The 57671-nt window shown below is 59.1% G+C and carries 51 protein-coding genes (1 of these 51 running past the window's edge); 21 read left to right on the top strand and 30 right to left on the bottom strand.

The features are described from left to right. The 13 genes from NLU14_RS06390 to urtA all read right to left on the bottom strand — a co-directional run. On the bottom strand, positions 1-284 hold the beginning of the coding sequence (locus NLU14_RS06390) for a HupE/UreJ family protein (protein WP_275705351.1). Its footprint begins 301 nt before the window's first position; the window shows 284 of its 585 coding nt (coding positions 1-284); it begins with the start codon at positions 282-284; its stop codon lies off the left edge, out of view. Positions 285-329: 45 nt separating this feature from the next. Continuing rightward, entirely contained in the window at positions 330-968 is a 639-nt protein-coding gene (gene ureG / locus NLU14_RS06385; protein ID WP_275705350.1) for an urease accessory protein UreG, read from the bottom strand. Between the two features lie 12 nt (positions 969-980). After that, a complete protein-coding gene (locus NLU14_RS06380) occupies positions 981-1676 on the bottom strand; it encodes an urease accessory protein UreF (protein ID WP_275705349.1) in 696 nt (231 codons plus the stop codon). Further along, positions 1666-2214: an urease accessory protein UreE gene (gene ureE / locus NLU14_RS06375; protein WP_275705348.1), complete on the bottom strand. Its 549-nt coding sequence runs from the start codon at positions 2212-2214 to the stop codon at positions 1666-1668. The genes NLU14_RS06380 and ureE overlap by 11 nt, the downstream gene beginning before the upstream one ends. A gap of 54 nt (positions 2215-2268) precedes the next feature. Further along, entirely contained in the window at positions 2269-3972 is a 1704-nt protein-coding gene (ureC, locus tag NLU14_RS06370; RefSeq protein WP_275705347.1) for an urease subunit alpha, read from the bottom strand. Beyond that, positions 3969-4286: an urease subunit beta gene (locus NLU14_RS06365; protein WP_275705346.1), complete on the bottom strand. Its 318-nt coding sequence runs from the start codon at positions 4284-4286 to the stop codon at positions 3969-3971. The genes ureC and NLU14_RS06365 overlap by 4 nt, the downstream gene beginning before the upstream one ends. Before the next feature lie 10 nt (positions 4287-4296). Then, positions 4297-4599, bottom strand: coding sequence for an urease subunit gamma (gene ureA, locus NLU14_RS06360; protein WP_135803000.1), 303 nt, complete (start codon positions 4597-4599; stop codon positions 4297-4299). 276 nt (positions 4600-4875) lie between these two features. Then, the gene (locus NLU14_RS06355; protein WP_275705345.1) at positions 4876-5802 is read right to left on the bottom strand and encodes an urease accessory protein UreD; all 927 of its coding nucleotides are present in this window, start codon (positions 5800-5802) and stop codon (positions 4876-4878) included. Further along, positions 5799-6497, bottom strand: a complete 699-nt coding sequence (gene urtE, locus NLU14_RS06350) for an urea ABC transporter ATP-binding subunit UrtE (RefSeq protein WP_275705344.1) — start codon at positions 6495-6497, stop codon at positions 5799-5801. The genes NLU14_RS06355 and urtE overlap by 4 nt, the downstream gene beginning before the upstream one ends. Further along, positions 6497-7321, bottom strand: coding sequence for an urea ABC transporter ATP-binding protein UrtD (gene urtD / locus NLU14_RS06345; protein WP_275705343.1), 825 nt, complete (start codon positions 7319-7321; stop codon positions 6497-6499). The genes urtE and urtD overlap by 1 nt, the downstream gene beginning before the upstream one ends. After that, positions 7318-8460: an urea ABC transporter permease subunit UrtC gene (gene urtC, locus NLU14_RS06340; RefSeq protein ID WP_275705342.1), complete on the bottom strand. Its 1143-nt coding sequence runs from the start codon at positions 8458-8460 to the stop codon at positions 7318-7320. The genes urtD and urtC overlap by 4 nt, the downstream gene beginning before the upstream one ends. Positions 8461-8466: 6 nt before the next feature. Then, positions 8467-10065 carry an urea ABC transporter permease subunit UrtB gene (gene urtB / locus NLU14_RS06335; protein WP_275705341.1) on the bottom strand — a complete coding sequence of 533 codons (1599 nt, stop codon included), beginning with the start codon at positions 10063-10065 and terminating at the stop codon, positions 8467-8469. 100 nt (positions 10066-10165) lie between these two features. Next, a complete protein-coding gene (gene urtA, locus NLU14_RS06330; protein WP_275705339.1) occupies positions 10166-11473 on the bottom strand; it encodes an urea ABC transporter substrate-binding protein in 1308 nt (435 codons plus the stop codon). A 351-nt stretch (positions 11474-11824) separates the two neighbouring features. On the opposite strand from urtA, the gene atzF reads away from it, so the two are divergent. The 4 genes from atzF to NLU14_RS06310 all read left to right on the top strand — a co-directional run bounded on the left by atzF (position 11825) and on the right by NLU14_RS06310 (position 19149). Beyond that, on the top strand, positions 11825-13657 hold the full coding sequence (gene atzF / locus NLU14_RS06325; protein ID WP_275705338.1) for an allophanate hydrolase: 1833 nt from the start codon (positions 11825-11827) through the stop codon (positions 13655-13657). A gap of 14 nt (positions 13658-13671) precedes the next feature. Beyond that, positions 13672-17316, top strand: coding sequence for an urea carboxylase (uca, locus tag NLU14_RS06320; protein WP_275705337.1), 3645 nt, complete (start codon positions 13672-13674; stop codon positions 17314-17316). Between the two features lie 428 nt (positions 17317-17744). Next, positions 17745-18461: a GntR family transcriptional regulator gene (locus tag NLU14_RS06315; RefSeq protein WP_275705335.1), complete on the top strand. Its 717-nt coding sequence runs from the start codon at positions 17745-17747 to the stop codon at positions 18459-18461. 418 nt (positions 18462-18879) lie between these two features. Further along, positions 18880-19149: a ComEA family DNA-binding protein gene (locus tag NLU14_RS06310; protein ID WP_420845036.1), complete on the top strand. Its 270-nt coding sequence runs from the start codon at positions 18880-18882 to the stop codon at positions 19147-19149. Between the two features lie 69 nt (positions 19150-19218). On the opposite strand, the gene NLU14_RS06305 is transcribed toward NLU14_RS06310, so the two are convergent. Further along, positions 19219-21183 carry a methyl-accepting chemotaxis protein gene (locus tag NLU14_RS06305; RefSeq protein ID WP_275705334.1) on the bottom strand — a complete coding sequence of 655 codons (1965 nt, stop codon included), beginning with the start codon at positions 21181-21183 and terminating at the stop codon, positions 19219-19221. A gap of 515 nt (positions 21184-21698) precedes the next feature. Here NLU14_RS06305 and NLU14_RS23090 point away from each other — a divergent pair. The 6 genes from NLU14_RS23090 (at position 21699) to NLU14_RS06280 (ending at position 26103) form a co-directional block, all read left to right on the top strand. After that, the gene (locus NLU14_RS23090; RefSeq protein ID WP_420845041.1) at positions 21699-21776 is read left to right on the top strand and encodes a hypothetical protein; all 78 of its coding nucleotides are present in this window, start codon (positions 21699-21701) and stop codon (positions 21774-21776) included. Further along, on the top strand, positions 21748-22191 hold the full coding sequence (locus NLU14_RS06300) for an asparaginase domain-containing protein (protein WP_275705333.1): 444 nt from the start codon (positions 21748-21750) through the stop codon (positions 22189-22191). The genes NLU14_RS23090 and NLU14_RS06300 overlap by 29 nt, the downstream gene beginning before the upstream one ends. Before the next feature lie 123 nt (positions 22192-22314). Next, positions 22315-23094, top strand: a complete 780-nt coding sequence (locus tag NLU14_RS06295; RefSeq protein WP_275705332.1) for a (Fe-S)-binding protein — start codon at positions 22315-22317, stop codon at positions 23092-23094. Further along, positions 23091-24530, top strand: a complete 1440-nt coding sequence (locus NLU14_RS06290) for a LutB/LldF family L-lactate oxidation iron-sulfur protein (RefSeq protein WP_275705331.1) — start codon at positions 23091-23093, stop codon at positions 24528-24530. The genes NLU14_RS06295 and NLU14_RS06290 overlap by 4 nt, the downstream gene beginning before the upstream one ends. Next, positions 24527-25186 (top strand): LutC/YkgG family protein, encoded by a 660-nt coding sequence (locus NLU14_RS06285; RefSeq protein ID WP_275705330.1) that lies wholly within the window; start codon positions 24527-24529, stop codon positions 25184-25186. The genes NLU14_RS06290 and NLU14_RS06285 overlap by 4 nt, the downstream gene beginning before the upstream one ends. Beyond that, positions 25183-26103: a DMT family transporter gene (locus NLU14_RS06280; RefSeq protein ID WP_275705329.1), complete on the top strand. Its 921-nt coding sequence runs from the start codon at positions 25183-25185 to the stop codon at positions 26101-26103. Before NLU14_RS06285 ends, NLU14_RS06280 begins: the two co-directional genes overlap by 4 nt. Before the next feature lie 9 nt (positions 26104-26112). On the opposite strand, the gene gloA is transcribed toward NLU14_RS06280, so the two are convergent. From gloA to NLU14_RS06240, 8 genes are all read right to left on the bottom strand, one after another. Beyond that, positions 26113-26670, bottom strand: coding sequence for a lactoylglutathione lyase (gene gloA, locus NLU14_RS06275; protein WP_275705328.1), 558 nt, complete (start codon positions 26668-26670; stop codon positions 26113-26115). 77 nt (positions 26671-26747) lie between these two features. Continuing rightward, entirely contained in the window at positions 26748-27797 is a 1050-nt protein-coding gene (locus NLU14_RS06270; protein WP_420845040.1) for an alkane 1-monooxygenase, read from the bottom strand. Positions 27798-27986: 189 nt separating this feature from the next. Then, positions 27987-29354 (bottom strand): sigma-54-dependent transcriptional regulator, encoded by a 1368-nt coding sequence (locus NLU14_RS06265; RefSeq protein WP_275705326.1) that lies wholly within the window; start codon positions 29352-29354, stop codon positions 27987-27989. Further along, positions 29351-31429 carry a sensor histidine kinase gene (locus NLU14_RS06260; RefSeq protein WP_275705325.1) on the bottom strand — a complete coding sequence of 693 codons (2079 nt, stop codon included), beginning with the start codon at positions 31427-31429 and terminating at the stop codon, positions 29351-29353. The genes NLU14_RS06265 and NLU14_RS06260 overlap by 4 nt, the downstream gene beginning before the upstream one ends. An 87-nt stretch (positions 31430-31516) precedes the next feature. Beyond that, on the bottom strand, positions 31517-33550 hold the full coding sequence (locus NLU14_RS06255; protein WP_275705324.1) for a TRAP transporter permease: 2034 nt from the start codon (positions 33548-33550) through the stop codon (positions 31517-31519). Then, on the bottom strand, positions 33547-34065 hold the full coding sequence (locus NLU14_RS06250; RefSeq protein ID WP_275705323.1) for a DUF1850 domain-containing protein: 519 nt from the start codon (positions 34063-34065) through the stop codon (positions 33547-33549). The genes NLU14_RS06255 and NLU14_RS06250 overlap by 4 nt, the downstream gene beginning before the upstream one ends. 16 nt (positions 34066-34081) lie before the next feature. Next, on the bottom strand, positions 34082-35041 hold the full coding sequence (locus tag NLU14_RS06245) for a TAXI family TRAP transporter solute-binding subunit (RefSeq protein ID WP_275705322.1): 960 nt from the start codon (positions 35039-35041) through the stop codon (positions 34082-34084). A 216-nt stretch (positions 35042-35257) separates the two neighbouring features. Next, entirely contained in the window at positions 35258-35917 is a 660-nt protein-coding gene (locus NLU14_RS06240; protein ID WP_275705321.1) for a GntR family transcriptional regulator, read from the bottom strand. A gap of 140 nt (positions 35918-36057) precedes the next feature. On the opposite strand from NLU14_RS06240, the gene dctP reads away from it, so the two are divergent. The 10 genes from dctP (at position 36058) to NLU14_RS06190 (ending at position 48141) form a co-directional block, all read left to right on the top strand. Continuing rightward, the gene (gene dctP, locus NLU14_RS06235) at positions 36058-37059 is read left to right on the top strand and encodes a TRAP transporter substrate-binding protein DctP (RefSeq protein ID WP_275705320.1); all 1002 of its coding nucleotides are present in this window, start codon (positions 36058-36060) and stop codon (positions 37057-37059) included. Positions 37060-37146: 87 nt separating this feature from the next. Continuing rightward, the gene (locus tag NLU14_RS06230; RefSeq protein WP_275705319.1) at positions 37147-37668 is read left to right on the top strand and encodes a TRAP transporter small permease subunit; all 522 of its coding nucleotides are present in this window, start codon (positions 37147-37149) and stop codon (positions 37666-37668) included. 1 nt (position 37669) lies between these two features. Further along, positions 37670-39007 (top strand): TRAP transporter large permease, encoded by a 1338-nt coding sequence (locus tag NLU14_RS06225; RefSeq protein ID WP_275705317.1) that lies wholly within the window; start codon positions 37670-37672, stop codon positions 39005-39007. Positions 39008-39029: 22 nt separating this feature from the next. Continuing rightward, positions 39030-40391, top strand: coding sequence for a malonyl-CoA decarboxylase (locus NLU14_RS06220; protein WP_275705316.1), 1362 nt, complete (start codon positions 39030-39032; stop codon positions 40389-40391). Then, entirely contained in the window at positions 40388-41917 is a 1530-nt protein-coding gene (locus NLU14_RS06215; protein ID WP_275705315.1) for a malonate--CoA ligase, read from the top strand. Before NLU14_RS06220 ends, NLU14_RS06215 begins: the two co-directional genes overlap by 4 nt. 51 nt (positions 41918-41968) lie before the next feature. Next, the gene (locus NLU14_RS06210; RefSeq protein ID WP_275705314.1) at positions 41969-42634 is read left to right on the top strand and encodes a GntR family transcriptional regulator; all 666 of its coding nucleotides are present in this window, start codon (positions 41969-41971) and stop codon (positions 42632-42634) included. A gap of 82 nt (positions 42635-42716) precedes the next feature. Next, on the top strand, positions 42717-43751 hold the full coding sequence (locus NLU14_RS06205) for a DUF6160 family protein (protein WP_275705313.1): 1035 nt from the start codon (positions 42717-42719) through the stop codon (positions 43749-43751). A gap of 65 nt (positions 43752-43816) precedes the next feature. After that, positions 43817-44875 carry a lysylphosphatidylglycerol synthase transmembrane domain-containing protein gene (locus tag NLU14_RS06200; protein WP_275705312.1) on the top strand — a complete coding sequence of 353 codons (1059 nt, stop codon included), beginning with the start codon at positions 43817-43819 and terminating at the stop codon, positions 44873-44875. Next, complete coding sequence (locus tag NLU14_RS06195; protein ID WP_275705311.1) at positions 44872-47088, top strand: glycosyltransferase; 2217 nt, start codon at positions 44872-44874, stop codon at positions 47086-47088. Before NLU14_RS06200 ends, NLU14_RS06195 begins: the two co-directional genes overlap by 4 nt. Positions 47089-47193: 105 nt before the next feature. Continuing rightward, positions 47194-48141: a YbgA family protein gene (locus NLU14_RS06190; RefSeq protein WP_275705310.1), complete on the top strand. Its 948-nt coding sequence runs from the start codon at positions 47194-47196 to the stop codon at positions 48139-48141. Positions 48142-48148: 7 nt separating this feature from the next. Here NLU14_RS06190 and NLU14_RS06185 read toward each other — a convergent pair whose 3' ends face one another. The 4 genes from NLU14_RS06185 to NLU14_RS06170 all read right to left on the bottom strand — a co-directional run bounded on the left by NLU14_RS06185 (position 48149) and on the right by NLU14_RS06170 (position 51563). Further along, on the bottom strand, positions 48149-48901 hold the full coding sequence (locus NLU14_RS06185; protein ID WP_275705309.1) for a DUF481 domain-containing protein: 753 nt from the start codon (positions 48899-48901) through the stop codon (positions 48149-48151). A gap of 19 nt (positions 48902-48920) precedes the next feature. Continuing rightward, positions 48921-49931 carry an oxygen-dependent tRNA uridine(34) hydroxylase TrhO gene (trhO, locus tag NLU14_RS06180; protein ID WP_275705308.1) on the bottom strand — a complete coding sequence of 337 codons (1011 nt, stop codon included), beginning with the start codon at positions 49929-49931 and terminating at the stop codon, positions 48921-48923. Between the two features lie 175 nt (positions 49932-50106). Continuing rightward, a complete protein-coding gene (locus tag NLU14_RS06175) occupies positions 50107-50667 on the bottom strand; it encodes an outer membrane beta-barrel protein (protein ID WP_275705307.1) in 561 nt (186 codons plus the stop codon). Between the two features lie 167 nt (positions 50668-50834). Continuing rightward, entirely contained in the window at positions 50835-51563 is a 729-nt protein-coding gene (locus NLU14_RS06170; protein ID WP_275705306.1) for a DsbA family protein, read from the bottom strand. Positions 51564-51671: 108 nt separating this feature from the next. On the opposite strand from NLU14_RS06170, the gene NLU14_RS06165 reads away from it, so the two are divergent. Next, a complete protein-coding gene (locus tag NLU14_RS06165; RefSeq protein ID WP_275705305.1) occupies positions 51672-52637 on the top strand; it encodes an NAD(P)H-dependent flavin oxidoreductase in 966 nt (321 codons plus the stop codon). 16 nt (positions 52638-52653) lie between these two features. On the opposite strand, the gene NLU14_RS06160 is transcribed toward NLU14_RS06165, so the two are convergent. The 4 genes from NLU14_RS06160 to NLU14_RS06145 all read right to left on the bottom strand — a co-directional run bounded on the left by NLU14_RS06160 (position 52654) and on the right by NLU14_RS06145 (position 57633). Further along, a complete protein-coding gene (locus NLU14_RS06160) occupies positions 52654-54594 on the bottom strand; it encodes a methyl-accepting chemotaxis protein (RefSeq protein WP_275705304.1) in 1941 nt (646 codons plus the stop codon). Between the two features lie 232 nt (positions 54595-54826). Beyond that, entirely contained in the window at positions 54827-56335 is a 1509-nt protein-coding gene (locus tag NLU14_RS06155) for a DUF5666 domain-containing protein (RefSeq protein ID WP_275705303.1), read from the bottom strand. A gap of 39 nt (positions 56336-56374) precedes the next feature. Then, positions 56375-56779 (bottom strand): hypothetical protein, encoded by a 405-nt coding sequence (locus NLU14_RS06150; RefSeq protein ID WP_275705302.1) that lies wholly within the window; start codon positions 56777-56779, stop codon positions 56375-56377. Then, positions 56776-57633, bottom strand: coding sequence for a DUF6502 family protein (locus NLU14_RS06145; RefSeq protein ID WP_275705301.1), 858 nt, complete (start codon positions 57631-57633; stop codon positions 56776-56778). The genes NLU14_RS06150 and NLU14_RS06145 overlap by 4 nt, the downstream gene beginning before the upstream one ends. Between the last annotated feature and the right edge of the window lie 38 nt (positions 57634-57671).

Below are 57671 nucleotides of genomic sequence, written 5' to 3'. Positions count from 1 at the left end.
GTTTCAACGCCGGGCAAACTCATTCCACCCCAGGCAATGCCTGCGCCCAGCACCATCCCGCCAATCACAAACAGCGGCGTAATCTGCTTCATGGTGCTGCTCTGGCGCACGCTCCAGAAGCCAATGGCGGCCATGGCCAGCAGGTGGTCCAGGCCCAGCATGGGATGCAGCAGGCCTCTGAGGAAACCGCTTTCGGCGTGGGTGCCGTGGCCGGTGTGGGCGGCTGCGGTGGTGGCGGCGAGTAGCAGGCCTGCGGCCATGAGGAGTTTGGTGGTCTGTTTCATGGTGTTTTTCCTTGTGTTGCTGAATTCGGTGTTTGTGGTTCGGTATCAGGCGGTTTCGGCCACTTTGTTCCGGCGCCGTTCCGGCAGCATGCCGCGCTCGAGGATGAAGCTGATGATGGTTTCCAGCCCTACTCCGTCGTACAGGTTGGTGAATACGAAGGGGCGTTCGCCGCGCATTTTTTTGCTGTCGCGGTCCATTACCTCCAGGGAGGCGTGTACCTGTTCGGCGATGTCGATTTTGTTGATGATCAGCAGGTCGGATTTGGTGATGCCGGGGCCGCCTTTGCGGGGGATTTTGTCGCCGGCGGATACGTCGATGACGTAGAGGGTCAGGTCCGACAGTTCGGGGCTGAAGGTGGCGGAAAGGTTGTCGCCGCCGGATTCGACCAGTACCAGTTCCAGGTTGGGGTGTCGGCTTTGCAGGTCGTCGATGGCTGCGAGGTTCATGGAGGCGTCTTCGCGTATGGCTGTGTGGGGGCAACCGCCGGTTTCCACGCCGAGGATGCGGTCGGCTGGGAGGGCATCGTGTTTCAGGAGGAAGTCGGCATCCTCTCTGGTGTAGATGTCGTTGGTGACGACGGCTATGTCGTAGTGGTCTTTCAGGGCTTTGCACAGTTGGCGCAGCAGCGCTGTTTTACCGGAACCTACCGGGCCACCAACTCCAATTCTCAGGCAATGTGTCATTGTTTTATCTCCTTAGCTTCTGAATAACCGTGAATACTGTGTTTCGTGTTGGGCACTACCAAGCGCGAGGCCCGGGATGATCGGGCCCAATTCGTCATCGTTCATCTGCAATGCCGCGTCCACCGCTTCCACCAACTTTGGCCGCAGCTGTTCGGTCAGCCGTTGGGCGGCGGTGTGGCCCAGGGGCATGGCTTTGCAGGCGACGGCCAGTTGGTTTTCCAGCCAGGCCCAGGCGAAGCCGAGTAATGTTTGACGAACCGGTACCTTTCGCAGGGTGGCGCCCCAGGCGAATAGGGTGACGTAGCCGGGTTCTTCGGGCATCAGGTCTGCCGGGGGCAGCAGTTCAAGGCTGCCCAGCAGGCGGACGAGTGCGGCGCCCAGGCGCAGGTCTTCGTCGCTGAGTTCGGCGGTTTCCCTTGTGGCGTGTAGCCAGGCGTTCCAGTCCGCCAGGGCGGTTTGGTCCTGTTCAGCCCAGGCACGTTGCAGGCGGGCCAGCAGGGGGAGTTCGCAGCGGGTCAGGCCGTCTTCCAGTACGCCTTCCAGCCAGTCGCCCAGTTGCTGTTCGTTGTTCACCCAGCCCAGTTCGAAGGCGCTTTCCAGGCCCTGGGACCAGGCAAAGGCGCCAATCGGCAGTGCGGGGCTGACCAGTTGCATCAGGCCCAGCAGGGCGAGGTCGTCTACCTGGGTCTGGGGCATGTCAGCTGGCATGTCCGTGGCCCTTGTGGTGCGCGTGGCTGTGGGAATGGCTATGGGATTCGCTGTGCGAGTCGCTATGCGAATGCCCCTGCCCTGCCTGTGCGTAGGCGCCCGGTTCGGGGTCGAAGGGGGCCTGGTGGTGAATCAGGGTCGCGCCCAGGCGTTCGGCCAGTTCTTCCAGTACGTGGTCTGGTGGGAAGCGTACCCAGCCTGTTTTTCCATCGGTAGCGGTGTCTTCGGTGCCGATTGCAAGGGAGACGTGGCGGTTGCCGAGGTGGTAGCACAGTCTTGCCAGGGGCAGGCCGGGTTCGATTCGGGCGGTGACAACGGGTTCGTCGGCGGCGCGTATGCGGATGATTTCGCCGCTTTCAGCCTGCAGGCAGGCACCATCCCGCAGTACCGGGCCGCGGTCCAGGAACAGGCCGACGTCGTAGCCGGTGTCGGTTTTGGCGCGCAGGCGGCCGCGCATGCGCAGTTCGAAGGGCAGTGTGAGGTGGTCGTGGATTTCGCTGGATTCCACCGCGTCTACCCGTTGTGTCAGTTCAAGCATGTTCGTCTCCTCAGGTCGCGAAGCTGTCCTTAAAACAGCCTTGAGCTGTATTGATTAAAAAAGGTGATACAGCTGCGCCAGTGGCAGTTCGGTGGCGGGCTCGCAGGTGAGCAGTTCGCCATCGGCGTGTACTTCGTAGGTTTGCGGGTCCACCGTCAGGTGCGGGCAGGCGACGTTGAGTTTGAGGTCGCCCTTGCGAACACCGCGTACGTTTTTGCAGGCGGAGAGGGTGCTGTTCAGCCCCAGTTCTTTGCCAATGCCCGCGTCCAGTGCGGCCTGGCTGACAAAGCTCAAACGAGTAGCGCTGGCCGCGCGCCCGAGAGCGCCGAACATCATTCGATAATGCACCGGTTGCGGCGTGGGGATGGAGGCGTTGGGGTCGCCCATGGGGGCGGCTGCAATCATGCCACCTTTGAGGATGAGCGCGGGCTTTACGCCAAAGAAGGCCGGGTCCCACAGCACCAGGTCCGCCAGCTTGCCCACTTCCACGGAACCCACTTCGTGAGCAATGCCGTGGGTGATGGCGGGGTTGATGGTGTATTTGGCGATGTAGCGTTTGGCGCGCAGGTTGTCGGCGCCCAGTTGTTCGTCTTCCGGCAGCAGGCCGCGCTGGACTTTCATTTTGTGGGCGGTCTGCCAGGTGCGGCACACCACTTCCCCGACCCGGCCCATGGCCTGGGAGTCGGAGGCGATCATGCTGATCACGCCCATGTCCTGGAGGATGTCTTCGGCGGCGATGGTCTCGCGGCGGATGCGGGAGTCGGCGAAGGCCACGTCTTCCGGGATGTTGGGGTCCAGGTGGTGGCAGACCATCAGCATGTCGAGGTGTTCGTCGATGGTGTTGACGGTGTACGGCCGTGTGGGGTTGGTGGAGGACGGCAGTACGTAGTCTTTGGAGCAGGCGGTGATGATGTCGGGGGCATGGCCGCCGCCGGCGCCTTCGGTGTGGTAGGTGTGGATGCACCGGCCCTTGAAGGCGGCGAGGGTGTCTTCCACGAAGCCGGATTCATTGAGGGTGTCGGTGTGGATGGCGATCTGGACGTCGAACTTGTCCGCAACGGTCAGGCAGTTGTCGATGGAGGCGGGTGTGGTGCCCCAGTCTTCGTGGAGTTTGAGGCCCATGGCGCCGGCTTTGAGTTGCAGTTCCAGGGCTTCCGGCAGGCTGGCGTTGCCTTTGCCGAGGAAGCCGATGTTCATGGGCATGTCGTCGACGGCCTGGAGCATTTTGCCGATGTGCCAGGGGCCGGGGGTGCAGGTGGTGGCGTTGCTGCCTGTGGCCGGGCCGGTGCCGCCGCCGAGCATGGTGGTGATGCCGCTCATGAGGGCTTCTTCGATGAGCTGGGGGCAGATAAAGTGGATGTGGGCGTCGAGGCCGCCAGCGGTGAGGATTTTGCCTTCGCCGGCGATGATTTCGGTGCCGGGGCCGATGACGATGGTTACGTCTGGCTGGGTGTCGGGGTTGCCGGCTTTGCCGATGGCGGCGATCCTGCCGTTTTGGAGGCCGACGTCGGCTTTGACGATGCCCCACCAGTCGAGTATCAGGGCGTTGGTGATGACGGTGTCCATGACGGTGTCGTCGGCGCGTTGGCTTTGGCCCATGCCGTCTCTGATGACTTTGCCGCCGCCGAATTTGACTTCGTCGCCGTAGTGGGTGGCGTCGCTTTCGACCTGGATCCACAGTTCGGTGTCGCCTAGCCTTACGCGGTCGCCGGTGGTGGGGCCGTACATGTCGGCATAAGCCTGCCTTGTTATTTTCATTGTTTAGCCTCCAACTTGCCCATGACTTCCTGGCGGAAACCGTAAATTTCTCGGTTGCCGGCGAATGGGATAAGGGTCACTTCTCGCGTTTGGCCGGGTTCGAAGCGGATGGCGGTGCCAGCGGCGACGTCGAGGCGGTAGCCCCTGGCTTTAGCCCGGTCGAAGTCCAGTGCGGGGTTGGTTTCGGCGAAGTGGTAGTGGGAACCCACCTGGATCGGGCGGTCGCCGGTGTTGCCGACTTCGATGGTGATGCGTTGGCGGCCTTCGCAGAGTTCGATGTCGCCGTCTTTGAGGTCGTATTCTCCGGGGATCATGGCCAACTCCTTAGACAATCGGGTTGTGGACGGTGACGAGTTTGGTGCCGTCGGGGAAGGTGGCTTCTACCTGGACTTCGTCGACCATTTCGGCCACGCCTTCCATGACGTCGTCGCGGGTGAGGATTTCGGTGCCGGCGGTCATCATTTCAGCCACGGTGCGGCCTTCGCGGGCGCCTTCCATGATTTCGGCGCTGATTAGGGCGACGGCCTCGGGGTAGTTGAGTTTCAGGCCTTTGGCCTTGCGGCGTTCGGCTAACAGGGCTGCTGTGAAGAGGAGCAGTTTGTCTTTGTCTCTTGGGGTTAGTTCCATTTTTTGTTCTCCTCGTATTTTGGAGTTCTTCGGCAGGAGGGAAGGTGCTTCCCTCCTGGCTTGTCTGAATTCTGAGTTTGTTTGTCGGATTACGCTTCGCTAATCCGACCTACGGTTTGTTTCCATCGAGTTGGTGCGTTATCTCGAATGTCTGCTGAACAGGGCGGGTGGGTCCGTTCGGGGATGTGAAAAACATGGATGTTTTTCTCAAGCGTCCATGGACGGATTTACAGCGTGCCCCGAACGGACCCACCCGCCCTGTTCCCGCACACAAGCTCAGGTCAGCCATATCCGAGGCACCACCGCAGGCTGACCAATCAGTAAAGGCCGCAGTAACTCCCAAGCCTGCTGGCAAATCGCCCAGGCTTCGTTACGTTCATTGCCCAGGTACCGCAATAACACCACGCCGCGCCGGCGGGTGATGGCCCAGTGGGCAGAGGCTGGTAGTTGCTCGCGGATGGCTTCTATGGCGCCGGCTTCGTCTTCCAGGCCGACTGCCCATAAGGTGGCCTGAACGGTGGCGCCGCCCTGGCCCCATTTGCCCTGGAAGCGGGCGTGGGTGGGGTCCAGGAGTTGGCGTTCCAGCCATAGGGGCTTGTCGTTCATGGTCAGGGTGAAGCGTTGCTCCATGTGGCCGGTGACGAAGGGCAGGTTGCTGGCCGGGCGGCCGAGGGCGAGGATTTCCCAGCCCAGGCATTTGGCGCCGGTTTCCAGTTCGATGGTGGTGCTCTGTTCGCCCCGGGAGCCGTTGAAGCCGAGGGTTTCCTGGGGCAGGTATTCCAGGATGCCGCCATTGGCTACTTTCAGGTTTGTATGCTGCGCCCAGGCGACGCCGTTGCTATCGGCTTTGTAGAGTTTGGCCGCGGCCGGTGTGGTCACCAGGGTGTGGGCGCCGCTGCCAACCGACACATTGATGTTCAGGGCGTCGCCGCTGACCAGGCCGCCGGGTGGGTGCAGCAGGTACACGTGGCAGCAGCCGGTTTTGCCTTCCGGGTAGAACGGGCGCTGCACCCGTAATGGCCCCTTGAACCGGGTGCGGGTCATGCGGGTGATTTGCGCGCCCTGTTCCTGCCTGGCTTCGAAGGCCAAGTCCAGGGTGGCAGCCCAGCGCCGGGCCGCGTCGAAGCGGTGGCCGGAGTCGTGGGCCCCGGAGTTGTAGGCCTGAGGGGCGGCGTTGATGGCGATGGATTCGTAGGCTGTCATACGGTCAGGTGTTTCTTGATGAGTTCGTCAGACAGTTCGGCAATTTCCCCCTCTGCCACGCGGCGGCCTCGGTCCATGATGGCGAAGCGGTCGGCGTATTTGCGAGCGAAGGGGAGTTTCTGCTCCACCAGCAACACCGTCAGGCCGTCTTCCTCGATCAGCCGGCGGATGACTTCGCCGATCTGGGCGACGATGTTGGGCTGGATGCCTTCGCCGGGTTCGTCGAGGATCAGCAGCCGGGGCTCGATCACCAGGGCGCGGCCGATGGCGAGCTGTTGCTGCTGGCCACCGGACAGGTCGCCGCCGCGGCGGTTTTTCATTTCCTTGAGCACGGGGAACAGCTCGTAGATGCGCTCGGGGATTTTCTTGCTGCCGTCCTTGCGCACGGCCAGGCCGGTGCGCAGGTTTTCCTCCACGGTCAGCAGCGGGAATATCTGCCGGCCCTGGGGCACGTAACCGATGCCCAGGCGGGAGCGTTCTTCCAGTTTCTGTTTGGTCAGCTCGGTGCTGCCATCAAACAGGATGCTGCCGTTACTGGTGGTTTCCTCGCCCATCACGCATTTCATCAGGGTGGTTTTGCCCACGCCGTTGCGGCCCATCACGCAGGTGCACTGGCCTTTGGGTACGTCCAGGTCCAGATCCCAGAGCGTGTGGCTTTCGCCGTAGAACTGGTTCAGCTTTTCGATCCTGAGCATTACGCCTCCTCCCCGAGATACACCTTGATCACTTCCGGGTCGTTGGAGACCTGGTCCATGCTGCCTTCCGCCAGCACGCTGCCCTGGTGCAATACCGTCACCTTGCGGGCGATGGAGCGCACGAAGCCCATGTCGTGTTCCACCACCACAACGGACTGTTTACCGGCCAGGCTGGTGAGCAACTCGGCGGTGCGTTCCATTTCCTGTTCGGTCATGCCGGCCACGGGTTCGTCCACCAGCAGCAGGCGCGGTTTCTGCATCAGCAGCATGCCGATTTCCAGCCACTGTTTCTGGCCATGGGAGAGGATGCCGGCCAACTGGTCCCGCAGGTTTTCCAAGCCGATGGTCTCCAGCACTTCGTCAATCCGGTCGCGGTATTCGGCTTTCATCACTGCCCGCAGGGTGGGAATCACCCGCTTGTCGGTGGCCATGGCCAGTTCGAGGTTTTCGAACACGGTCAGGGCCTCGAACACGGTGGGCTTCTGGAACTTGCGGCCGATGCCGAGGCTGGCGATTTCCGGTTCGTTCATGGTCAGCAGGTTGTGGCGGCTGCCGAACCAGACCGAGCCGGTGTCCGGGGCGGTTTTGCCGGTGATGATGTCCATCATGGTGGTCTTACCGGCGCCGTTGGGCCCGATGATGCAGCGCAGTTCGCCGTCGTCGATGGTGAGGTTGAGGTTGTTGATGGCCCTGAAGCCGTCGAAGCTCACGTTGACGTCTTCCAGGTACAGGATCGGCCCGTGGCGAACGTCCACCGGGGACGCCACCGGGGTCAGGAATTCGAAGACGCGATCGCGATTGGATAGCTCCTGGATAATGCTCATGCCGTCGCCTCCCGGGTGGTGGCTGTGTCTGGGTCGTCGGTTCCGGAGTCGTCATCCTTGCCTTTACGGCGGCTGGCCAGCAGGCCGGCGATGCCCTTGGGCAGAAACACGGTCACCAGTACGAACAGGCCACCGAGGGCGAACAGCCAGGCGTCTGGCATGACGCCGGTGAACACGGTTTTGGCGTAGTTCACCAGGATGGCACCGATCACCGCGCCGTAGAGGGTTGCGCGGCCTCCCAGGGCCACCCACACCACGATTTCAATGGAGAACAGCGGCGAGAACTCGCTGGGGTTGATGATGCCCACTTGCGGCACGTACAGCGCCCCGGCCACACCCGCCAGCATGGCGGAGACTACGAACACGAACAGCTGCACCCGGTCCACCCGGTAACCCAGGAAACGGGCGCGGGCTTCGGCGTCGCGGCAGGCGATGCTGACCCGGCCGAGCTTGCTGGCCACGATGGCGCGGCAAATCACGTAGCCGATGGCCAGCGCCACACCGGTGGCAATGAACAGCCCCAGGCGGGTGGCGTCGGTGCGCAGGTTGAAGCCCAGGAGGTCGCGGAAGTCGGTCAGGCCGTTATTGCCGCCAAAGCCCATTTCGTTGCGGAAAAAGGCCAGCATCAATGCAAAGGTCAGCGCCTGGGTGATGATGGAGAGGTATACCCCGGTCACCCGCGAGCGGAACGCGAGGAAACCGAACACCAGCGCAAGCAGGCCCGGCGCCAGCAGCACCATGATGAAGGCGAACCAGGCCATGTCGAAACCCAGCCAGTACCAGGGCAGTTCCTGCCAGTTCAGGAACACCATGAAGTCCGGCAGGATGGGATCGCCGTAGGTGCCGCGATCGCCGATCTGGCGCATCAGGTACATGCCCATGGCGTAGCCGCCGAGGGCAAAGAAGGCGCCATGGCCCAGGCTGAGGATACCGAGATAACCCCACACCAGGTCCACCGCCACCGCCAGCAGTGCGTAGCACAGGTATTTGCCCAGCAGGGTGACGGTGTAGCTGCTGACATGCAGCGCGCTGCCCTCCGGCGTGGCCAGGTGCAGTACCACCACCACAATCATGGCGATGGAGAGAATGCCCAGGAAAAGCTGGGTCGAACGTTCCTGAAAAGGTCGTGTCAGCCACATATCAGATCAACCCTCCGCTGCACGGCCCTTTTGCGGGAAGAGTCCGCGCGGGCGTTTCTGGATGAACAGGATAATGAAGACCAGCACGATGATCTTCGCGAGTACGGCACCGGCCCAGGGTTCAAGCAACTGGTTGATGGTGCCCAGCGACAGCCCGGCAATGAGCGTGCCCCACAGGTTGCCCACGCCACCAAACACCACCACCATGAAGGAGTCGATGATGTAGTTCTGGCCCAGGTTGGGGCCCACGTTGGTGAGCTGGGAAAGCGCCACACCGGCCAGGCCGGCAACGCCGGAGCCGAGGGCGAAGGTCATGATGTCCACCCGCGTGGCGCGGATGCCCATGGAGCGGGCCATGTTGCGGTTCTGGGTGACAGCGCGCACTTCCAGGCCGAGACGGGTTCTGCGCATGATCATCATCAGCGCGGCGAAGACGATCAGCGCGAAGGCCAGTACGTACAGGCGATTGAGCGTCAGCGACAGGGCGTCGTTGATCACCAGCGAGCCACTCATCCACTCCGGCGTGACCACGGTGCGGTTCTGGGGCGAGATCACGGTGCGCACCAGTTGCTGCAGGATGAGGCTGATGCCGAAGGTGGCCAGCAGGGTTTCCAAAGGGCGACCCTTGAGGAACTGGATGACGCTGCGCTCGATGATGATGCCGGCGGTGGCGGCCACCAGGAAGCCGGCGGGAATCGAGAGAATCAGCGCCAGGCCGGGCTGGCCTGGCAGCAGTTGCTGCATGCCCCAGGTGGTATAGGCGCCCAGCATGATCAGTTCGCCGTGGGCCATGTTGATCACGCCCATCACACCAAAAGTGATGGCCAGGCCGATGGCGGCCAGTACCAGAACCGAGCCGAGGCTGAGGCCGAAATACAGGGTCTCTGCGGCGCGGTTGAGTTTGAGTTTCTGTTCGATGGTGCCCAGCGCCTGCTGGGCCTTTGTGGCCAGTGCCGGGTCATCGCCCCGGACAGCGTCGTTCAGGGCGGCGCGGGCACGGGGGTGCAGGCTGCCGGCCAGTACGTCGACGCCCTCCAGGTTGCCCTCGCCCACCCGGTAAATGGCCAGGGCTTCTTCAATGCGGTTGCGCACGCGGGCGCTCTCTTCCAGTTCCAGCCGCGCTTCCAGCGGCTCGACCAGCGAGGCGTTCACTTTGCCCATCATGTCCTGTGCGGAAGCTTCACGCACGTCCGGGTCTGTGGCGCTCAGGTCCAGCATGGCAAGTATGCCCTCAAGCTGGCCCCGTATGGCGTTGTTGATGGCGACCCTGTCCAGCTCGCGGCGGGACATGTCGCCCATGTTCTCTCCGGTCAGCGGGTTGGCGATTTCCCAGTCCCGGCCCCGGTTGTTCAAAACGACAACAACCTGGCCGGTGTTTTTTACCCGGCTCAGGCGGTTATTTCCGTAGGCTTCGAGCCAGCCCCGAGCTCTTGGATCACCGCTGCTGACGATGGCGTTAATGGCCTCTTCCACGTTGCTGGCTGGCGCTTCGGCAAGGTCGATCAGCAGTTGCCTGCCAGGATCGTCTTCCTGTGCGGCTGCGGGGAGCGACAACACGGAAACCAGGGCAATAAGCAGCAATGTGAGCGATCGAATGATGCTCATGAGTGTGTCCTGTCTGTTGAAAGCGGGTTGCGGGGCGAGAACCGGGGGCAGCATGGCCACCCCCGGGGTCTGCCTGTATTGCTATGTCTAGTGCTATGCCTTACTCAGCCGCAGCCGCCATTTGCCCGGCGGAAGCACCGCAACTGCCGGTTTTGGTGTTGAAGGTTCCGCAGAACAGCGGCTTGCGCCAGTCGGCGACCATGTCCCGTGAACCGGGCAGGTAGTCAGACCAGGCATCGCCAGCCACGGTGGACGGAGTTTCCCAGACCACGGAGAACTGGCCGTTGTCCTGGATTTCGCCAATCAGCACCGGCTTGGTGATGTGGTGGTTGGGCATCATGGCGGCGTAGCCACCGGTGAGGTTGGGCACGGTTACACCGATGATGGCGTCTTTAACCGCGTCCACGTCCGTAGTGCCGGCTTTCTTGACCGCTTCGATGTACATGTTGAAGCCGATGTAGTGGGCTTCCATCGGGTCGTTGGTGACGGCTTCGTCGTTACCGGTGTGCTCGATCCACTGGTCGATGAAGTCGTAGTTGGCATCGCTGTCCACGCTCATGAAGTAGTTCCAGGCAGCCAGGTGGCCAACCAGCGGGCCGGTGTCGATACCGGAGAGCTCCTGTTCACCCACAGAGAAGGCGACAACCGGAATGTCAGAGGCAGAGATGCCCTGGTTGCCCAGCTCGCGATAGAAAGGCACGTTGGCGTCGCCGTTGATGGTGGAGACCACCGCAGTCTTCTTGCCGGCGGAGCCGAAACGCTTTATGTCAGACACAATGTTCTGCCAGTCGGAGTGCCCGAACGGCGTGTAGTTGATCATGATGTCTTCCTTGGCCACGCCCTGGTCCATCAGGTAGGTCTCAAGGATTTTGTTGGTGGTGCGCGGGTAGACGTAGTCGGTACCGGCCAGTACCCAGCGCTCCACACCGATGTTGTTCATCAGGTAGTTCACTGCGGGAATCGCCTGCTGGTTGGGCGCGGCGCCGGTGTAGAAGACGTTCTCGGAAGACTCCTCACCTTCGTACTGGACCGGGTAGAACAGCAGGCCGTTCAGCTCTTCCACTACCGGCAGTACCGATTTACGGGACACCGAGGTCCAGTTGCCGAAGATGACGTCGACTTTTTCCTGGGCCAGCAGTTCACGGGCCTTTTCAGCAAACAGCGGCCAGTTGGAGGCAGGGTCAACCACCACCGCTTCCAGTTGGCGGCCCAGAACACCACCTTCGGCGTTCTGCTTTTCGATGAGCATTTCAACGGTGTCTTTCAGGACCGTTTCACTGATGGCCATGGTGCCGGAAAGGGAGTGAAGGATACCGACCTTGATCGGGTCTTCGGCGGCCATTGCATTAAGGGAGACAGAGAGGGCCAGCGCTGAGAGGCCAAGTTTCACGTGTTTTCTAATAGTCATGTTGTGCGTCCTTTTTTACGGGTTGGTTCGTGCCATTCGCTTTGGATAAACGCTCTGCTCCCACTGCATCTGTCGTTCCAGCTTTCACCAATACCAATACAAAACAGTGACTTATCTAGTATACAAGCTGGCAACCGACGCCTTTCCCATACCCTGAAGCCTGAAAATCTCCCGTTTCCTGGCCTTTTTCTGGTGCGCCCGCACATCGATGGTGCGCCCTGAAAATGTCCTCTTTCTGGGCAAAAATTTCTATCTAGCTGTTTTTATTGCGTATTTTTTAATTGCTCCCGAATGGCACGGGCGTTGCCATTACTCATGTATACAAGTTGATAACGCACATGAGGAAAGGCGATGCCCGCAACACTCGGATGGACCATTGAGGACTGGCGGAAGGCTTACCAGTCGGGCATTACGCCCGATGAACTGATTGGTGAACTGGTAGCCAGCCTGGATGCAACGGACAACGCATGGATTGCACTGTTAAGTGGCAGCGGCCTTCAAACTGCCCTTTCCGAGTTGGCAGCCACCCTTGATAAAGTGGAAGGCGATATCGCACGCCTGCCGCTTTACGGCGTTCCGTTCGCCGCCAAGGACAACATCGACGCCATCGGGTTCGATACCACCGCCGCCTGCCCGGCCTTCGCCTACACGCCAACCGCTGATGCCACGGTGATTGCCCGGCTCAAGGCCGCCGGCGCGGTGCTGGTTGGCAAGACCAACCTGGATCAATTTGCGACCGGCCTGGTGGGCACCCGCTCGCCTTATGGTGCGGTTGCCAACGCGTTTGACCCGGCCATTATCAGCGGCGGCTCCAGTTCCGGCTCGGCCTCCGTGGTCGCCCGGGGCCTGGTGCCCTTTGCCCTGGGTACGGACACCGCCGGCTCCGGCCGTGTGCCCGCAGGGCTTAACAACCTGGTGGGCCTGAAACCCACGAAAGGACGCTTCAGCATCCATGGCATTGTGCCCGCCTGCCGGTCCCTGGACTGTGTGTCCATCCTGTCCCTGAGCCTGAACGACGCCGGCACCGTGGCGGGAGTGATGGCGGGCCATGATCCGGACGACGCGTTTTCCCGGTCGCAACCAAAGGCGCTGCCCATGGACGCACCGGCAATCCGTCGGCCCGGCCCCATCCGGCGGCTGGGCATTCCCCGGCAGGCGCAGTTCTTCGGCGATCAACAGGCGGAAGCTGCCTGGAACACCCTCCTGACCGAGTGGCGCAAGCAAGCGGTGGAACTGGTGCCCGTGGACTTCGGCCCACTGCTGGAACTGGCCGCCCTGCTCTACGACGGGCCCTGGATTGCCGAACGCCATGCCGCCATAGAGCCCTTTATGGCCAGCCACGGCAACGACATGAACGAGGTGGTGCGGGGTATCATCGGCAATACCGCAAACTTCAGCGCTAGCGATACCTTCAAGGCCCAGTACCGTAAGGAAGAACTGCTGAAACAGATCGACGGCCTGCTGGCAGAGGTAGACGCCCTGCTGGTGCCCACAGCCCCGACGGCGCCGGCCATCGAGGCGGTCAATGCCGACCCGGTAACCCTCAACAGCCAGCTCGGCACCTACACCAATTTCGTGAACCTGGCGGACTTCAGCGCGCTGGCAACACCGGCCGGCTTCCGGGGCGACGGCCTGCCTTTCGGCGTGACGTTGATCAGCGGCGCCTGGAAAGACGCGGAATTACAGGCCCTGGCCGCGCAGTGGCTGAATGCTCATCCCACCCCCTTGGGGGCAACCGATCGCCCCCGCCGGGAAGAAACCGTGGTTCACGGTTCGGCGGTACCAACGGTAAAGGTCGCCGTGGTCGGTGCGCACCTGTCCGGCATGCCCCTGAATACCCAACTGGTGGAGCGCCACGCCACCTTGCTGGAGCAGACCACCACCTCCCCCAACTACCGGCTTTATGCCCTGCCCAACACCGCGCCGCCCAAGCCAGGCCTGAAACGGGTGGACGCAGGCGGCGAGGACATCATTGTGGAAGTCTGGGAGATGGCCGCTTCCGAGTTTGGCTCGTTTGTGGACCTGATTCCCGCGCCCCTGGGCATCGGCAATGTGGAGCTGGCCGATGGCCGCTGGGTCAACGGCTTTATCTGCGAAGGCTACGGCTTTGATGGCGCCCGTGACGTGACCGGGTTTGGTGGCTGGCGAGCCTATATCACCGCCCTCAAGACCGCCCAGGCATAAGGAGTTTGCAGACCATGTTCCGCAAAGTACTGATCGCCAACCGTGGCGAAATCGCCGTTCGAACCCTTCGCACTCTCAAGGCCATGGGCGTGGCCAGCGTGGCGGTGCATTCCCATGAAGACCGCCACAGCCTGCATGTGACTACGGCGGACGAGGCGGTGGCCCTGACCGGGAACGGAGCCAGCGAAACATACCTGGACAAGTCGCAGATACTCGCCGCGGCCAAAAAGACCGGTGCCCAAGCCATCATCCCCGGCTATGGTTTTTTATCGGAAAATGCCGACTTCGCGGAAACCTGCGAGGCCGAAGGCATCGCGTTCATCGGCCCCACCCCCACCCAGATGCGCGAGTTCGGCCTGAAACACCGGGCGCGGGAACTGGCGGAAGCCGCCGGCGTGCCCCTGGCCCCGGGCAGTGGCCTGTTGGATAGCCTGGGCGAAGCAGTAACCGTCGCCGACAGGCTGGGCTACCCGGTGATGCTGAAAAGCACCGCCGGTGGTGGCGGCATCGGGCTCACCCGCTGCAACAGCGAAGCCGAACTGCGGGGCGCCTTTGAAACCGTGCGCCGCCAGGGCCAGAGCTTTTTTAATGACAGTGGCGTGTTCCTGGAGCGCTTCATCGCCCGCGCCCGCCATGTGGAGGTGCAGATATTCGGGGATGGCGAAGGCAACGTGGTTGCCCTGGGCGAGCGGGACTGTTCCCTGCAGCGCCGCAACCAGAAAGTGGTGGAGGAAACCCCGGCCCCGAACCTGCCGGCCGCCACCCGCCAGAAGATGCTGGATGCGGCCGTGTCTCTCAGCCAGTCAGTGAACTACCGTTCCGCCGGCACCGTGGAATACATCTACGACTCCGACCGGGACGAGTTCTATTTCCTGGAAGTGAATACCCGCTTACAGGTTGAGCACCCGGTCACGGAGTCTGTCACCGGCCTAGACCTGATCGAGTGGATGCTGAAGATCGCCGCGGGCGAAAGCCCGGATCTGGCCAGTTTTGAGCCGGAGCTGAACGGCGCCTCCATGGAAGTGCGCATCTACGCCGAAGACCCGCTGAAGGACTTCCAGCCCTCCCCCGGTGAACTGACCGATGTGCACTGGCTGGAAGACGGCGTGCGAATCGATACCTGGGTGGAGAACGGCAGCGAGGTGTCCGCCCACTACGACCCGATGATTGCCAAGCTGATCGTGCACGGCAAAGACCGCGCCGAGGCCCTGGCCAAACTCAAAACCGCCCTGGCCGAAACCCGGCTGATGGGCATTGCAACCAACCTGGATTACCTGCGCCAGGTGGTGGCCCAGCAGAGCTTTGCGGATGGCATTGTCTCCACCCGCGCGCTGGAGAGCTTCGAGTTCAAACCCTCGGTGGCCGAGGTCGTGAAACCCGGCACCTACACCACCGTGCAGGATTACCCCGGCCGCGTGGGTTACTGGAACATCGGCGTGCCGCCCAGTGGCCCGATGGACGACTACGCCTTCCGTATTGCCAACCGTATTGTGGGCAACCATCACGAGGCGGCGGGCCTGGAAGCCACGTTGATCGGCCCCAGCCTGAAGTTCCACAAGGACTCGGTGGTGGCCCTGACCGGTGCGCTGACCGAAGCAACGCTGGACAACAGGCCGGTCGAGTTCTGGAAACCCATTACCGTGAAAGCCGGCCAGGTTCTGGCGGTGGGCAAGGCTATCAAGGGCTGCCGCACCTACCTGGCGGTTCGCGGCGGGTTCGATGTTCCTGTCTATCTGGGCAGCCGCTCCACCTTCGCCCTCGGCCAGTTCGGCGGCCACGGCGGGCGGGCGCTACGGCCAGGGGACATGCTCGGCCTCAGCCAGATCGCCCTGCCCGCCTGCACCACAACAGCGCCAACTCACGACCCGGCCCCGGCGGACCCGGACCTGATTCCCGAGCTCTCTCCAGACAATCGGGGCCACTGGGAAATCGGCGTGCTCTACGGCCCCCACGGCGCCCCGGATTTCTTCACCGAAAAGTCCATCGAGACATTCCTCGAGCAGGACTGGGAAGTGCACTACAACTCCAACCGCCTGGGCATCCGCCTGAATGGCCCCAAACCGGAATTCACCCGCGAAGACGGCGGCGAGGCGGGCCTGCACCCTTCCAACATCCACGACTGCGAATACGCCATCGGCTCCATCAACTTCACCGGCGACATGCCCGTGATACTGACCAGAGACGGCCCCAGCCTGGGCGGCTTCGTGTGCCCGGTAACCATCGCGAAGGCGGAGCTGTGGAAAGTCGGCCAGGTAAAGCCCGGTGATACCATTCGCTTCGTCGCCATTGATAACGACACCGCCGTAAAACTCTCCGAACGCCAGGAGCTGGCGATCAAGAGCCTGATGGCGCCGCCGATGCCGGAGCTGGTGGCACCCGATTTGGCGCCACTCAATGGCCTGTCGGCCACCATCCTCGCCCACCTGGAGGAAACCGACGGCCGCCCGGAAGTCACCTACCGCCAGGCCGGCGACCAGCACATCCTGCTGGAATACGGCCCCAACGTGATGGACCTGGGCGTACGCATGCGCATTCACGCCCTGATGGAAGCCATCGCCGACGTGCAACCCAACGGACTGCTGGAACTGTCCCCAGGCGTGCGCTCCCTGCAGCTACGATACGACGCCCGTATCCTGCCGCAAGAAGCATTGATGACCTACCTGCTGGATCTGGAAGGCACCTTGCCGCCCACCGACGAACTGAAAGTCCGCAGCCGCGTCATCCATCTGCCCATGGCCTTCGAAGACAGTGCCACCCTCGAAGCTGTCGACAAATACCGCCAGTCCGTCCGCGACACCGCACCGTGGCTGCCCAACAACGTCGACTTCATGCAACGCATCAACGGCCTGCCCAGCCGGGAGAATGTGCGAGATGTGCTGTTCTCGGCAAGATACCTTGTCCTGGGCCTGGGCGATGTCTACCTCGGCGCCCCCTGTGCGGTGCCGCTGGACCCAAGGCATCGTTTGCTGACGTCCAAATACAACCCGGCCAGAACCTACACCGCCGAAGGCACCGTAGGCATCGGCGGCGTGTACATGTGCATCTACGGCATGGGCTCCCCCGGCGGTTACCAGCTCGTCGGCCGCACCCTGCCGATCTGGAACAAATACCTGAAAAACCCCCAGTTCGCCGAAGACGCCCCCTGGCTGCTGCGGTTCTTCGACCAGGTGTGCTACTACCCGGTATCCGAAGCCGAACTGGACGACATGAGAGACCAGTTCCGCGCCGGCCAGCTGGAAGTAAAAATCGAAGAAGAAACCTTCGACCTCAAATCCCATCAGGCCTTTCTGGATGCCAACGCCGAATCCATCGCCGAGTTCCGTGAATGGCAACAAGCGGCCTACGCCAAGGAAGTCGCCCTGTGGAAAGACAGTGAAGCCGAAGAGCTGGATAAACTGGCCAAGGCCCCGCCGAAGGCGGATGCCTCCAGCCTGGAGAAATTCGGCGAACTGGTCAGCGCGGAGATCGCCGGCAATATCTGGAAGTGCCTGGTGAAACCGGGTGATACAGTGGCCGAGGGTGATCCATTGGTGATTGTGGAGGCCATGAAAATGGAGTTCGAAATAAACGCGACGCTTGCTGGGCAGATCAGCGCCCTGCATGTTGAGCCCGGTATAGCCGTTACTCCCGGTGAGCCTTTATTGAGTATTAAAGTCTGACTTGGGAGTTTGATGGTTTACTGCACTGCTCGCTTATTGGGTGGTGGGTCGATGGGGGAAGGGGTGTACCAGACACGCCGTGAACCCATCCATGGGGGCTTGAGCGCAGCATCCCTGCTGCGCACAGTCTGGTACACCCCTTCCCCCACCGACCGGCCAACGAATGGTGCATGCAACGTTGAAAACAGAAATTGCAGCGCTTCTCTAAGGGCCAGCTAAAAGCGTGAGGCCTGAACACTTGCAGGCACCGGGAGTCGGGGCCGGATGTTGGGAGGGGCTATTCAAAAGTGTGCGCAGCAGGGATGCTGCGCTCAAGTCCCCATGGATGGGTTCACGACGTCTTTTGAATAGCCCCTCCCAACAGCCGGCCCCAGCGCCCATGCACCACACCAAGAGGCCACCCGCAAATAGAGGGATAAAGGGAAAAAATGGCAACAAACACCAAAAGAAAAGAGTCCATGGCAGACAGGGTTTACGAAGCCCTGAAGGACGACATCTTTGAGTTTCGGCTGATCCCCGGTGACAAATTCAGCGAGGGCGATGTCGGAACACGCCTGAATGCCAGCCGAACCCCCGTGCGGGAAGCCCTGTATCGACTGCAACGGGAAGGCTTCGTCGAAGTGCTGTTCCGCAGCGGTTGGCAGGTGAAGCCCTTCGACTTCCAACAGGTCGAAGAACTCTACGACCTGCGCATCACCCTCGAACGGGCCGCGATGCACAAGATCTGTCAGTTACAGGAAATGCCACAGACCGTCAGAACCCTCACCGCCATCTGGAACCCCGACCACCCCTCCGAACGGGCCGTCGGCAGCACCGTGCGGGCGCTGGACGAAAGCTTCCACTGCGACCTGGTAGGTGCCGCCGGCAACCGCGAGATGACCCGAATTCACCGGGAAATCACCGACCGCCTGCGAATCATCCGCCGGCTGGACTTTACCCGCGATGACCGGATTGATGCCACCTACCGGGAACACGCCGAAATACTCGAGGCCATCCGGGCCGGCCATGCAGTGGATGCAGCGGACCGGTTAACACGCCATATCCGCATCAGCCAGAAGGCCGTGCGTGAAATCACCATGGAAAAGATCCGCGAAGCGGCAGAAGCCCATCAATCCTGGTCAAGGAATAGCCAGGAATCCCCGTAAAAACTTGAACTTAGGTTCATTTTTGGCAAATCGGACCAGATTACAAATCTGTAAGAGATATCGCACAGACCACGGAGCGAATGTCCCATTTCTTGAGAACGACTCCCATGTAGAATAGTCAGCGTCAGGGATGAGAAGCCGGCACGGAAAGCAGGCTCAGGGAAGATAACTCCAGGGATCAGGAGTTGCCCAGGGAACAGGGCGTACAGGGATGATACACAGGGACGACGCGTACAGGATGTTCGCAGCCTGAAGGATCAGGCATGGGGTCAGCCACGGACTCAGGAATACACGGAATGTGTTCCTGTCCGTGCACTTCCCCATCTTACCGTTCCATTCGTCTACTCCTGCCAGCTCCGCCGCTTTTACGTCCTGACGAATAATCAGAAACGTAAATTCATTCTCAGGAGCAATATCAATGAAACGCACCCCTTTTTTGGCCACGATGGTCCTTCTGTTCAGCCTGTTCGCCGGTTTCGCCCACGCTGAACCCGCTGTCATCAACATCAACACCGCCGACATCGAAACCCTGGCCAGCCTCAACGGCATCGGACAGAGCAAGGCCGAAGCCATCGTGGCTTATCGCGATGCCAATGGTCCTTTCGAGTCCAGCAACGACTTGACCAACGTCAAGGGCATTGGCGAGCGCACGGTTGCCAAGAACGCCGAAAGAATGGTGGCCAAGTAACCGAAGAGAAAGGGCGGCCCTCAGCCGCTCTCTCTTAGTGGTGATTTTCAAACAATCAGGCTGTGCAACTCAGGTTTTGAACCGAGATACCAACTGGGTCAGGCTAAGGTTGAGTTCTGCCTGGTTCGTGCAAAGCTCATCAACGTTCTTCGAAGTACCTGTAACCTCGTTGGCTGAATCATTGATAGCAACGATGTTGCGATTAATGTCTTCGGTGACAGAGTGCTGTTCTTCTGCAGCGCTGGCCGTTTGGGTGGACACATCACGGATACGCTCCACAGCCTTTTCTATACGTTGGAACGCTTCCAGGGCCTCGCTGGACAGGGCAACCGCTGAGGACGATTCCTGAACGCTCAGGGTCATCGCTGAAGAAACCTTTTGGGTACGACTAATAAGATTGCCCAATATCTGGTTAACCTCCTCTGTCGATGCTTGTGTGCGTTTCGCCAGGTTCCGGACCTCATCGGCCACGACTGCAAAACCACGTCCTTGATCACCTGCCCGCGCAGCTTCAATTGCTGCGTTCAGGGCGAGCAGGTTGGTTTGTTCCGCAATATCCTGAATCGTGGACAGGATGCCATTAATGTTACCGGTCTCTTTTTCCAGTTCTGTGATCACCTCGCTGGACTCGCTGATTCTCTTGCCAAGCGTCTCGACGCTATCAGCATTTCGGTTTATCACCTCTTTACCGGACAGCGTAGCCTCCAGGCCATCATCTGAGAGTGAAGCGGTATCAACACAGTTAGTTGCAACTTCGTTAGCTGATGCAGCCATCTGAGTCACAGCGGTTACGATCTGCTCAATGGCAGCCAACTGCCGTGACGCACTCTCAGAAAGTTCTACAGATTCAGAGTTAGTCCTGGTCGATACGTTCTCCATGTTTTCAGCGGTCGACTTGATGTCGTGAATCATCTGTCGCGTTGATTCAATGAAGCGATTGAACCACTCAGCCAGTTCACCAACCTCATCTTTGGAGTCGACCTGAATGCGGGTTGTTAAATCGCCTTCCCCTTCGGCAATGGTTTTCAGGTTGTCTTTGACGAGATTAATGGGTGTGATAATCCGGTTGGCAATGTAAATGCCCAGAATACCGAAGACTACAACCAGAATCGAGCTGATGATGGCCGTGGTCTGCCCAACGTCTACTGCGCCTTCAAGGATCTCCCTTGTCTGTTTGAAACCGATAAACTTCCAGCCCAATTCTGGCGACTCACGCACGTTAGCCATATAGTCGACACCATCAATGGTTACGTCGATAACACCGGCCTCGGTTTCCGATATTGTCGAGAAATAATCGGCCTCCATATCCTTCAGCGCTTTAAAGTTGTTGTCAGGGTTACCACCATCAACCAGAACTTTGCCGTTCCCCTGAACGATCATGAGGTAACCGGTTTCGCCCAGTTCGATTTCCTTGACCATATCCGTGAGCGATTTGAGAGATACATCGAGCGCGACCACACCCTCAAACTGACCGGCGCTGTTCTTGAAAGCTTTCAGTACCGAAACATAGACAGCATCATCTGGCTCCCAGTAATAGCCGTCTCGGCGCACGAGTTCGAAATTGCCGTCTTTAGCCATATCAAACCAGGGTCTTTCACGTGCATCCCAGTCGCCATACTCCGCCGTCCCCGGCCATTCCAGATAACCCCCGTGTTTGTCGCCCATATAAACGTATCCGAGCATGGGATTGTTTTCGCCGATACTGCTGAACAGGTTGAAGATCGCTTCCTCTCGCCCACCCTGTTGTCGGGCGACAATACTGGGTTTGCGTGGCTCTCCGAAGTAAGTTGATATATCGCCAGCCTTGGCGTTGGTGACCATAGGCTCGTCCGCCAGGAACGACACCTGATAACCCATAACGTCGAAAAAATTACGGAACGAATTATCTACGATGGCAATGTTTGCAGAAGTGGTTCTGATAAAATCAGTTTCAGCCTGCTCAATCGCATTTCGAACTGTCAGTGATGAGATGATCAGCACAGGCAGGAGAGTGGTTACCAATAGAGCGGTTACTAACTTCGCTTTTAGCTTCATGTCCTACCTATCAAACGAATACGCTACTTAGTCCGTGGGACCCGACACGAGAACACTTTGCTCGGGCTCGGCCAGCCTTGCCATGCTTCCCGGCTAAAAAACAACCAACCTGGACGTCTCGAAAAATCGACAGGCTAACTAAAATGATCGGCTTGGCTTCTACAAACTTTAACCGTCTTTTTTCAGGGCCTGAGGCTCGTATAGCTAATGCCGTGCCTATAGCTAATGCCGTGCCCGAAAAAGAGACTCATCCGGCGCCATGTCGTTGCGCACAGCGTCGCGAATGCTTTCGTCGATCTGTTTGCTGTTCAGGTCATGCAAACCGCAATTGGCGAGCGCCCTCCGGACCATGACACTTTGCCCGAGGTATTCGTAGAGCACGCGGGCGCAACACGGCATTCGTTCGCTGTTGTCTGATACCCCGATTTTCAGCCCGGTTAGCCGGGTAACCCGGTTACGAAAACTGGGGAAGAGTCCGCCGTATTGCCCGGGTTGCGGAGTTCCTGGTTCCGATCATGGCTGGCAGCTATCTGCTGATCACGGCGGCCGTACTTGCCCTGAATATTGAGCACATTCCGGATTCTTCATGCTGATGCTCTGGACAATATCATCACCTCGCTGATTCTGGCGTCCTCGTCGGAGGTCGCGGAAGTATGCCTGTACTTCCGCGGCAACCTGCTCAGGGGCAACCGGGCGCGAAAACTGAAAACCAGTGAACTGGATGCATTTGAGTCCCCGAACGCGCCCCTGCTTGGCCGGGGTGGCATCGACCTGCAACTACGCCACGACCTTTTGCTCCCGCCCGGAAAGCCCGATTTTCAGGTGCCCACGTTTGATCCCGGGGCAGTGGTAGTCCTCACTCTGTACCCGGGCATCTCAACCGCGCTTGTTGAGGCAGCCCTGGCACTACCAGAGTTGAAGGGGCTGATTATCCACACATTTGGTGCTGGCCACAGGCTACTCCGGCAGGTCGCTCCGCGATCAGCTCCAGTAACCTATGAGAGGTGACTCCAGCCCTCTGTCGCCGGGAGGCCGTTACTGACTTTGTGCCCCTAAAGTCGGCTGGCAACACCAGCTCCGGCGCCCTATTATTGATTGTCACAGACAACAATAACCTCAAGCGGTCGCACTATGGTTGATCCCATCAAGGTTTACCCGGCGAAACCTTCCAAAGTCTATTTCTACGGCACCTGTCTGGTGGACATGTTCTACCCGGACGCAGGCATGGCCGGCATCCAGTTGCTGGAACGGGAAGGCATTGAAGTGATCTACCCCGAGGACCAGACCTGCTGCGGCCAGCCCGCCTACACCTCCGGCTACCATGACGAAGCCCGCGCCGTTGCCCGCGCCCAACTTGGGCTGTTCCCGGAAGACTGGCCTATCGTAGTGCCCTCCGGTTCCTGTGGCGGCATGATGCGCAAGCACTACCCCGCGCTGTTCAAAGACACCGCCGATGATGTGAAAGCCGCCGAAATTGCGGGGCGGATATGGGAGCTGACAGACTTCCTGGTGAACGTTTGCCACATCAAACTGGAAGACCTGGGTGAACCCACCACCGTGGCCATGCACACCTCCTGCTCTGCCCGCCGGGAAATGGGTGTGGCGGAAGTCGGCCCGAAACTGCTGGGGCAACTGAAGAACGTGAACCTGGTGGAACAGGTGCGGGCCGAGGAATGCTGCGGCTTTGGCGGCACCTTCGCGGTGCGCCACCCGGAGATTTCCGGGGCCATGGTGAGTGAAAAAGTGGACACACTGGTGAACACCGGCGCCAGGGAATTCGTCACCACCGATTGCGGCTGCCTGATGAACATTGCCGGTTATGCCGAGAAAAACCAGAAGCCGGTGACTGGCCAGCACATTCTGAGTTTCCTCTGGGAACGCACCAACGGCGATGGGGGCAAACACTCATGAGCGAAACAACACATCACTCAGCCCACCACATCGATGTAAAGGAGTTCCACCCACGCGCCCGGGCGGCCATCCACAACCCACAGATTCGCCAGAACTTCCGCAAGGCGATGGACGGACTGATGACCAAGCGCAAGTCCGCATTCGAGGGCTGGGACCTGGAAACCCTGCGGGATCTGGGCGCCAATATCCGCATGCGGGCGCTGGCCAATCTGCCGGACCTGCTGGAACAGCTGGAACAGAAACTGACCGAAAACGGCGTCACCGTACACTGGGCTGCCGATGGCGACGAGGCCTGCGAGATTGTGCGGGACATTTGCCTGGCCCGGGACGCCAAGAGCGTGATCAAGGGCAAGTCCATGGTGTCCGAGGAAATGGAGCTGAACCATTACCTGGAGGATCAGGGCATCGAGGCCCTGGAGTCGGACCTTGGCGAATACATCGTGCAACTGGCCGAGGAAACGCCGTCCCACATCATCATGCCGGCGATCCACAAGAACACAACCGAGATTTCCCAGTTGCTGCACGACAAGACCGGCACCGACCTGTCCAACGATGTGGAGTACCTGACCGCCAATGCCCGCCTGCAACTGAGGGAAAAGTTCCGCAATGCGGATGTGGGGATCTCGGGTGTGAACTTTGCCGTTGCCGAAACCGGCACCCTCTGCCTGGTGGAAAACGAAGGCAACGGGCGCATGACCACTACCGTGCCTCCGTGCCATATCGCGGTGACTGGCATCGAGAAGGTGGTGCCCAAACTGGAAGACGTAACCGCCCTGCTGGCGTTGCTGACCCGCTCCGCCACCGGCCAGCACATCACCACCTATTTCAATATGATTTCCGGCCCCCGCAAAGCCGATGAGCTGGACGGGCCGGAAGAGGTTCACCTTGTGCTGGTGGACAATGGCCGCTCCACCATCTACCAGGACGATGAACTGCTGGACACCCTGCGCTGCATCCGCTGTGGCGCCTGCATGAACCATTGCCCGGTCTACACCCGTGTTGGTGGCCATGCCTACGGCACCACCTATCCCGGCCCTATCGGTAAGATCCTGATGCCCCACATGGTGGGCCTGGACGAAGGACGGCACCTGCCCACGGCTTCAAGCCTGTGCGGTGCCTGTGGCGAGGTCTGCCCGGTGAAAATACCCATTCCAGACCTGCTGGTGCGCCTGCGCCAGGAGGCCGTGGACGGTGACAAACTGCACCCGGCCAAGGTTCGCGGCCATGGCGCCAAGCGCGGCACAGTGGAAGCCATGATCTGGAAAGGCTGGAGCTGGATGCATGCCCGCCCCGGCCTGTACCGGTTGGGCACCGCCTTGGGCGCACGCTTCCGCAAGCTGCAACCGGGCAAGCTCGGTGGTTGGACGCAATACCGCACGGCGCCGAAACTGGCCGCCAAAACCCTCCACGAACGGATGAAGGAGCGCAGCCAGTGAGTTCCCGTGATGCCATCCTGCAACGCCTGCGCCACCGCACCGGCGGCGAACTGACTGCTCCGGAATGCGATTTTTCGGTACTCAACCGGCCTGACTGGAGTACGGCTGAAAAGCTCGATATGTTCGAGCGGACCATTGAGTCCGTCCATGGCGAAGTGCATCGCACCACCGAATCCGGCTGGATTGACCGGCTGGCAGAAATCCTGCAAACCCGTGGCGCCCAGACTCTGCTGATCGCCAAAGAACACGAGATCGGCAAGGCGCTGAAAAACGCCACGGAAAATCGTGAAGACCTGCCACAGCTGCTGGTTTACGACGAGGCGATCGACAGCTGGCAGGAAACGCTGTTCAATGATGTGGATGCCGGCATTACCTCCACCCGTGGCGGTATTGCCGAGACCGGGTCGCTGATCCTGTGGCCGTCGGTGGATGAACCGCGGCTGATGAGCCTGGTGCCCCCCATCCATATTGCGGTGCTGAAAGCCAGTGAGCTGTACACCACCTTCCATGATGCCATGCAATCCCAGAACTGGGCCGCTGGCATGCCAACCAATGCGCTGTTAGTCTCCGGTCCTTCGAAGACCGCTGATATTGAGCAGACCCTTGCCTACGGTGTCCACGGTCCCAAGGAACTCATCGTACTGGTTATTGAATGATTCGAGGCGCATTACTGATCGCCCTGGCTGCCCTGCTCTGGGCGACCACGGGTATTGTGGCGAAATTCCTGTTTACCGGCACCGAGCTGCAGGCGGTGACCCTTGGCTTCCTGCGCCTGGTGGTGGCACTGCCGTTTTTCTTCACACTGATGCGCAGGGAGCAGCAGGCGCTAGCCCGCAGCTCCGCACCCTTACCGAAGCTGACCCGCAAGGCACTGGTTCCACTGGTCGCCCTGGGGTTCTTCCAGGCCGTCTATCAGGGCAGTTACCTGTTGGCCGTGGATATGACCGGCGCGGGCATTGCCACGCTGATTGCCCTGTGCCTGGCACCGGTGTTGGTGGCCATCATGGCGGCACCGCTGCTGGGCGAGAAGCCCGGGCTGGTCACCGTACTGGCCCTGGCAGCGGCCATTGCCGGCACCGCCATGCTAGTGGTCAGTGATATGGACAGCGCCGGCCGGCTGCGCCTGGGTGGCATCCTGGTGGCGGTTCTGGCGGCTTTTGTGTACGCCGGTTTCACGCTCACCAGCCGACATACCTCTACAGGCACCCCGGTTTTCACCACGGCGTTTATCTGTTTCTCTACCGCAGCGCTGATCCTGTTGCCCGCGGTGGCGGCTATCGGCGGCTTCAAGGGGTTGCACACTCTGGGAATCGGGCAATGGCTGATGGTGGCTTATATCGGCATTGTGCCAACCTGTCTGGGGTATGTGAGTTTCTTCAGCGGCATGAAAACAACACCGGCGACGCTGTCCAGCATCATCGTGACCCTGGAGCCGTTGTTCGTGGCGTTGCTTGCCTGGATGATCCTGGGGGAGGAACTGGGTGTGATCGGCATCGCCGGCGCGCTGATTCTGACGGCGGCGGTGATTGTGGCATCAAGAAGCAGTGCCGGGAACCGGGCCGACACTGCCTGATACAGCTTATTACGCTTCTTCCGCTTCCCGGCGCTGCTTTTCAAGCATGTTCGGCTGCAGGATTTCGATCCAGTAGCCGTCCGGGTCCTTGATAAACGCCAGGCCTTTCATCTTGCCCTCGTCGGGCTTCTTGACGAAAACCACACCCAGGTTTTCAAGGCGCTCACAGGCGTTGTAGACATCCGGCACGGCAAAGCCGATGTGGCCGAAGCCCTGGGGTTCGTCGTTGCCGTTGTGGTAGCTGAAGTCTTCCTCGTTTTCGGTACCCCAGTTGTGGGTCAGTTCCAGCATGGCTTCGCGGCCAAAGATGAAGGTGGTGCGGTGGCCGTCGTCGTTGGGGACCATGTTGGCCTGGCGGTCATCGAGGTAGGCGAGGAAGTAGAGGGTGAATTTCATTTCCGGGAAGTCGAGTTTTCTGACGAGGCGCATGCCCATTACCCGGGTGTAGAAGTCCAATGAGCGCTCTGGGTCTTTGATGCGCATCATGGTCTGGTTGAAGACGTAGCCTTCGGTTTCGGGGACTGGTGCTTCGTGCAGGCCTGGGGCTTGTTCGAAGTGCTTGGGCATGGGGTGCTCCCTTTTATGCGTTCAGTATTCAGATTTTATACTTGCGTGCGTTAGGGGGATATTTCAAGGGTTGGTTTTTAAACCAACTGGTGTTCTTCTCCTTCGTAATACGCTTCCACTCTCGGGTTCATCACCTTTTTCCACAGCGGCGGGATCATTGCCAGGACGACCATGGCGGCGTAGCCGGCGGGGAGCTGGGGCGCTATCTCGTGGTGGCGGAGAACCTGGTAGCGGCGTTTGGCCCAGGCGTGGTGGTCGCTGTGGCGTTGGAGGTGGAATAGGAAAACGTTGGTGAGGAAGTAGTTGGAGTTCCAGCTGTGTTCCGGGCCGGTGCGTTCGTAGCGGCCGTTTTCGAGTTTGCGGCGGTGGAGGCCATAGTGTTCGAGGTAGTTGACGATTTCCAGCAGGTTGAGGGCGATGAAGCTCTGGCCCAGGAAGAAGGCGGCGCCGAGCCAGCCGAAGGTGATGGTGAAGGCGACAAGTGCCAGGGCGCTTATGCTGTACCACCAGATGAGTTCGTTGCGCCAGTTGAGGGCTTTGTGGCCTTTTTTGTGCAGGCGTTTGGCTTCCAGTTTCCAGGCGTTCATGAAGTTGCGGGTGTAGGCCTGGGGCAGGAAGTTGTAGAGGGACTGGTTGTAGCGTGACGACGAGGCGTCTTCCGGGGTGGAGACGTGCACGTGGTGGCCGCGCAGGTGTTCGACTTTGAAGCCGGCGTAGCAGACCAGTGACAGCAGGAGGCCGCCGGCCCAGGTTTCGAGTTTGCCGTCTTTGTGGATGAGTTCGTGGGCGACGTTGATGCCCAGGCCACCGACGATGCCGATGGAGAAGATCCAGCCGATGCTGCCGGCCACGCTGAACAGGCCGGACGCCAGCACCACCATGCTCCATATCAGCAGCACCGCGAAGGCGGCGACCCAGCCCAGGGTGATGAATTTGTAGAAGACTTCGGTGTTCATGCGGGGCGTGTCCACTTCCTCGTCCGGGTTAAGGGCATCTTTGCCCAGCAGCAGGTCGAGGATGGGGATGATGCCGAACACTACAACGGGAACGCCCCAGGCGAACAGGTTTATCCATCCGGTGGCCTGCCCGGCCGCCAGCAACAGGGGTGGCAGCGCCAGGGGCAGCATGGCGATCAGGTAGCTGTATTTCTTGAGCGTCAGCAGCACCTTCCGGCGTGCGGATTCGGTGCCCAGGGTCAATGGTTTGGTACTCACGGGTCTTCCCTCATTGGCTGTGCATTGGATCTTGGCGATCGCCTGTTGTCGACTGCATTATTGTTCTACAATATTGCAGACGTCAAGTGTAGAGGGATATTTTTAGCCTAAAAATGCTTCCCGTTTGAGGCCGTATTTCTGCATCTTTTCGTTGAGCGTCCGGCGCGGCAGGTCGAGCACCTCCATCACCATTTTGATACTGCCGTTGTGGTGGCTCAACTCGGCGCTGATCAGAGCCTTTTCCACCTGCTCCAGGCGGTCACTGAGCGAGCCCTCCCCGGAAAATGCGGATGAGCGGTTGCTCTGCCCAAGCTGCAGCAGGTCCGATACCGATATGCCGTTGAAGCTGCGGGTCAGCAGGTAGCGTTCGGCGGTGTGTTTAAGCTCGCGGACGTTGCCGGGCCATTGGTGCAGTTCCAGGGCCAGGACGTCCTCGTAGTTGAGTGCGGGCACCTCCAGTTGATTGTTCCTGCCCGCTTCCCGCAGGAAGTGGGCGAACAAGGCCGGTACGTCGTCAATACGGTCCCGCAGGGCCGGCAGGTAGATGTCGGCGACCATCAGCCGGTAATACAGGTCTTCCCGGAAATGCCCTGCCCTGGCGGCTTCCCGCAGGTCTTCCTTGGTTGCTGAGATAATGCGGACGTTGATCGGGATGGGCGCATGGGAGCCAACCCTCACCACTTCGCGTTCCTGCAGCACCCTTAATAACTTGATCTGGAACGACATCGGCATGCTTTCGATTTCATCAAGAAACAGGGTGCCCTCGTGGGCCGCTTCGAAATAGCCAATGCGTCGTTTCTGGGCGCCGGTGAACGCCCCCGCTTCGTGGCCAAACAGTTCACTTTCCAGCAGGCTTTCCGGTATGGCCCCGACATTAATGGCCACAAACGGCTGATCTTTTCGGATACTCAGTGCATGTAGACTTCTCGCCACCAGTTCCTTGCCGGTGCCGGTTTCCCCGGAAATAACCACGTCGGCGTTGACCCGGGCCAGCGCCTGTACATGCTGCCTGAGGGTTTGCGTTGGCGCCGACTCACCAATGATGACAGACGCCAGCCACTCCTCTTCCCTGGCGGTGGCGTGTTGTGGCTGTGTCGCCAGGGTGACCTGACGTTGCTGGCAGGCCCTCTTGATCAACTCCACCAGGCGGTCCTGCTTGTAGGGCTTCTCGATAAAGTCGTAGGCGCCCAGTTTCATGGCTTCCACGGCCTGGGCAATCCCGCCGTGGCCGGTAATCAGGATCACCGGAATACCCGGGTCAATCGCCTGCAGCAGGCTCATGCCGTCCATGCCAGGCATGCGGATATCGCTGACGACAACGCCGCGAAAGTCGCTGGTCAGCATTGGCAAGGCATCGCGGGCATCACTGAAGGTGGTGACGTCGAGGTCCGCCAGCGTCAGCAGTTGTTCCAATGACTCCAGTACGGTGGGTTCATCATCAATCACCACGGCATGGGTTATGTCTTTCATGAATGATTCTCCCTTTTTTCGGCACTGGCGATCGGCAGTATCAAGGAAAAACAGGTGCCTTTCCCAGGACGACTGCTGACGGTCAGTTCCGCGCCTATATCACAGGCCAGGCTGTAGCTGATCGCCAACCCCAAACCGAGCCCTTTTCCCATCGGCTTGGTGGTGAAAAAAGGTTCGAAAACGTGGCTCAACTGCTCATCGCCCATGCCGGGACCGTTGTCTTCAATACTCAGCGAAACTTTCCCGGGCGATGTTTCCAGTTCGATCAGCCGAATATCGATGCGGGCATCGGCCTGGCCGTCGAGCGCGTCCACTGCGTTGGTCAGCAGGTTGACGATGATCTGCTCAAGCACCATCGCGTTGGCCCGAACCTGGTAATCGCAAGGCAATGATTGATGACATTCCACCTGTTCGCTTGCCAGCCTCTGGCCCAGTAACTCCAGAGCATAATGGACCGGCGCCTGCAAAGAGACAAACGCGCTGCCGGTATTACGCTTGCCGGAGAAAATGCGTAGTTGGCGGGAGAGCTTTGAGAGACGTGCCACCAGGCCCTCGATCTTGAGGAAGTTTTCGTTAACCGATTCGATCTTGTTTCGCGCCAACAGCATTTGGCTGCTGGCAACGAAATTCGACAAAGCGGTGATCGGCTGGTTGATTTCATGGGCGATGGCCGCCGACATCCGCCCCAACGCGGCCAGTTTCTGATTCTGCGCCAACTCGGCCTGCGCCTCTTCCAGGTCCCGCGTCCGCTCCTGGACCCGATGTTCCAGCACCCTATTCGCCTCCTGAAGCGCCTGCTGCGCTGCGGTCAATTCCGTGACGTCCTGGACGGTGAGAATAAACTCGTTGTGCTCACCCACACGGATCGGGTTCAGTGTGTACAGGATGGGGAAGCGGTTGCCATCGGAGCTGACACCTTCGGCGCGCGAAGAGCCATTTCCTGCCTCTTCCGGGTGCCATGGCTGAATCAACTCAGAGGGGTCGCTGAAGGTGTCGTCACTGCCAAGCCTGAAGAGTCTTCGAGCGCGTTCGTTCAGGTACAGGGGCCTGAACCGGTCATCCAGGTTCAGCAAACCCACATCGGTATTCTGGATGATGGCCCGCTGGTGCGATTCACGCTCGGCGGTAAGGCGGGCAAGCGCGTTTTGGGCATGGGTACGGCGGCGGCGCTCGCGATAGAACAGGCTGCCCACAGCAAGACCGGCGTAGAGCAAAACAGTCATGCTCTGCTTCCACTGCACCTGGGTTTGTACCTCGGCCAGCGGCATCCGGTGGTGCATTTGCCAAGGGTAACCCGGAATGGACGACCCGAATACCAACTGCGGCCCGTCGGCATTCAGGTCCAACGTGGACCAGTCGTCCGATTGCCATTCGGTTACCCGTTTTAGGGGTGTTATAGGGCCGTTGCCATACTGACGGGTTTCAGCCAGTTCGGACTTCACCTCGTCCGAGAGCGGCTGCAGCGTGGTGTAATGCCACTTGGCACTGGACGCCAGGAATATGATACCTCGCTTGTCGGTGACCCATACCGCGTCACCGGAGGCCTTCCAGCTCTGCTCCAGTTTTCGCAGGTCTATCTTCACCACGATGACGCCCTGCGTCTTTCCAGACTCGGCATAGACCGGCGCCGATAGAAACAGCCCCGGAATGCCAGAGGTAGCCCCAACGGCAAAATAGAAACCGGGAGCACCAGCCAGGGCGTCACGAAAGTACGGACGGAAGCCATAGTTCATGCCCACGAAACTGTCTTCCGTGGTGTAGTTACTGGAGTAGTGGGTTGTGCCATCCGGATCCATCAGGAAAATCTCATCGGACCCCGCTTTGCGATTGATCTGCTCCAGTAGCCTGGAGGTCGGGAAACCGCCAGGCGACGGTGCCTCGCCCTCCTCAAGGGAACCCAGACTGTTGACGATGCGGGGATCGGATGCCAGAACCCGGGGCAGGTACAGGTGACGGTCGATGGTGGCCAGCAGCGAGGTTTTATAGGCGCCCAGACGTTGCAGCGAGTCGGCTTTGGCCTGGTTGATTTCATAGCGCATCAACCACGGATGGGTGAAAAACAGTGCCAGAGCCAACGAAAACAACCCGACAAACAACCAGAACGGCAAAGACCGAAAAGCCGGGTAACGTCGGCGAGACGGCTGCTTACCTGAAGGCATCATCTAGGCCGAAGAGGCTCGGGTAGCGTTATAGCCACTCTGGCCCTGATGACGTTGCGTAAAGTTGATAGCCAGCAACACCAGCATTGTCACAACACCCGCCACCTCCACGTAAAAGTCGGGATAGAAAATCGCTATAACCGCACCGCTTAACAGGATTCGCATCCACACTTTCATGTAGGTAAACAGGAAACCTTCAAGCGCCGCCGCAAAGGCCGTCAGGGCGAGCATGGCGATGAATCCGTTCCAGAGAACCAGATGCAGCGGGCCGCCTTCTATGATCACGGGGTTGAACACCATGAACAGCGGAATGAGGTACAGGCCCTTGGCGAACTTCCAGGCCTGGACGCTGGTCTCCATGGTTTTACTGCCCGCAATCGCCGCCCCCGCGAACGCCGCCAACGCCACAGGGGGCGTGACGTTGGAGTCCTGGGAGTACCAGAACACCAGCAGGTGGGCCACCAGCAGCGGAATGCCGAACTCATTGGTCAACGCCGGCCCTACGAGCACGATTAACACGATGTAGCTGGCGGTAACCGGCAGCCCCAGGCCCAGGATCAGGCTTGCGATGACCACCAGTAACAGCGCCAGCAGGATGTTGCCGTCGGAAAAGGCAATCATCATCGAGGAGAACTTCAGGCCCAGGCCCGTCAGGCCGACGACGGCAACCACGATGCCGGCGATGGCGCAGGCAATGCTGACGGGAACCGCGTTGCGTGCGCCCAGCTCCAGCCCCTGCAAAAGCTTTATGACGCCCTCCCGGAGCGCATGCTTCATGGCCTTTACCAACTGGTTTTCCGCCCTGCCTTGCTTATAGGCGACGCACAGGCCATTCAGCCCGGCAATGCCTATAATGCCGACCACGGCATAGAAACCAACGCGCATGGGAGAGATGCCCAACACCAGCAGGTACACCAACATGATGATCGGCAACAGGAAGTACCAGCCAGAGGCCATCACATCCTTGACCTGGGGAAGCTCGTTGGCGGGCAGGCCCTTCATGCCCTGCTTCACTGCGCAGATGTGGACCAGCAGGTACACCGTGGCAAAGTAAAGCAGGGCCGGAAACACGCTGACCTTGACGATTTCCAGATACGGTACCCGGGTGTATTCAGCGATCAGGAAGGCGCCTGCGCCCATCAACGGGGGCATTATCTGGCCACCCGTGCTGGCGGCGGCTTCGATACCACCGGCCTGGGCAGGCCGGAAGCCCAGCTTTTTCATCAGCGGGATGGTAAACGCGCCCGTGGTGACCACGTTGGCGATGGCGCTGCCGGAGATAGAGCCCATACTGGCCGATGCCAGCACCGCGGCCTTGGCGGGCCCGCCGCGCTGGCGACCGGTCGCGGCAAAGGCCAGGTCGATAAAGAATCGGCCAGCGCCGGTGACTTCCAGCATGGCGCCGAACAGCACAAAGATGAAAACAAACGTTGCCGCAACACCCAGCGGCAAGCCGAGAATGCCTTCCTGCCCAAGGTACAACTGGGCACCGATACGATCCAGGGTATAACCTCGATGGCTGAGGATGCCAGGCAACCATTCCCCAAGCCACGACAGCGACCCACGCTGGCCACTCATCGCGTAGAGGATGGCCACCAGTCCAATCACGGTAAGACCGGTACCCACTGCGCGGCGACTGGCCTCCAGCAGGGTAATGCTGCAGACCCAGGCCATGACAATATCGGTCTGATTCCAGAACCCCGCCCTGCTGGTAATCTCGTCCAGAAACCAGACCAGGTAGAACCCGGAGGCGGCGGACGCAATCAGCAGGCCGGTGTCGATCAGTGCCGTTATCGGGCCACGGGGCTTACCCGGGCGAGGCCCGAACAGCAGGAAGCACAGCATCATTACCAGCGCCAGGTGGATGCCCCGCTGATAGAACAACCCGAGGGGCTGGATACCCGCGCTGTAGAGCTGAAAAAGCGACAGGCCGATACCGACCAGGGCAATAAGCCAGAGTAAGGGTCTGGGCCCGCTTATTCTGGTCGGCTGCCAATCGCCATTGGTTTTCAGGAAGATGGCGGTTTCTTGACTCATTGAAGCTGTTTTCCTGTATCGCCTGTGGGCTGCACTCGAATCTCGACGAGTGTGTCTGCTGCCAGACGACTGAGACTCACCAACCGCGAACCCACCTCTATACGGTGATTCACCGAGGGGGCACCAACGCGCAGCCAGAGGTGATTGTCGGGTATGGGTACCTGCATATCGACGATGCGGTAACCCTGCTTGTCATCAGACTTCAATGTTCCCCGCCCACTGGTGTAGCCCAGGCCGGCTGCGAAGTCTGGTGTGTGACTGCTGTCCAGCATCAGTTGGCCGTCCTTCATCCGGAAGCAGTCGGTAACCGGGAAGCCCTGCACCGAATGGTTCCAGACCAGACACCAGCGCCCTGTCTCAGGCAGACTGATCTCGACCAGGGTGGTCTGGCTGGAATCCGAAACGGACAACTGCCATGGCGAGTTGCTTTGAGCGCTGACTGCCATGGGTAACAGCACCCATGGCAGTGATCGCGCCAGACAACCCGCCAGGGAACCCATGCGCCGAAAGGTCATGGCAGTGAGTTCCCGGTTACTCGCGCAGTTTGTCCGGCACTGTTGCGCCGACTTCCTCGTAATAGCGAATGGCACCCGGATGGAGCGGGATGGGTGTGGATTCAAGGCTGAACTCCACCGTGGTGTCGTCGGCGGCCGGGTGAATCGCCCGCAGATCCTCCACTTTCTCGAACAGCAGCTTGGTGATCTGGTAGGCCAGTTCATCCGACATGGCGTTATTCACCGTGAGGACATTTGGAATACCAATCGTTGAAATGGCGGTATCCACACCCTCATAAGCACCGGCACGTAACTCATATGGCGCAAACACAGGCACGTCGGCTCTGGCGTTGGCGATTTCCTCCTCGGAGAGGGAGATCAGAGAGATATCGCGGGTGGTGGCCAGGCTGACGATGGAACTCGTTGGCGGGCCCACGCTCCAGAAGCCAGCGTCGATGTCGCCATCACGCAGGGCATCTGCGGATTCGTTGAAGTTCAGGTTGCGAACCTCAAAGTCGTCGAAGCTCAGGCCATTTGCTTCCAGTAGTGACCTGGCGTTGACTTCGGTACCGCTACCGGGCGCACCGACGGACACCGTTTTTCCCGCCAGGTCCGCCAACGAGGTAATTCCGGAATCCGCCAACGTCACGATCTGAACCGCATTCGGATAGAGCGAGGCAATGGCCAGCACATCCAGCTTATTGCCATTGAAGCGTTCACCGCCGTTATAGGCCTGATGCACGGTATCGGCCAACGCTATGGCCAAGTCGGAATCCTGGCGGTGGACCAGCCCCATGTTTTCAACCGAGGCACCCGTGACTTCGGCAACCGCGCTGTAACCCTCAATGTGGTTGCTGATCAACTCGGCAAGCCCACCACCCAAGGGGTAGTAGGTGCCGCCAGTGCCACCAGTGGCGATGGAGAGATTGGTATCCGCCTGTGCGGGAGAAACACCGATCAGCGCGGATGCGCCCAGTGCAAGGAATAGCTTACGCATGTTGTTCACCTCGTTTTTGTTTGAATAGCGTCGGTACACATGGTGCCCGTTGACGTATCTACGGGTCTGCAGCATGCATGCCAATAAACAGAGTCCCATAAATAGCGAGCTGCAGGCCAGCTGGAAAAAAGTATAGGCGGAATTCCGCCGATAGGGCGAGAGACCGATAAGCGGAATTCCGCCTATTGCCGAAGCGCTCAACCTCAAGCATGGGAGCTACGAGGCTCCAAACTCTTTGACCTGGGATACAAAGTCGCTGAAGCGGGTTCCCTGAATCAGAACGTGTTCTTTCAGGCATCGCTCGGCTTCGTGTTCATTACCACTTTCTATGGCTTCAAAGATTTTCCGATGCTCTTCAACCGACGTTGACACCCGGTTGCGGGCTTGCAACTGGAGGCGGCGATAAGGCTTCAGCCGCTGTTTGAGTTGTCGTGTTTCCGCGGCCAGGAAAGTGTTGTGGCTTGCCGCGTAAATGCAGCCGTGGAACTCTTCGTTTTCGTAGTAGTAATCGTCCGGGTCAGCCATGACAGCCGGGTCCTGGCAGCGCATCAGTGCCGCCCGCAACGCTTCCAGTTCCAATGGCTGAATTCTCCTGGCCGCCAGCCGGCCGCACATGCCCTCCAGCTCCGCCATGACTTCAAACATCTCGATCAACTGATCAAAGCCCACCTTGGCGACAAAGGTGCCTTTTTTCGGTTTCACCGTTACAAGGCCACTGACCTCCAACTGCTGAACGGCTTCACGAATAGGTGTTCTCGAAACCCCATACTGGCGGGCGAGCGCATCGTGATCCAGCTGTTCGCCCGGCAAGAGGCGGCCATTGATAATGTCTTCTTCAAGGGAGTCTTTCAGCTTCTGGGTCGTCGAGCGTTTCATTGTTGGTTTGCCTGGTCAGGATAGAAAAGCTGGATAGTCTTACTTTAGTCGATATCTGTTGACAAGTGTATATATCAAGACTAATGATATATATATCAGGATACCCTGATTAATACTACAACAACAATTATGGAGATAAGATGATGAAAATGCCCTTCGCAAAACTCGCCATCGCGGCCTCCCTGTCGGTGTTTGTTGTCGGTGCCGCTGCGGCGGATACCGTACTCCGTGTTTCCCACCAATTTCCCGGCGGCAAGGGAGACGTGCGGGACGAAATGGTCCAGCTCATGGCCCGTGAAGTGGCTGCAGCCGATGTCGGACTGGAGCTCCAGATTTATCCGGGCCAATCCCTGTTCAAAGCCAAGGAACAATGGGGTGCACTGGTTCGTGGCCGGGTTGACATGATTTCATTGCCGCTGGACTACGCCAGTGGTCGTCATCCTGAGTTCTCAGCAACCCTGATGCCCGGCCTGGTTCGCAGCCACGAACGTGCCCAGCGCCTGAATGACTCCGAATTCATGGATATGATCAAGAAAGTCATTAACGACGCTGGCGCCCGGGTCCTGGCCGATGCATGGCTGGCGGGAGGTTTCGCCTCGAACATGCAGTGCATTACCTCGCCAGACACCGTGCAGGGGCAAACGCTCCGAGCCGCCGGCCCGGCGTTTGATGAAATGCTGGCCACTGCGGGCGCGTCCATTGCTTCCATGCCGTCGTCCGAGATCTACACCGCCATGCAGACAGGCGTTCTCGATGGTGCCAATACGTCGTCCGGTTCCTTCGTCTCCTACCGCATCTACGAACAGGTCTCCTGCCTGACCGCACCAGGTAAGAATGCCCTGTGGTTCATGTATGAGCCCGTTCTTATTTCCGAGCGCAGCTGGAACAGCCTGAATGCCGAGCAGCAAGCGGCACTTACTGAGGCCGGTCAGAACGCGGAAGAGTATTTCGCCAGGGAGGCGGCGGGCCTTGACCAGAAGCTGGTAGACGTGTTTTCCGAGAATGGCGTTGAGGTTGTTCAGATGACACCGGAGAACTATCAGGCCTGGTTGGACATCGCCAAGGAGAGTTCCTACAAGACTTTCGCGGAAAACGTTCCTGGCGGGCAGGCCCTGATCGATGCCGCGCTTGCCGTCGAGTAACACCTGCGTTGTTGGCTTTCCACCCTCGCTACCCTGCTCAGGCTTTCGACTGGGCAGGGTAAGCACAACTTCTCCCGGGGTTCAGTTATGTCCCAAACTTCCAGTTATCGACGAGCTTCAGAGCAAGGCCTGTTTGGCGGGTATATCCGCTGCGTGGACGCGGTGTCTGTGGCTGTCGCCGTCGTGGCAGGTGCTCTGCTTGCGCTCGGTGTCCTGTCTGTCGTCCACATGGTGTTTGTCCGTTATGTGATGGGTGAGAGCACTATCTGGCAAACCGAGTTCACCACCTTCGCGATCACCGCGTCCATGTTGCTGGGCACGCCTTATGTGCTGAAAACCGGCGGCCACGTTGCGGTAACTGTGCTGCCCGATGCGCTGCAAGGCCTTCCCAGGCGCCTGATGCGCCTGTCAGCCTCCCTGGTTGGGCTGGCTTTCTGCCTGGCCCTGACTTACGGCTGTTGGTACTACTTTTACGAAGCCTTCACCCTTGAGTGGACCACAGGCACTGTCTGGAATCCGCCGTTGTGGCCTGCAATCCTGCCGGTGGCCGTGGGTGCCTCGCTGTTGTCGCTGCAGTACGTGGCGGAAATCCTGCGGGGGGAGACCTGACATGGACCCGGTAACAAGCGGTATTCTCGTTGTAGTGGTTCTGCTGGTGCTGATGGCCATTGGCACTCCGATTGCCTTTGCCCTCGGCGCCGTGTCGCTGGGAGCCCTGGTCCTCGACCGGGGAATGGGTGAACTGATCTACTTTGGTGAAACCTTTTACGGGAACGTTGCCACTTTCGGCTTCGTTGCCATCCCCATGTTCATTCTGATGGGTGCTGCGGTGGCCTCTTCGCCAACAGGACGAGACCTTTATCGCTCTCTTGATCTGTGGATGGGCAAACTGCCAGGCGGGCTGGCGATTTCCAACATTGCGGCCTGCTCAATCTTTGCAGCGCTGTCAGGCTCGTCGCCGGCCACCAGCGCGGCCATCGGAAAGCTCGGTATTCCCGAGATGCGCAAGCGGGGTTATCCGGATGGTGTTGCCGCCGGCTGTATCGCCGCCGGGGGCACACTTGGCATTCTGATCCCCCCGTCGGTCACCATGATTGTCTATGGTATCTCTACCGAAACTTCCATAGGCCGCCTGTTCATTGCCGGAGCAATTCCCGGGCTGATGCTGGCAGCCCTGTTCATGATCTGGACCCTGATCGCCTGCAAGCTTGCGGGTGGTTACAACAGCCCGAACCCCGTGGCCCAGGCGGCGGCCCAGATCAAGGAAAACGTTGAAGGTAATATCAAGGCGCTGGTGCGTGTACTGCCCTTCCTGCTGGTGGTCATGGGCATCCTGTTTGCACTCTATGGCGGGGTGGCAACACCCTCTGAGGCGGCGGGGGTTGGCGCTTTCCTGTGCCTCGTGCTGGCCATTGTGGTGTATCGCATGTGGCAGGTAAAACCGGTCGGCAATATCATGCGCGACGCCCTGCGCGAAAGCGTGATGATCATGCTGATCATTGCCACCGCCGAAATCTTTGCCTTCGCCCTGTCCTCTCTCTTCATTACCCAGACCGTGGCCGGAGCCATTGCCGACCTTGAGGTGAATCGCTGGGTATTGATGGGTGTGATCAACGTTTTCCTGCTGGTGGCCGGATTCTTCCTGCCTCCGGTGGCGGTCATTGTGATGGCGGCCCCCATTCTGTTGCCGATCATTGTCGCGGCGAACTTCGACCCTTACTGGTTTGCAGTCATCCTGACCATCAACCTGGAGATCGGCCTGATTACGCCGCCGGTGGGTCTCAACCTGTTCATCATAAAGGGAATTGCACCTGACATAGCGCTCAGGGACATCCTGCTGGGGAGCCTGCCCTACGCCCTGTGCATGATTCTGGGCATCGTGCTGCTTTGCTTTTTCCCGCAAATCGCCTTGTGGTTACCGAACCTGATCATGGGTGCGGGTTCCTGAGGCCGAGACAAAGGTTATCACTATGAACATGAGTTTCCTGCAAGAGCTGTTCAGCAGCATCACCCAGCGTGACAAGATGCAGCGCAGGTTTGGTTCAAAGAAGGCCAGTTATGATCACACCGACCTGGAGGCTGCGTGCCACGAGCTTCTGAACAGCGACGGCGAGGCCGCGAGTATTGTCATGGCCAGCCGGGCCCTGGATATTTACCAGTCCCTGGATGACGAGAACAAGCGCAGCTTCTTCTGCGCGCTGGCGAAGAATTTTGCCGCCGCCCCGGACAGGATCGATGAAGCCTACCGGGTCTACAGGAGTGACCGGTCCAACCAGCACCTGGCAGAGTTGTTTAAGGTCTGCGAGCCACACCGGCAGGAACTGTTCCGGCGGCTCAACCTGACTCAGGGAGCCACCTACGAGCTGGTGAAGATGCGGCAGGATTTTTTAGCGCTGATGGAGGGCCACAAGGATTATGAGCCGATCAACGCGGACTTCGTTCACCTGTTTGGCTCCTGGTTCAACCGTGGCTTCCTGGTATTAAGGCGCATCGACTGGACAACCCCGGCCTCCATCCTGGAGAAAATCATCCGTTACGAGGCCGTGCACAAGATTCAGGGCTGGGATGACCTGCGGCGCCGGCTGGACGCCCGGGACCGGCGTTGCTTCGGTTTCTTCCATCCGGCGATCGGTGATGAACCGCTGATCTTTGTGGAAGTGGCCCTGACCAGGGGGATTCCCGATAAGGTCCAACCCATCCTTGCGCACGGCCAATACGACATTGAAGCCCCCGAGCTTGCCGATTCCGCGGCGTTTTACGGTATCAGTAACTGCCAGGCCGGCCTCCGGGGCATTTCCTTCGGTAACTTCCTGATTAAACAGGTGGTGCAGGAACTGAAGCAGGAACTCCCCAACCTGAAGAACTTTGTGACCCTGTCGCCGTTACCCCTGTTTCGGAGCTGGCTGGAGAGAACCTACCCGCCGGATTCCGGTTTGCTGACGCCGGAGGCCGAGACAGTGCTCGGTCATCTGGACGACCCGGATTGGGTCAATCAGCCGGAATTGGCGGAACGCCTCAGTGAGGTTGTTCGCCCCCTGGCAGCCCGCTACCTGTTGAAGGAAAAGAACGGTGACAACCTGCCGCTGAATCCCGTGGCCCGGTTCCACCTGGGTAATGGCGCTGAACTGCACCGCATCAACTGGCTTGGCGATGTTTCTGACAACGGCATAAAACAGTCCGCCAGCCTGATGGTGAATTACCTTTATGTGCTCGAAAACATTGAGCGCAACAACGAAAAATACACCACCAATGGTGAGATCGTCTGTTCCTCCAGCGTGCGTGAACTGAGCAAGCTCGGCAGGAAACTGTTCCAGGGAGAACTCAAGAAATGAACCATAATCTGTTCGATAGCTTTGCCACCAGAATGCAGGCTCGGGGCGCCGCGAATTTCATTACCACGCCTGAGGGCAAGGAATACTCCTACGCTGATGCGCTGGCAGGAACCGAGCGTATTGCCGGCGCTTTACAACACCTTGGAGTCAAGCCGGGTGACCGGGTTGCCGCGCAGGTCGACAAGAGCCCCGAAGCCATTCTTCTGTACCTGGCAACCCTACGCGTAGGGGGTGTCTACCTGCCCCTCAATACCGGTTACACCCCTGATGAGATCGGTTATTTCCTGGGAGACGCCGAGCCGGCCGTGTTTGTGTGCCAACCCCAGGCCCTGGAGGCGGCAAAAGCCATTGCGGCTGAAACCGGGTGCCCGTGCGTCGAGACCCTTGGCGCGAAAGCGGATGGATCGCTGATGGACCAGGCGGCAAAGGCGGAAGCCTTTACTGGCATTGCGCAGCGCAACGAGGATGACCTGTCTGCCATCCTCTACACCTCGGGTACGACCGGCCGCTCCAAGGGGGCCATGCTCACCCACAAGAACCTGGGCTCCAACTGCACGACCCTGGCGGAGGCCTGGCGCTTTACCGAGAAAGACCGCCTGATCCATGCGTTGCCCATCTTCCATACCCACGGCCTGTTCGTGGCCTGCAACGTTGTTCTGATTGCCGGGGCCAGCCTGTACTTCATGTCGAAGTTTGATGTCGACACCATCATCGCCGCCATGCCAAAAGGCACATCGATGATGGGGGTGCCAACCTTTTATACGCGGCTGCTACAGGATGACCGCCTGACACCGGAACTGACCGCGAACATGCGGCTGTTCACCTCCGGTTCGGCGCCGCTGACAGCGGAAACCCACCAGCAATTCCAGCAGCGTACCGGCCATGCCATTCTTGAGCGCTACGGCATGACTGAAACCAACATGAATACTTCAAACCCCTATGATGGCGAACGAGTTGCCGGCACCGTGGGTATGCCACTTCCAGGCGTGGAAATCCGCATCACCAATTCGGAAACCGGTGACCACGAGCCGTTGCCCCAGGGAGAGATCGGCATGCTGGAGGTGCGCGGGCCCAACGTTTTCAAGGGCTACTGGCGTATGCCGGAAAAGACCAGGGCGGAGCTGCTTGACGATGGGTTCTTTGTCACCGGTGACCTGGCCCTGGTCGACGAGCGCGGATATGTCCAGATTGTCGGACGCGATAAGGACCTGGTGATTTCCGGCGGCTTCAACGTTTACCCGAAAGAGGTGGAGCAGATCATCGATGCCCTGCCGGAGGTGTCGGAGTCCGCGGTTATTGGCGTGCCGCATCCGGATTTCGGAGAGGGCGTAACGGCCGTTGTGGTCCTGGCGCCCGGCCAGTCACTGGCCGAGAAGGATGTCATCGACGCGCTTTCCGGCCACTTGGCCAAGTACAAACAGCCGAAGCGGGTTTTCTTCGTGGACGCCCTGCCCCGCAATACCATGGGCAAGGTCCAGAAAAAGCAGTTGCGTGACCAGTACAAAGATACCTATCAGGACGCTTGATGTAACATGGTGCTACTTTTATATCCGGAAGATCAAAAGGCTAGCTAAACCATGGATTTCCAGGTACCCAACACCCTTGCCGAGCAGATTGCCAATTACCTGGCCGAGCGTATCATGACCGGCCGGATCAGGCCCGGGGAGCGTTTGCATGAGGCCACCACGGCCAACGAACTGAAGGTAAGCCGGGCCTCGGTGAAAGAAGCGCTGTACACCCTGGAGCGCTGGCACCTGATTGAGATCACCCCACGCAAGGGCGCATCCGCCACCAAGCTGGACGCGGCGCATGCGTCTGAGCTTTACGACGTGTACATGCACTTGCTGATCATGCTGGCGCGACGCCTGTGTGAGCGTTGGCAGGAGGGCGACAAGGCGGGGTTGTTGGGGGCGGTTGAGCAGGTAACCAGCCAGATGCAGCGGAAGGACGCCAATATCACGGCGATTGTGGAGGCCAGTTTCGGGGTGATGGACGTGTGCTGTGAGGTGGTGGGCAATCCCTACCTCACCGAGGCGTTGACGAACTTCAAGCCCGCCGTCAGCCGGGCCTACTACCTGAGCGCGGATCGTTACCGGCAGGATCTGGACCGCACCGGCCGATTTTTCACCAACCTGACGAAAGCCATTCTTGCGCGGGATGCTGATGAATCCGAGGCCCTGGTGGCTGAGTTCGGCGCCCACCAGAAGGAACTGATTCAGCAGGCTCTGGCCCCTTCGGCCTGACCGAGTCTGTGACCCAACTCACAGACACCTGTTGCTATCCCACCTATCGTAACAGTTTGTAACAATAATAATCGGGGCCACCATGATACGTCGAAACGCCCGCACGCGCCTGGAGCAATTCAAACCCGCCCTGCGCGGGTTCTTCACCCTGAGCCTTGCCGCCAGCCTGTCGCTGCCTGTTATGGCGGATTTCCGGCCGCTGGATGACACCACCTTGGGTGAAGTCACCGGCCAGACCGGTGTCACCATCGAGATGGAAACCAAAATCGAGATGGACCGCCTGAGCTGGACCGACGAAGGCTCGCTGAACGTCAACGGCATTCGCCTGTCCGGGCAGAACAACACGGTTCTGGACAACCTCAAGATCACCCTGGATATCGCCGGGCAGGATGAAGTCCTCACACACGGCTTCTCTGAGATCGCCCGCCGTGCCGACGCCGGCCTGCTGGATACGTCCAATCCGGATGTGGCCGACGCCCTCGCCCGCTATGCCGTGGGTGGTGGTTATGGCAAGCAGTTCGACAGCGGTGACCTGGTGATTCACCTGGGTGCTACAGACTACGACGACCCCACCAGCCTGGACGATTACCTGCAGGCGGTAGACTTTGAACTGGCCGTCGACAGCGTTGAGGCCACCGGCTCCGGCGGTACCGCCAGCCTGTTCTCCAACATCATGCTCCAGGGTTATATCGGCCCCACGGACCTGGTGATCCGCAACCAGGGCAGCAATACCCGCACCCTGACCAACGGCAACGTGGTATCGGGTTCGGAGCTGCAGTTGGACACCCACTTCGAGATCACCGACGGCAGCCTGGATTGGGATGCGGCCGACGTGATCCTGCTGTTCAACTTTGCTGCGGTTGGCATCGAAGGGTTGCAGATCCACAACCGCCGGGGCGATGACACCCTGGGCCACTTCGGTATGGCCAGCGCCACCGCAAAACTCTCCCGGGGCACCAGTGCGGCCTCTGGCAAGGAAGGGCTGTCCATTCACGATGTGGACTTCCGGGCCGACATCGATATGCCGGTGTTCAAGGTGGGCGGCACCAGCATCGGTTCCGTGCAGTTCACGGATTTTGCCATTAAAAACACCACCATGATGGTGTATGGCCACTAGCAGGACACTGGACAAGCCCCCCGCTACAAACAGTAAACTGCCCGTCTCTTAACGGCGGGCAGTCCATGACCAATATCCCGGAGCAAGATTACCAACAGCGCGCGTCCTGGCGCAGGCTGACTGTTTTCAGCCTGATGTTTATTGCCATGACGGCAGCCGGGCTTTATGCCGTGTACGACCAGTTTGCCGGGCGTAGCATTACTTTTGACGAGCGGCTGGTTTCGCCACAAGCGATTGTTTCCATTATTGCCCTGATGGTGGTCTACTTTACGACCGACGGGCTGCGGCTGCACTTTACCCTGCGGGCGTTGGGGCACCGCTTGCCATTTGTCGTGATTTTCCGGCTGGTATTCATCAACCTGTTTTTCTCCAATGTGACGCCCATGGCCACCGGTGGCGGCTTTGCGCAGATCTGGTACCTGCAGCATCACGGGGTGCCGGTGGGCCGCGCCACGGCGGCGACGACCATCCGCACTGTGATTGCGGTGATTTTTATCTTTTCCCTTACGCCCGTTTTCCTGCTCACCCTCGACGCCCTGGACAACCAGCCCCTGGTGGGTGAGCTGGGGCCGATACTGGCGGTGCTGATCCTGCTCTACCTCGGCTTTTTCATGGTAGTGCTGTTCCGCACCCGCTGGCTCATCGCGCCACTGGGACGACTGCTGAGCGTATTGCACCACTTTCATCTGATCGGTGAGCGCCGGCATCAACGCTGGCAATTCAAGGCCAAACGCGAAATGCTGCGCTTCTCCCACAGCTTTGGCGATTATCTCAACGGCCCGAAACGGTTCGTTGTACTGTCGGTGTTGTTCACCTTTGTGTTCCTGCTCAGCCTGTTCAGTTTTCCGGCACTACTGATATCGGCACTGGATTACGAGGTAGACTACCTTGTGAGCACGGGCCTGCTGGTGGTGACCACCTTTGTGATGTACTTTTCACCAACACCCGGAGCGTCCGGCATTTCGGAAGGGATATTTGGCAGTTTCTTCCGCGACATACTGACGGCTAATCACCTGGTGCTGGTGACCATCAGTTGGCGATTCATCACCATTTACCTGGGCATGATTGCGGGCCTTGTGATCCTGCAGCGGGAACTGGTGAGGAACAGGAAGGAATCTTCATGAAACGCCACCACCCGTTAAAATTGCTGTTCTACATCAACCTGGCGATTGTTGTTTTGTTGGTTGGGTACAAGGCCTACCTGAACCTGTTCGAGCCGAATTTCGAGGCTCTGCACACGGATCAGGTGGCCCGAATTCACGACAATCTGGCCGGTGGTGGCGGCTTCAGCTTTGCGGTCGTGGGCAACATCAACAACTCCGTCGGTGTCTTTGAAGACCGTATGATCCCGGCGCTCAACGAAGCCGACCTGGACTTTATGGTTTCCGCCGGCAACGCCGTCAGCGGGGGTGGTGAAGACAAGTACCGGGCCATCCAGGGCACCCTGTCCCACCTGGATATCCCCTACCTGCTTACGTTCGGCGAGAATGAATACGAGAACTTTGGCAGTTATCGGTTTTACGACCATTTCGGCCCGCACTTTTTCAGCATCAAGGCAGGCGGCGCCCGGCTGATTTTCCTGGACAGTACCGGCAAGACACCCTGGCAGTGGCAGATTCGCTGGCTTGACGACCTGTTAAACCAGGAAACCAACGGCCTGCGATTTCTGTTTATCGGCCACCCTTTGCTGAAACCTTCACAGGAAGCCCCCTTCGAACAGGACGATGATTTCCTACAACCCCCGGAGTTTCGAAAAGCACTGCTTGATGCCATCGCCAGGCATGATGTGGATATGGTGTTTTCCGCAAACCTGTCCCTGTATGCGGACCAGGTCCAGCGCGACACGCGCTTCATTACTACCGGCGGGGCCGGAGGGCTGGTGCTCAATGATGATACCAGTTTCTATCACTACGTGCGGGTGGACGTGAGCGAAGATGGCGAGATCAGCCATTCACTGGAGCGGCTGGAAGCCGGCCAACACCCGGTGCTGAGCACGCTGGAATCCCTGTGGTTCTTTATCTACTCCCTGTTCTACGTTGGCTATGTGAACTTCATCCTGTTGGTAGCTGTGTTCGTGCTGATCAGTATCAAGCTCTATACCGCCATTTTCGTGGCGAAGGACTACTACCCGGACTACGACCTGGACCCCCAGCCCTGGCTGTCCCGCCCCTTGCGGGTTGCAATGTTCACCAACAATTACCTGCCATTCATCGGTGGCGTGCCCATTTCCATCGAACGTCTGCGAAAAGGACTGGAAACCCTGGGCGATGTCATCCTCATCGTGTGCCCGCGATACCGGGACCAGCCACAGCAGGAAAGCAATGTGATTCGGGTTCCGTCCCTTCTGGCCATGGGTGAGAAGCGGGAATTCCGGCTGGCCAATATTTTCCTGGCGCGTATCCGGAAGCAGCTGCGGGTATTCAAACCGGACATCATCCACCTGCACCACCCCATCTGGCTGGGATCGCTGGGGCTGTTTGTGGCCCGGCGTCTCAAGGTGCCGGCGGTGTACACCTACCACACCCGACTGGAGCACTACGCACATTTCGTACCCCTGCCGGGTAACCTGTTCCGCAACCTGATCTCCCATGAGTTAATCAAACACTTCGCCAATAAATGCGACAGCGTTATCGTGCCTACCTACTCCACCGAGGAGTACCTGCGCATGATCGGGGTCAAGAGCCCCACGTTCGTGCAGCCGACAGGCATTGAATACCAGAAATTCCAGGAAGTGGATGATGGTGATGTCCGCAAACTGCGGGAATCCCTGAACATCGGTGATGAAACCGTGTTTGTCAGCGTCTCGCGCCTGTCCAACGAAAAGAACATCGACTTCATGATCGACGCCATCGACGAGCTGCACCAGCGCACCGAGCGGCCTTTCCGCTTCCTGATGATTGGTGAAGGCCACCAGCATGAGCGCCTGCAGCAGCGTATCGATGAACTGGGGCTGCAGGACTGCTTTACACTGGTTGGCTCCGTTCCACCGGACGATATGGCCACCTGGTATCACCTTGGCGATGTCTTCCTGTTTGCCTCGAAATCGGAAACCCAGGGCATGGTGATCCTGGAAGCCATGGCCGCCGGTCTTCCGGTAGTGGCCGTTCGCTCCAGTGGTATTGAGGACGTGGTTCGCCACGGCCATAACGGATTCAAGACACCGGAGAAGCAGGACCAGTGGTGTGAGCGAGTGCAACAGTTGCTGGAAGATGAGCCACTGCGCAAGGAGCTGGCCGCCCATGCCCTGGAGTTCGCGGCGGACTATTCCGTGGAGCAGTTTGCCCGGGACATGCGGCAAATCTACGCCCTTACCCTGGCGCGATCATCCTCCCGGTGACCAGTCAAAAGCCTCTCATTCAACACCCGACTTTCCACACCAGAGATGATCGGTTTAGACTGGAAAAACGTACCTAAGAGGTACTTTTTAATCCGGAGAAAGACTGTGACTGGCATCCCCGTTGGTATCAGCACCTGCCTGCTGGGCAAGGAAGTCCGCCATGATGGTGGCCACAAGCATTCCCGCTTCTGCACCCAGGTGCTTTCCCGCCATTTCGAATTCCGTTCCATCTGCCCGGAGCTGGAAGCGGGGCTGGGTGTACCCCGGCCCGCCATACATCTGCGTGAATACCAGGATGGCCTGAAGCTGATCGAAACCAAAGGCACGGCAGACCATACCGACGCCATGCAGGGGTTTATCGACCAGGTGATCCCCACCCTGGCAGACCTGCGGGGCTACATCCTGATGGCGAAGTCCCCGAGCTGTGGCATGGAGCGTATCAAGGTGCACAATGAAGACGGCAATGTGACCCGCCGCGACGGCCGGGGCCTGTTTGCCGACGCCCTGATGCGTCACTACCCGCTGATGCCGGTGGAGGAAGAAGGCCGGTTGAACGACGACACGCTGCGGGAGAACTTCATTGAGCGGGTGTTCGCCTACGATGACTGGATGCAGAACGTGGCCGGTGACAATCTCACGGCCCGTGCCCTGATCGAATTCCATACCCGCCACAAGTTCCAGTTACTGGCTCATTCCGAAAAGATTTACCGCCAGTTGGGCCCCATGCTCGGGGACCTGAAATCTGAGCCCCTGAAGGACATTGCGGACCGATACATTGCCTTGTTCATGGACGCGATGACCCAGCGGGTCAGCCGGGGCTCCCACGTGAACGCCATGCAGCACCTGATGGGCTATCTACGGGATTCCATGGCGGATGAGGACAGGAAGGTCTTGATGGAGCAGGTCGAGGCCTACCACCGGGGCGAGGTTCCCCTGGTGGTGCCGATGACCCTGCTGCGGATGGCCCAGCGGCGGGAACCGGTGGACTACCTTCACAGCCAGAAGTACCTGACCCCCTATCCGGATGAGTTGGGGCTCAGGAACCGGGTTTAGTGCCCGGTCAGAACCCGTACAGCAATGACACTGAAACCTGGGTGTCGGTATCGTCGGCACCTGCCGGCTCGTCGGAAACATGCTGGACCAGGTACGCGGCCTTCATCGAAAGGTTACCCACCACCGTGGCCTGTATGGACGTCTCGGACTCACTGATGGTGTTGTTCTCCGACAGACCAATTTCGGTGCTCAGCTTCTGACGAAACAGTGCATTTTCTGAGAGAGCATAATCGAACTTGCCTGCCAGCCGGGCGATGGCTTCTTCTTCCTCCTGGTTTCCGTCTGCTTCCGGTTCCTCCAGTCGATTGAACCGGTAACCGCCACCGACAGACAGGTCAAGAAAAGACCGCTCGCCGCGCTGCCAGACCCGGTTACCGTAACCGGTGGTCAGCGATGACTGGAAGTCATATCCGGAAAAACGGTCGTCTTCATAAGCCCCTCGCACGAACCAGTATTGGCTGCCCTCGAACTTGTAATCAGACTGCACTTCAGCGCTGTATTTTTCCGCCGTTGTAGTGTCGTCTGATTCGGAGTAGGTTGAGCGGAAATCACCGGTGTTCCGCCACTCTGCCACCTCGTGAGTCAACCCGAGACGACCATTGATGTTGGTTTCCTCCGTGTTGCCGGAGGTAATCAGTACACCAACTTCCCCCTCACCTTCCCAGTCATCAAACTCGTCACCAATCTCACTCGGCGATACCGCCAGCGCCATCGGCGATACCGCCAGTGCGACGATGGCCAGGGTTGCTCTGAACTGCATGGAATCTCCTTGTTTCCTGTCAGGATTTCGCGCGGCGCTCCCCCATGGCACTTTTGCGGGCCTGTTGCTCGCGCTCAGCCTTTTTCCGGGCCTTGCGCTCAGCTATGATGCGCGCCGCTTCGCCACCCACATGGGTTTCACCGCGCTGTTCCGCCAGTCGCATCTGCCGCTCACGCTCCGCAAAACGGGATTTCTGCTCGTCCGTCAGCGAATCAATACAGCGGTGACAACTCACACCCTGTTCATACTCCGGGCGCTGCTTGTCCTCCTCGGTGATCGGCCGGCGGCAGGCATGGCACTGGTCATACTCGCCCCGCTCCAGTTTGTGGTTCACCGTGACCCGGTCATCGAATACAAAGCACTCCCCGTGCCACAGGCTTTGTGATTCCGGGACTTCTTCAAGATACCGGAGGATGCCCCCCTTCAGGTGATACACCTCATCGAACCCCTGCGCCTTCAGGAAGGCCGTAGATTTCTCGCAGCGAATACCGCCGGTACAGAACATGGCCACCTTCTTGTGCTTCGAAGGATCCATGTTTTCCTTCACGTACCCGGGGAACTCGCGGAATGTGTCCGTGGCCGGGTTCCTGGCGTTCCGGAAAGTGCCAATCTCCACTTCGTACTGGTTACGGGTGTCTACCACCAATACGTCCGGATCAGAGATGAGATCATTCCACTCCTTCGGGTCCACATAGGTGCCCACGATCCGTTTCGGGTCAATACCTTCCACACCCATGGTGACAATCTCTTTTTTCAGCTTCACTTTGGTGCGCTTGAAGGGCTGGATATCCACGAAGGATTCCTTGTAGTCGATGCCTTCAAACCGTTCATCGGCATCCAGCCAGTTGCGGACGGCATCGACACCCTCGCGGCTGCCGGCAATGGTGCCGTTGATGCCTTCACCGGCCAGCAGCAACGTGCCGTGTACGTCTGTCTCAAGCATCATGTCCAGCAGCGGCTGGCGAAGGGCTTTGTAATCATTCAGGACTGCGAACTTGTAGAGCGCGCAGACAACAACATCCTGGCTCATGTGTCTGGTTTCTCCTGCGGGCCGGACCGTAAATCCGGAGCATGGTTGATAATCGCCAACGGGCGCGAGGGTGCCATTCTAACGAATCCGGGCGAGGGAGAGTATTACGGGGAATTACGAAGAATTATGAATAGGGCCCGGCACCCACAAGGGCACCGGGAAATAAGGCGGTGGTTCAGAACAGAACAGCAAAACCGACGGAAATACCGGAGACTTCCCCGCCGTCCTTGTCGATGTACTGCATGTACTCGCCGTTAACCCGGAAGTCCTTGTTGATGTCCAGGTTGGCACCCACACCGAACGAAATGTCCGATTCGGATGCAGACGCGCTGGCGGACCCACCAGGGCCGCTAGCCGATGCGGTCAGCTCGCCCTTGGTGGCACCAATAATGGCGTAGGGGTAAACGGGGCTTTCGTTGGGAAGACCCAGTACCAGATAGCCACCGACCAGGTAATCCAGCTCAAGGTCCAGAGACACACCGTTGGCACTCATCGAGTCGTCTGCAACGCCGAAACCGGCGCGAATCTCGGCAGCCAGGTACGGATTGATCTGGACCCCGGCCTTGCTCACCAGCGCACCAAGATCGAATTCTTCGGAAATACCGTCTTCTTCGTAGGTTACAAAGGCGTAGTTGAGGCCAACATAACCACCTTCCAGAGAGTCCTGTGCAGAAGCGACCGATGCGAATGATGCCAGCGCTGCGAAGGCAGACCCCAAAATAATCCTGTTCTTCATTGTTTGCTCCTTGATGGAGGCCTGCCCCCGAGGCCTCAACTGCTTGCGTTTATCCATCGATTTCCAGGGCACATGAATAATAATTCATTTTTCCGCGAGATTCCCTGCCCCCCAACAAAAAACTCCCGCATTGCGGGAGTTTTTCGGACCATCTATTGGCTCATTGTCTATTTCGAATCAGCCAGCTCGCGTTCAACCATGGCCGACAGTTGCCCCCAACCCGGGCGGGTCAGGCGAACATTGTCGACCAGCACTGTTGGTGTGCTGGTTACCCGGAGTTGCATTGCCACGCGCCGGCTTTGTTCAATTTCCTCAACATGCAGATCCGTGGTCATGCAACGACGAAAGCGACGCTCATCAAGCCCCAGATCTTCAGCATAGCGGCTGAAGGTATCCACCGGGCTGTCTGACCCGCTCCATTCCGTCTGCATATCGAACAGCTTGTCGTGCATGGCCCAATAGCCGTCCTGGTCACCGGCACAACGTGCTGCCTGGGCGGCGGGCATGGCGTTGTCGTGTTGCTGAAGCGGCAGGTCAAAATACACAAAGCGCACCTTGCCTGCGTCGACATATTCCTGCTTTAGCTGCTGGCTGGCCTCTGAAAACCGGGCGCAGGCCGGGCATTGGTAGTCGGCGAATTCCCGCACCACCACCGGGGCGTCCTCGTCACCCACGGATACACCAAAACGGTCAAGCTGGGCGGGAAACGGATCGGCGTTGGGGCCTGCCACCGGAAGTTCATCCGAGGTGGGGGTCGGGCTTGCGGTGAGAAAGAAAATGCCAACCGCCACAAACACAAGCACGATGACACCAAGGCCGATATAGAGCGGCTTGCGATCTCTCTTCCTTTGGGGCGGCGGCGCGCCGGTCTCTTTTCTTCTTTTTGCTTCGCCCATGATAGAGCTCCTTGTTGTTTATTCGTTTCTGATCATTTTCAGGCGGTGGTGAGCACGCTAAGATCCCTTATACCGTACATAAGTTCCAACAAAAATTAAGGAATTCTCATGGCGTTACCCGAATCACTGAAGAACTCGCTAAGCCTCCCGCTGGTGGCAGCCCCCATGTTCCTGATCTCCGGCCCGGAGATGGCGCTTACCTGCTGCAAACAGGGTATCGTCGGCAGCTTCCCCGCCCTGAACCAGCGCACCAGCGAAGGCTTCGAAGAGTGGGTGATTCAGATGAACGAGGGCCTGAAGGACTTCCGGGAAACCCACCCGGACCAGACCGTTGCGCCTTACGCCGTCAACCTGATTGTTCACCGCACCAACCCCCGCTGGGAAGCCGACCTGGAGTTGTGTGTAAAGCACCAGGTGCCGATTGTGATCACGTCCCTTGGCGCCGCCACCAAAGTGACTGAAGCCGTGCATGGTTACGGCGGCCTGGTGTTCCACGACGTCACCAACCAAAAGCACGCACGCAAAGCGGCAGAAGCAGGGGTGGACGGCATTATCGCGGTTTCCGCGGGCGCGGGAGGCCACGCCGGCACCGTCAACCCCTTCGTACTGGTGCACGAAATCCGCGAGGTGTTTGACGGGATCATCCTGCTCGCGGGCGGGCTTTCAAAGGGGGAGGACATACTGGCAGCCCTGGCCATGGGCGCAGACCTTTGCTACATGGGCACGCGGTTTATCAACACCACCGAGTCCCGGGCTGAGGCGGCCTACCAGAACATGATCATCGAAGCGGTGTCCGGTGACATCATCCACACACCGGCGGTTTCAGGCATTCCGGCGAACTTCATGCGCCAAAGCCTGGAAGCAGCCGGCTACCCCATGGACAAACTGAACCAGGTGGGCAAACTCGACTATGGCGAAAAACTCAAGCCGGTGGATGACGAAGCCAAGGCCTGGAAAACCGTCTGGTCCGCCGGCCAGGGCGTGAGCCAGATCACCGATGTTGTTACCGTCAGCGATCTGGTGGGGCGGCTTGTTAGCGAATACCGGGAAGCCCGTTCCCGGCTTTGCGAATAGAGTCTCCGAAGGCAACCTATACCCGGAAATGGGAAGCCTTGCCCTGCAAGGTTTCCAGCATTTCCCCGATATGCCCACTGGCCTGGTCGGAGCGCTCAATAGCTTCCACGGTTTCCCCGGAAAGGCGGGCAATATCGGTAACGCTGACGCTGACCTCACTGGCATTCTTTCCCTGCTCTTCGGCAACCGCCGAAATCTCCAGTGCCCGGCTCTGAAGGCTACCGAGCAGTTGGTTGATCTGGTCAAAGTGCTCATCGGCGCGACGGAATTCGGCGGAGGATTCCGCCACCTGCCCGGAGACCTCGCCAATCACGGTCACCGCCTGACGGCTACCCTGTTGGAGACGATCAATAATGCCCTGAATTTCGGTAGTGGATTTCTGGGTTCGGCTGGCGAGGGTACGCACTTCATCCGCAACCACTGCAAACCCGCGCCCGGACTCACCGGCCCTCGCCGCTTCAATGGCGGCGTTCAGCGCCAGGAGATTGGTCTGTTCCGCAATCGCCCCGATCACCGAAAGCACGGAATCGATTTCCGTACTCTGGTTATTCAACTCATTCACCGCCGCTACCGCCTGCTCAACATGAGTGACCACCTGGTCCAGGCGGGCCCGCACTTCGCGTGAGATTTTAGCCGTTGCTTCACTCTCAGCGTTCACATTGCGAACGGAACCGGCCACTTCCTGAATACTGTCGGCCACCTCAGCGATGCTCCCGGACATCGCTGACATGGTATCCGACACCTCGGCAACCTCCTGTTGCTGGCGATTGACCGCCGATACCGCATCGCGGCTGATCTGCCCCTGTTCCCGGGCTTTGTCGGCGGCCGATTCGGCGGAGGATTTGACGTCCGACACCAGCTCCTGGATGCGGGCGATGAACTGATTCATGCCCCGGGCCATTTCCGTCAGCTCGTCGCGGCCCTTGAGGGAGACCCGACGAGTCAGGTCCGCCTCGCCATCGGCAATGTCCCAAATGGCTGAACTCAACCGCAACACGCGGGGCAACAGGCCACCACCAAGCACCGCTGCCACCAGGATAATCAGAATCACAACGGAACCGATGGCAAGGAACGACAGGTTGGAGGACAGGCTGCCAGCTTCACGGTCCAGCGCTTCAACGGTGTTGTCAATCCGCGACTGGGTATCGGCCCCCATGCTGGCGAGCTGTTGCTGCAGGCGCTGGTTGACCTGCCCGGTTTCCGCTTCCAGGGTCTGGCGCAGGGCGTCGATGCTGCCGGTAATGGTTGCGCTGAACTCTTCCTCAAGGGCGGCAAGATCCCGGTTAATACCCTCCAGGGACAACCCCATCCGAAGCTGACCGATGGCGGTGCCCTGGGGTTTGATGTCGGCGGTGATAATGACCACGTTCGGGTCACGGCTTGCCGCATCAAGGACCCGATTTGCCGCACCACGGCCTTCGCCCTGCTCCATTAAGGTGCGCACCCGGTCATCGGTGCGGTCGACGTAACGGGTCAGTCGCTCCCCGTACTGGTCGTAGTAGACCGCAAACAGAACCGACTCCCGCGCATCGGCCAGTTCAATGAGATCGGTCAGGCGGGGCACGTCCCGGTCCCAGATCAGCGGCGCGGCCACGGCGGCCATGACTTCCGCCAATCCCTGGGCTTCGGACATGACGGCTGATCGGACGTTCTCGGCAACCCGTTCCTGCTGGGCGGTTTGCTGACGGGTTAATTCACCGGACAGTTCCTCGGTGGTCCTCTGCTGCATGAGCTGCAGGCGATTGCGGACATCTTCGCGGGTATCGCTAAAGGATTCACTGACTTCGCGACTGCTGGCTTCAAGGGCGGACCCGGCGGTATCCACCAGGCCTTCCACCTGGTTCGAAATCAGCCACTGGCTCATCACTACCTGTACCACCCCAGCGATGATCAGTATCAGGAAAACAGGTCTCAGCAACCGGCTGGTTACCAGTGCCTTCAGGAAACGAGGGGCCATACGGACTCCGTCAACACATGTGTATCACACATCCCGGGGCGGGACTCTGCCTGCCCGGCCATGCCTATGGTTGACTATAGAGCATAACCCGGACCAAGGAGTGACGTGTTTATGTACCGATTTTGTAATGGAAGGGTGAAATTTCGGGAAATGGGTCGCTTCGCAGCTATTGTGGGTGATAGCGCCGGGAGCCCTCGCGGGCGCCCGGCTGCGGTTGAGCTAGAGTCGGTGATTAATCATCGTCGTCTTCTTCGAGTTCGATTTCTTCGGCCAGGAAGTTTCCATTACTGGGCTCCTCATATTCCACCTCGATAAGAGGGCGTTCCCCGTTGTCCACTCGGTCTTGCAAGTTGTCATAAGTGGTATCATCAAACTCCGTCCCGGCATTAATGTCGATACTCACACCCAACACGTTAATGGCAAAAAGGTCGATGCTTCTCAAGCGACCAACCAGTTCAAATCCGCCATCAGCATTTTCCTCATCAACCTGGACTTTGAACGCTTCAAGGTAGATATCACCCTCAGTAGTGGTTCGCTCGATACCGCTGACTTCAACCTCTTCAGGACCACCCAGGTCCAGGAAATCAACGTTTCGATCATCCTCGCCAACGATAGCCGTCAGAGGTGTCACCTGAACCAGGACACCACCAATACGGAGGGTTTGCTCACTGGAGTTGACACTGTTGACCGCCACACGACCTTCAACTTCCGACTCGCCTTCACGCAACGCAATCTCTTCGGCTTCTACTGTCCCATCCCCCAGGAAAGCGCCCTCAACCTGAATGAGCAGATCGGGTTCAAGGTCCGAACTGGACAAGCCATCATCAAACTCTGTATCGCCGGTTATGCGAATAGTCAGACCGTTGATCTCAAAAGTATTCTCAGATGGATCGAACGCGGCACTCACCGGACCGGCGAATTCGATGTCGTCGTCATCGCCCTTGCGGTACCTGCGGAGATCGTCCTCCTCAATTTCGCGGGCCCACAGCACATTACCGTTAAAGTTGCCTTCAACCTCAACAAACGGATTACTGGCAAGCTCGGAGATGTCGATGCCCTCAAATGTCGTGTCTTCGGGATCACACTCAACGGTAATACTTCCAATTGTGAATGTGCACATATCGGGATCGAAGTTACTTATCCTGCCTTCAACTTCGATCTCGTTTTCTGAATCAAACGTTACAGATGACGAATCAGGTCGGACCCGAACCAGGCTCGCCCGGAACTCTCCGTTCGGTAACCTCCAGGCGCTGACCCTAACGAAATCATCGTCTGCAAGATCATTAACGCTTTTGCCTTTTATCACAGTTTGATTATCAATATGGACAACGAGCCCATATATGTTGAACGCGGCAGTCTTGGTTGCTGGATCCCAGGGCTCCGCAACGATGATTTCCCCCCTCAGCGTGTCGTCATACTCGACGAGATCAGCCGTGCCCTGACCATCATCCCGCCATTCACCATCAATCCGAAGGATCATGCCTTCATCAAGGTCGCCCTCAAAGTCGATACCGTCATCGCTCTGGACGTGGCCATTCAGGTCACCGGTATCAAACCGAACCCCATTAACAAACACGCTTCCGAATCCGGAAACCGGCCCCACACTGGAACCCGTACCACGAATACCACCATCCGCAATATCAATGCCGCCGCTGCCAGCGCCTCCACAGGCAGCGAGAACTCCCATGGCCAGTGTGCTCAACGAAAGACGGGTAGGTGATTGGATGGATTTTGGATTCATTCGTGTTTCTCCCTGGCCGGCAAAGTGGCCAACAGTTTTTTACAGGAAATCGTTACGACGTCTGCGTGGGGTCCTGCCGTACTTCCCCCGTTCTTCCGCTACGGAGAACGTATCACCCTCGTATGGCAATCCGGGTACATAGGCGCTGCGGCGTAGTAACAGGCAGCCGCTTTCATGCTGTTCCACGATGCCCTTGCGAAGCAGTTCGTTAAAAACCACAGCCGGCGCCAGATCGCGACTCACCTGGCCAACAAGGTTAATAAACCCTGCTTCTTCCGAACCGGCCATGGGCAGCAGTGTTGGCTCGTTATTGGCGTCCAGAAACCGTTTGCTGCTGATCCAGTGCCAGACCACCTCCCTGGCACTGGCGGATAAAAGCGTTCTCACCAGCTCGGTTAACTGCCAGCAATGCTCGGTTCGCGAACAGACTCCCGGATTTGTCATTTCTGTTCTCCATTGACGTCTGGCTGAACCGGGTCTTCAAAGTAAAAAATACCCACTCCGGTTCGTACCGCATCCCCCGTGGTCTTGCCTTTGCCGTGGCTGGCAATGTCCCGGTCATGGGGGCCCAGCCACTTATCGAGCTGTTCCAACATCGTCTGGGACTGCTGCGCTGCGTATTGGCGCCAGCGCACCATGACTTCCGGGGGTATGTTGTTGTACACCAGTGTTCTCTGAAACAGGGGCTGACTGTTTTCCTCCCTCCTCACGAGATTGTGATCAATGGTCGCTATAAGATCTGATACGTCCTCACCGAAGATCTGGAGCATTTCTTCGCTATCACCCGCAGGGACATAGGCCCTTTGGCGCAATACCAGCTCTCCTGAATCCCCGGATGCCACAACACCTACCCGCTCCAACTCTTCCAGCACTGCTCGCGGCGTCATATCGCCGCTGTAGCGCCTGACCAGCTCGCTGAAGCTGAGCGGGCCGTCGAATGGCAAATCCACCGGCTCGCCTTCGCTGGTCTGGAAGGCCGGGTCATGAACCCAGCCCGAAACCACCCGGGACGCCCGGTTTTCCTGCCTTTTGCCAGCCGTTCCGTGGTGCTCCCCCGCCAGGATTTCCCGCTGTTTCTTCACTTCCTTGCGGGTGAGGCCCGTCATCACCGCTGCGCGGGAATCCGTAGGCTTCTTGCGTTGGTCGGAGAAGTCTTCCATGGCGGCATCCACATAGGCGCGCTTAACGAGCTCCGCGAACTCAGCAAACGGAATACCGTTGCGGAGCAGCAGGCGTGCCATGGGGCGCAGAATGCGATACAGCGCCCGATGCAGGGGATTGGTGTTGGAATTTTTCATGTTTGGGATTGTATTCCCATAGCGACATCAAAAGCCAG

It is taken from the genome of Marinobacter iranensis (assembly GCF_029207565.1).
Taxonomy (GTDB): Bacteria; Pseudomonadota; Gammaproteobacteria; order Pseudomonadales; family Oleiphilaceae; genus Marinobacter; species Marinobacter iranensis.
This window is presented reverse-complemented; position numbering and strand designations above follow the sequence as displayed.

Bases quoted from the DNA above. Each gene is read 5' to 3' on its own strand.
- gloA (WP_275705328.1), bottom strand. From the start codon at position 26,670: ATGCCCAAGCACTTCGAACAAGCCCCAGGCCTGCACGAAGCACCAGTC.
- ureE (WP_275705348.1), bottom strand. From the start codon at position 2,214: ATGCTTGAACTGACACAACGGGTAGACGCGGTGGAATCCAGCGAAATC.
- atzF (WP_275705338.1), top strand. From the start codon at position 11,825: ATGCCCGCAACACTCGGATGGACCATTGAGGACTGGCGGAAGGCTTAC.
- NLU14_RS06230 (WP_275705319.1), top strand. From the start codon at position 37,147: ATGTCCCAAACTTCCAGTTATCGACGAGCTTCAGAGCAAGGCCTGTTT.
- NLU14_RS06270 (WP_420845040.1), bottom strand. From the start codon at position 27,797: ATGCTGCCCCTGGCGCTGCCACCCCTGTTGCTGGCGGCCGGGCAGGCC.
- NLU14_RS06380 (WP_275705349.1), bottom strand. From the start codon at position 1,676: ATGCCAGCTGACATGCCCCAGACCCAGGTAGACGACCTCGCCCTGCTG.
- NLU14_RS06310 (WP_420845036.1), top strand. From the start codon at position 18,880: ATGAAACGCACCCCTTTTTTGGCCACGATGGTCCTTCTGTTCAGCCTG.
- NLU14_RS06280 (WP_275705329.1), top strand. From the start codon at position 25,183: ATGATTCGAGGCGCATTACTGATCGCCCTGGCTGCCCTGCTCTGGGCG.
- NLU14_RS06295 (WP_275705332.1), top strand. From the start codon at position 22,315: ATGGTTGATCCCATCAAGGTTTACCCGGCGAAACCTTCCAAAGTCTAT.
- NLU14_RS06205 (WP_275705313.1), top strand. From the start codon at position 42,717: ATGATACGTCGAAACGCCCGCACGCGCCTGGAGCAATTCAAACCCGCC.
- NLU14_RS06265 (WP_275705326.1), bottom strand. From the start codon at position 29,354: ATGAAAGACATAACCCATGCCGTGGTGATTGATGATGAACCCACCGTA.
- trhO (WP_275705308.1), bottom strand. From the start codon at position 49,931: ATGAGCCAGGATGTTGTTGTCTGCGCGCTCTACAAGTTCGCAGTCCTG.
- NLU14_RS23090 (WP_420845041.1), top strand. From the start codon at position 21,699: ATGGCTGGCAGCTATCTGCTGATCACGGCGGCCGTACTTGCCCTGAAT.
- dctP (WP_275705320.1), top strand. From the start codon at position 36,058: ATGATGAAAATGCCCTTCGCAAAACTCGCCATCGCGGCCTCCCTGTCG.
- ureG (WP_275705350.1), bottom strand. From the start codon at position 968: ATGACACATTGCCTGAGAATTGGAGTTGGTGGCCCGGTAGGTTCCGGT.
- NLU14_RS06220 (WP_275705316.1), top strand. From the start codon at position 39,030: ATGAACATGAGTTTCCTGCAAGAGCTGTTCAGCAGCATCACCCAGCGT.
- NLU14_RS06200 (WP_275705312.1), top strand. From the start codon at position 43,817: ATGACCAATATCCCGGAGCAAGATTACCAACAGCGCGCGTCCTGGCGC.
- NLU14_RS06255 (WP_275705324.1), bottom strand. From the start codon at position 33,550: ATGAGTCAAGAAACCGCCATCTTCCTGAAAACCAATGGCGATTGGCAG.
- NLU14_RS06225 (WP_275705317.1), top strand. From the start codon at position 37,670: ATGGACCCGGTAACAAGCGGTATTCTCGTTGTAGTGGTTCTGCTGGTG.
- uca (WP_275705337.1), top strand. From the start codon at position 13,672: ATGTTCCGCAAAGTACTGATCGCCAACCGTGGCGAAATCGCCGTTCGA.
- NLU14_RS06250 (WP_275705323.1), bottom strand. From the start codon at position 34,065: ATGACCTTTCGGCGCATGGGTTCCCTGGCGGGTTGTCTGGCGCGATCA.
- urtD (WP_275705343.1), bottom strand. From the start codon at position 7,321: ATGAGCATTATCCAGGAGCTATCCAATCGCGATCGCGTCTTCGAATTC.
- NLU14_RS06315 (WP_275705335.1), top strand. From the start codon at position 17,745: ATGGCAACAAACACCAAAAGAAAAGAGTCCATGGCAGACAGGGTTTAC.
- NLU14_RS06210 (WP_275705314.1), top strand. From the start codon at position 41,969: ATGGATTTCCAGGTACCCAACACCCTTGCCGAGCAGATTGCCAATTAC.
- ureC (WP_275705347.1), bottom strand. From the start codon at position 3,972: ATGAAAATAACAAGGCAGGCTTATGCCGACATGTACGGCCCCACCACC.
- NLU14_RS06215 (WP_275705315.1), top strand. From the start codon at position 40,388: ATGAACCATAATCTGTTCGATAGCTTTGCCACCAGAATGCAGGCTCGG.
- NLU14_RS06245 (WP_275705322.1), bottom strand. From the start codon at position 35,041: ATGCGTAAGCTATTCCTTGCACTGGGCGCATCCGCGCTGATCGGTGTT.
- NLU14_RS06290 (WP_275705331.1), top strand. From the start codon at position 23,091: ATGAGCGAAACAACACATCACTCAGCCCACCACATCGATGTAAAGGAG.
- NLU14_RS06195 (WP_275705311.1), top strand. From the start codon at position 44,872: ATGAAACGCCACCACCCGTTAAAATTGCTGTTCTACATCAACCTGGCG.
- NLU14_RS06355 (WP_275705345.1), bottom strand. From the start codon at position 5,802: ATGACAGCCTACGAATCCATCGCCATCAACGCCGCCCCTCAGGCCTAC.
- NLU14_RS06185 (WP_275705309.1), bottom strand. From the start codon at position 48,901: ATGCAGTTCAGAGCAACCCTGGCCATCGTCGCACTGGCGGTATCGCCG.
- NLU14_RS06165 (WP_275705305.1), top strand. From the start codon at position 51,672: ATGGCGTTACCCGAATCACTGAAGAACTCGCTAAGCCTCCCGCTGGTG.
- urtA (WP_275705339.1), bottom strand. From the start codon at position 11,473: ATGACTATTAGAAAACACGTGAAACTTGGCCTCTCAGCGCTGGCCCTC.
- NLU14_RS06240 (WP_275705321.1), bottom strand. From the start codon at position 35,917: ATGAAACGCTCGACGACCCAGAAGCTGAAAGACTCCCTTGAAGAAGAC.
- NLU14_RS06150 (WP_275705302.1), bottom strand. From the start codon at position 56,779: ATGACAAATCCGGGAGTCTGTTCGCGAACCGAGCATTGCTGGCAGTTA.
- ureA (WP_135803000.1), bottom strand. From the start codon at position 4,599: ATGGAACTAACCCCAAGAGACAAAGACAAACTGCTCCTCTTCACAGCA.
- NLU14_RS06145 (WP_275705301.1), bottom strand. From the start codon at position 57,633: ATGAAAAATTCCAACACCAATCCCCTGCATCGGGCGCTGTATCGCATT.
- NLU14_RS06305 (WP_275705334.1), bottom strand. From the start codon at position 21,183: ATGAAGCTAAAAGCGAAGTTAGTAACCGCTCTATTGGTAACCACTCTC.
- NLU14_RS06155 (WP_275705303.1), bottom strand. From the start codon at position 56,335: ATGAATCCAAAATCCATCCAATCACCTACCCGTCTTTCGTTGAGCACA.
- NLU14_RS06175 (WP_275705307.1), bottom strand. From the start codon at position 50,667: ATGAAGAACAGGATTATTTTGGGGTCTGCCTTCGCAGCGCTGGCATCA.
- urtE (WP_275705344.1), bottom strand. From the start codon at position 6,497: ATGCTCAGGATCGAAAAGCTGAACCAGTTCTACGGCGAAAGCCACACG.
- NLU14_RS06160 (WP_275705304.1), bottom strand. From the start codon at position 54,594: ATGGCCCCTCGTTTCCTGAAGGCACTGGTAACCAGCCGGTTGCTGAGA.
- urtC (WP_275705342.1), bottom strand. From the start codon at position 8,460: ATGTGGCTGACACGACCTTTTCAGGAACGTTCGACCCAGCTTTTCCTG.
- NLU14_RS06365 (WP_275705346.1), bottom strand. From the start codon at position 4,286: ATGATCCCCGGAGAATACGACCTCAAAGACGGCGACATCGAACTCTGC.
- NLU14_RS06170 (WP_275705306.1), bottom strand. From the start codon at position 51,563: ATGGGCGAAGCAAAAAGAAGAAAAGAGACCGGCGCGCCGCCGCCCCAA.
- urtB (WP_275705341.1), bottom strand. From the start codon at position 10,065: ATGAGCATCATTCGATCGCTCACATTGCTGCTTATTGCCCTGGTTTCC.